The sequence below is a fragment of the Allobosea sp. P4_C6 genome, assembly GCF_056402015.1.
This window is the reverse complement of sequence record NZ_JBFUIF010000011.1, coordinates 1-56,463: the sequence shown is the minus strand read 5'-3', so window position 1 is coordinate 56,463 and position 56,463 is coordinate 1. Positions and strand designations below refer to the sequence as shown.

Annotated in this window: 52 protein-coding genes; 20 read left to right on the top strand and 32 right to left on the bottom strand. The window is 66.5% G+C overall.

The window, feature by feature from the left end:
• Nucleotides 1–140: 140 nt before the first annotated feature.
• A complete protein-coding gene (locus AC1DVA_RS10560) occupies nt 141–275 on the top strand; it encodes a hypothetical protein (RefSeq protein WP_265053010.1) in 135 nt (44 codons plus the stop codon).
• Between the two features lie 45 nt (nt 276–320).
• Here AC1DVA_RS10560 and AC1DVA_RS10555 read toward each other — a convergent pair whose 3' ends face one another.
• Nucleotides 321–590: a sel1 repeat family protein gene (locus tag AC1DVA_RS10555; protein ID WP_476805879.1), complete on the bottom strand. Its 270-nt coding sequence runs from the start codon at nt 588–590 to the stop codon at nt 321–323.
• 348 nt (nt 591–938) lie between these two features.
• Between AC1DVA_RS10555 and AC1DVA_RS10550 the strand changes: the two genes are divergently transcribed.
• Nucleotides 939–1,325, top strand: a complete 387-nt coding sequence (locus AC1DVA_RS10550) for a DUF2147 domain-containing protein (RefSeq protein WP_476805878.1) — start codon at nt 939–941, stop codon at nt 1,323–1,325.
• A gap of 111 nt (nt 1,326–1,436) precedes the next feature.
• Here AC1DVA_RS10550 and AC1DVA_RS10545 read toward each other — a convergent pair whose 3' ends face one another.
• From AC1DVA_RS10545 to gatB, 4 genes are all read right to left on the bottom strand, one after another.
• Nucleotides 1,437–2,144, bottom strand: coding sequence for a glutathione S-transferase N-terminal domain-containing protein (locus AC1DVA_RS10545; protein ID WP_265053007.1), 708 nt, complete (start codon nt 2,142–2,144; stop codon nt 1,437–1,439).
• A gap of 165 nt (nt 2,145–2,309) precedes the next feature.
• On the bottom strand, nt 2,310–2,804 hold the full coding sequence (locus tag AC1DVA_RS10540) for an N-acetyltransferase family protein (protein WP_476805877.1): 495 nt from the start codon (nt 2,802–2,804) through the stop codon (nt 2,310–2,312).
• Between the two features lie 29 nt (nt 2,805–2,833).
• Nucleotides 2,834–3,340, bottom strand: coding sequence for an N-acetyltransferase family protein (locus AC1DVA_RS10535; RefSeq protein WP_476805876.1), 507 nt, complete (start codon nt 3,338–3,340; stop codon nt 2,834–2,836).
• A gap of 140 nt (nt 3,341–3,480) precedes the next feature.
• The gene (gene gatB / locus AC1DVA_RS10530) at nt 3,481–4,962 is read right to left on the bottom strand and encodes an Asp-tRNA(Asn)/Glu-tRNA(Gln) amidotransferase subunit GatB (RefSeq protein WP_476805875.1); all 1,482 of its coding nucleotides are present in this window, start codon (nt 4,960–4,962) and stop codon (nt 3,481–3,483) included.
• A gap of 274 nt (nt 4,963–5,236) precedes the next feature.
• On the opposite strand from gatB, the gene AC1DVA_RS10525 reads away from it, so the two are divergent.
• On the top strand, nt 5,237–6,391 hold the full coding sequence (locus AC1DVA_RS10525) for an efflux RND transporter periplasmic adaptor subunit (protein WP_265053003.1): 1,155 nt from the start codon (nt 5,237–5,239) through the stop codon (nt 6,389–6,391).
• A 71-nt stretch (nt 6,392–6,462) separates the two neighbouring features.
• Nucleotides 6,463–9,663: an efflux RND transporter permease subunit gene (locus tag AC1DVA_RS10520; RefSeq protein WP_476805874.1), complete on the top strand. Its 3,201-nt coding sequence runs from the start codon at nt 6,463–6,465 to the stop codon at nt 9,661–9,663.
• A 174-nt stretch (nt 9,664–9,837) separates the two neighbouring features.
• Here the strand turns inward: AC1DVA_RS10520 and gatA are convergent, their stop codons facing one another.
• The 3 genes from gatA to AC1DVA_RS10505 all read right to left on the bottom strand — a co-directional run bounded on the left by gatA (nt 9,838) and on the right by AC1DVA_RS10505 (nt 12,536).
• Nucleotides 9,838–11,352 carry an Asp-tRNA(Asn)/Glu-tRNA(Gln) amidotransferase subunit GatA gene (gene gatA, locus AC1DVA_RS10515; protein ID WP_476805873.1) on the bottom strand — a complete coding sequence of 505 codons (1,515 nt, stop codon included), beginning with the start codon at nt 11,350–11,352 and terminating at the stop codon, nt 9,838–9,840.
• A gap of 83 nt (nt 11,353–11,435) precedes the next feature.
• Complete coding sequence (gene gatC, locus AC1DVA_RS10510; RefSeq protein ID WP_265053000.1) at nt 11,436–11,723, bottom strand: Asp-tRNA(Asn)/Glu-tRNA(Gln) amidotransferase subunit GatC; 288 nt, start codon at nt 11,721–11,723, stop codon at nt 11,436–11,438.
• Between the two features lie 114 nt (nt 11,724–11,837).
• Nucleotides 11,838–12,536: a metal-dependent hydrolase gene (locus AC1DVA_RS10505; RefSeq protein ID WP_476805872.1), complete on the bottom strand. Its 699-nt coding sequence runs from the start codon at nt 12,534–12,536 to the stop codon at nt 11,838–11,840.
• Nucleotides 12,537–12,658: 122 nt separating this feature from the next.
• Here AC1DVA_RS10505 and ade point away from each other — a divergent pair, with 122 nt between their 5' ends.
• Entirely contained in the window at nt 12,659–14,359 is a 1,701-nt protein-coding gene (gene ade, locus AC1DVA_RS10500; RefSeq protein ID WP_476805871.1) for an adenine deaminase, read from the top strand.
• Between the two features lie 131 nt (nt 14,360–14,490).
• Here ade and AC1DVA_RS10495 read toward each other — a convergent pair whose 3' ends face one another.
• The 3 genes from AC1DVA_RS10495 to AC1DVA_RS10485 are packed head-to-tail and all read right to left on the bottom strand — an operon-like array spanning nt 14,491 to nt 17,089.
• Entirely contained in the window at nt 14,491–15,423 is a 933-nt protein-coding gene (locus AC1DVA_RS10495; protein ID WP_476805870.1) for a hydroxyacid dehydrogenase, read from the bottom strand.
• Between the two features lie 32 nt (nt 15,424–15,455).
• Nucleotides 15,456–16,508, bottom strand: a complete 1,053-nt coding sequence (locus AC1DVA_RS10490; protein ID WP_476805869.1) for a YeiH family protein — start codon at nt 16,506–16,508, stop codon at nt 15,456–15,458.
• Nucleotides 16,505–17,089: a GNAT family N-acetyltransferase gene (locus tag AC1DVA_RS10485; protein WP_476805868.1), complete on the bottom strand. Its 585-nt coding sequence runs from the start codon at nt 17,087–17,089 to the stop codon at nt 16,505–16,507. The genes AC1DVA_RS10490 and AC1DVA_RS10485 overlap by 4 nt, the downstream gene beginning before the upstream one ends.
• A 171-nt stretch (nt 17,090–17,260) precedes the next feature.
• Between AC1DVA_RS10485 and ruvX the strand changes: the two genes are divergently transcribed.
• Entirely contained in the window at nt 17,261–17,761 is a 501-nt protein-coding gene (ruvX, locus tag AC1DVA_RS10480; RefSeq protein WP_265052994.1) for a Holliday junction resolvase RuvX, read from the top strand.
• A 36-nt stretch (nt 17,762–17,797) separates the two neighbouring features.
• Here the strand turns inward: ruvX and AC1DVA_RS10475 are convergent, their stop codons facing one another.
• Together AC1DVA_RS10475 and AC1DVA_RS10470 are read right to left on the bottom strand one after the other, a co-directional pair.
• Nucleotides 17,798–18,133, bottom strand: coding sequence for a hypothetical protein (locus AC1DVA_RS10475; protein ID WP_476805867.1), 336 nt, complete (start codon nt 18,131–18,133; stop codon nt 17,798–17,800).
• Nucleotides 18,134–18,312: 179 nt separating this feature from the next.
• Entirely contained in the window at nt 18,313–18,861 is a 549-nt protein-coding gene (locus tag AC1DVA_RS10470; protein WP_476805866.1) for a hypothetical protein, read from the bottom strand.
• A 48-nt stretch (nt 18,862–18,909) separates the two neighbouring features.
• On the opposite strand from AC1DVA_RS10470, the gene AC1DVA_RS10465 reads away from it, so the two are divergent.
• Together AC1DVA_RS10465 and AC1DVA_RS10460 are read left to right on the top strand one after the other, a co-directional pair.
• Nucleotides 18,910–19,824, top strand: coding sequence for an AEC family transporter (locus AC1DVA_RS10465; protein WP_476805865.1), 915 nt, complete (start codon nt 18,910–18,912; stop codon nt 19,822–19,824).
• A 113-nt stretch (nt 19,825–19,937) separates the two neighbouring features.
• Nucleotides 19,938–20,186 carry a hypothetical protein gene (locus AC1DVA_RS10460; protein WP_476805864.1) on the top strand — a complete coding sequence of 83 codons (249 nt, stop codon included), beginning with the start codon at nt 19,938–19,940 and terminating at the stop codon, nt 20,184–20,186.
• Nucleotides 20,187–20,242: 56 nt separating this feature from the next.
• Here AC1DVA_RS10460 and dprA read toward each other — a convergent pair whose 3' ends face one another.
• Genes dprA through AC1DVA_RS10435 form a run of 5 tightly spaced genes read right to left on the bottom strand, consistent with a single transcriptional unit; the run spans nt 20,243 to nt 24,662 of the window.
• On the bottom strand, nt 20,243–21,460 hold the full coding sequence (gene dprA / locus AC1DVA_RS10455; RefSeq protein ID WP_476805951.1) for a DNA-processing protein DprA: 1,218 nt from the start codon (nt 21,458–21,460) through the stop codon (nt 20,243–20,245).
• 15 nt (nt 21,461–21,475) lie between these two features.
• Complete coding sequence (gene plsY / locus AC1DVA_RS10450) at nt 21,476–22,099, bottom strand: glycerol-3-phosphate 1-O-acyltransferase PlsY (protein WP_476805863.1); 624 nt, start codon at nt 22,097–22,099, stop codon at nt 21,476–21,478.
• A gap of 31 nt (nt 22,100–22,130) precedes the next feature.
• Nucleotides 22,131–23,477 carry a dihydroorotase gene (gene pyrC / locus AC1DVA_RS10445; protein WP_476805862.1) on the bottom strand — a complete coding sequence of 449 codons (1,347 nt, stop codon included), beginning with the start codon at nt 23,475–23,477 and terminating at the stop codon, nt 22,131–22,133.
• On the bottom strand, nt 23,470–23,712 hold the full coding sequence (locus AC1DVA_RS10440; protein WP_476805861.1) for a hypothetical protein: 243 nt from the start codon (nt 23,710–23,712) through the stop codon (nt 23,470–23,472). Before AC1DVA_RS10440 ends, pyrC begins: the two co-directional genes overlap by 8 nt.
• 5 nt (nt 23,713–23,717) lie before the next feature.
• Nucleotides 23,718–24,662: an aspartate carbamoyltransferase catalytic subunit gene (locus AC1DVA_RS10435; RefSeq protein WP_476805860.1), complete on the bottom strand. Its 945-nt coding sequence runs from the start codon at nt 24,660–24,662 to the stop codon at nt 23,718–23,720.
• Nucleotides 24,663–24,800: 138 nt separating this feature from the next.
• Between AC1DVA_RS10435 and AC1DVA_RS10430 the strand changes: the two genes are divergently transcribed.
• A complete protein-coding gene (locus AC1DVA_RS10430) occupies nt 24,801–25,937 on the top strand; it encodes a serine hydrolase domain-containing protein (RefSeq protein ID WP_476805859.1) in 1,137 nt (378 codons plus the stop codon).
• Nucleotides 25,938–26,126: 189 nt separating this feature from the next.
• Here the strand turns inward: AC1DVA_RS10430 and panB are convergent, their stop codons facing one another.
• On the bottom strand, nt 26,127–26,945 hold the full coding sequence (gene panB / locus AC1DVA_RS10425; RefSeq protein ID WP_476805858.1) for a 3-methyl-2-oxobutanoate hydroxymethyltransferase: 819 nt from the start codon (nt 26,943–26,945) through the stop codon (nt 26,127–26,129).
• A 206-nt stretch (nt 26,946–27,151) separates the two neighbouring features.
• On the opposite strand from panB, the gene topA reads away from it, so the two are divergent.
• Both topA and AC1DVA_RS10415 read left to right on the top strand, forming a co-directional pair.
• Nucleotides 27,152–29,818: a type I DNA topoisomerase gene (topA, locus tag AC1DVA_RS10420; RefSeq protein ID WP_476805857.1), complete on the top strand. Its 2,667-nt coding sequence runs from the start codon at nt 27,152–27,154 to the stop codon at nt 29,816–29,818.
• Between the two features lie 135 nt (nt 29,819–29,953).
• Nucleotides 29,954–31,864 (top strand): methyl-accepting chemotaxis protein, encoded by a 1,911-nt coding sequence (locus tag AC1DVA_RS10415; RefSeq protein WP_476805856.1) that lies wholly within the window; start codon nt 29,954–29,956, stop codon nt 31,862–31,864.
• A gap of 31 nt (nt 31,865–31,895) precedes the next feature.
• On the opposite strand, the gene AC1DVA_RS10410 is transcribed toward AC1DVA_RS10415, so the two are convergent.
• On the bottom strand, nt 31,896–32,291 hold the full coding sequence (locus AC1DVA_RS10410; RefSeq protein WP_476805855.1) for a RidA family protein: 396 nt from the start codon (nt 32,289–32,291) through the stop codon (nt 31,896–31,898).
• Nucleotides 32,292–32,529: 238 nt separating this feature from the next.
• Entirely contained in the window at nt 32,530–33,612 is a 1,083-nt protein-coding gene (locus AC1DVA_RS10405; RefSeq protein WP_476805854.1) for a DUF2778 domain-containing protein, read from the bottom strand.
• A gap of 457 nt (nt 33,613–34,069) precedes the next feature.
• Here AC1DVA_RS10405 and AC1DVA_RS10400 point away from each other — a divergent pair, with 457 nt between their 5' ends.
• Nucleotides 34,070–35,326, top strand: coding sequence for an MFS transporter (locus AC1DVA_RS10400; protein WP_476805853.1), 1,257 nt, complete (start codon nt 34,070–34,072; stop codon nt 35,324–35,326).
• Between the two features lie 7 nt (nt 35,327–35,333).
• On the opposite strand, the gene AC1DVA_RS10395 is transcribed toward AC1DVA_RS10400, so the two are convergent.
• Complete coding sequence (locus AC1DVA_RS10395) at nt 35,334–37,658, bottom strand: bifunctional salicylyl-CoA 5-hydroxylase/oxidoreductase (protein ID WP_476805852.1); 2,325 nt, start codon at nt 37,656–37,658, stop codon at nt 35,334–35,336.
• Between the two features lie 235 nt (nt 37,659–37,893).
• Here AC1DVA_RS10395 and AC1DVA_RS10390 point away from each other — a divergent pair, with 235 nt between their 5' ends.
• From AC1DVA_RS10390 to AC1DVA_RS10365, 6 genes are all read left to right on the top strand, one after another.
• A complete protein-coding gene (locus AC1DVA_RS10390; RefSeq protein ID WP_476805851.1) occupies nt 37,894–38,649 on the top strand; it encodes an SDR family NAD(P)-dependent oxidoreductase in 756 nt (251 codons plus the stop codon).
• Nucleotide 38,650: 1 nt separating this feature from the next.
• Nucleotides 38,651–39,199 carry a MarR family winged helix-turn-helix transcriptional regulator gene (locus AC1DVA_RS10385; protein ID WP_476805850.1) on the top strand — a complete coding sequence of 183 codons (549 nt, stop codon included), beginning with the start codon at nt 38,651–38,653 and terminating at the stop codon, nt 39,197–39,199.
• Nucleotides 39,199–40,032, top strand: a complete 834-nt coding sequence (locus AC1DVA_RS10380) for an enoyl-CoA hydratase family protein (RefSeq protein WP_476805849.1) — start codon at nt 39,199–39,201, stop codon at nt 40,030–40,032. The genes AC1DVA_RS10385 and AC1DVA_RS10380 overlap by 1 nt, the downstream gene beginning before the upstream one ends.
• 1 nt (nt 40,033) lies before the next feature.
• On the top strand, nt 40,034–41,293 hold the full coding sequence (locus tag AC1DVA_RS10375; protein WP_476805848.1) for an acyl-CoA dehydrogenase family protein: 1,260 nt from the start codon (nt 40,034–40,036) through the stop codon (nt 41,291–41,293).
• 62 nt (nt 41,294–41,355) lie between these two features.
• The gene (locus tag AC1DVA_RS10370; protein ID WP_476805847.1) at nt 41,356–42,996 is read left to right on the top strand and encodes a benzoate-CoA ligase family protein; all 1,641 of its coding nucleotides are present in this window, start codon (nt 41,356–41,358) and stop codon (nt 42,994–42,996) included.
• Between the two features lie 45 nt (nt 42,997–43,041).
• Nucleotides 43,042–43,449, top strand: a complete 408-nt coding sequence (locus AC1DVA_RS10365; protein WP_476805846.1) for a RidA family protein — start codon at nt 43,042–43,044, stop codon at nt 43,447–43,449.
• A gap of 158 nt (nt 43,450–43,607) precedes the next feature.
• Here AC1DVA_RS10365 and AC1DVA_RS10360 read toward each other — a convergent pair whose 3' ends face one another.
• The 9 genes from AC1DVA_RS10360 to AC1DVA_RS10320 form a co-directional block, all read right to left on the bottom strand.
• Nucleotides 43,608–44,387, bottom strand: coding sequence for an elongation factor 1-alpha C-terminal domain-related protein (locus AC1DVA_RS10360; protein WP_476805845.1), 780 nt, complete (start codon nt 44,385–44,387; stop codon nt 43,608–43,610).
• Nucleotides 44,345–45,259 carry a GTP-binding protein gene (locus AC1DVA_RS10355; protein ID WP_476805844.1) on the bottom strand — a complete coding sequence of 305 codons (915 nt, stop codon included), beginning with the start codon at nt 45,257–45,259 and terminating at the stop codon, nt 44,345–44,347. The genes AC1DVA_RS10360 and AC1DVA_RS10355 overlap by 43 nt, the downstream gene beginning before the upstream one ends.
• Complete coding sequence (gene cysD / locus AC1DVA_RS10350; protein ID WP_476805843.1) at nt 45,259–46,161, bottom strand: sulfate adenylyltransferase subunit CysD; 903 nt, start codon at nt 46,159–46,161, stop codon at nt 45,259–45,261. Before cysD ends, AC1DVA_RS10355 begins: the two co-directional genes overlap by 1 nt.
• Complete coding sequence (locus tag AC1DVA_RS10345) at nt 46,158–46,967, bottom strand: phosphoadenylyl-sulfate reductase (protein ID WP_476805842.1); 810 nt, start codon at nt 46,965–46,967, stop codon at nt 46,158–46,160. The genes cysD and AC1DVA_RS10345 overlap by 4 nt, the downstream gene beginning before the upstream one ends.
• Nucleotides 46,968–47,123: 156 nt before the next feature.
• A complete protein-coding gene (locus AC1DVA_RS10340; RefSeq protein ID WP_476805841.1) occupies nt 47,124–50,669 on the bottom strand; it encodes an error-prone DNA polymerase in 3,546 nt (1,181 codons plus the stop codon).
• Entirely contained in the window at nt 50,666–52,210 is a 1,545-nt protein-coding gene (locus tag AC1DVA_RS10335; protein ID WP_476805840.1) for a Y-family DNA polymerase, read from the bottom strand. The genes AC1DVA_RS10340 and AC1DVA_RS10335 overlap by 4 nt, the downstream gene beginning before the upstream one ends.
• Nucleotides 52,116–52,982: an ImuA family protein gene (locus AC1DVA_RS10330; RefSeq protein WP_476805839.1), complete on the bottom strand. Its 867-nt coding sequence runs from the start codon at nt 52,980–52,982 to the stop codon at nt 52,116–52,118. Before AC1DVA_RS10330 ends, AC1DVA_RS10335 begins: the two co-directional genes overlap by 95 nt.
• Before the next feature lie 360 nt (nt 52,983–53,342).
• Complete coding sequence (locus AC1DVA_RS10325) at nt 53,343–54,521, bottom strand: pyridoxal-phosphate-dependent aminotransferase family protein (RefSeq protein ID WP_476805838.1); 1,179 nt, start codon at nt 54,519–54,521, stop codon at nt 53,343–53,345.
• 143 nt (nt 54,522–54,664) lie between these two features.
• Nucleotides 54,665–55,042: a cupin domain-containing protein gene (locus tag AC1DVA_RS10320; RefSeq protein WP_476805837.1), complete on the bottom strand. Its 378-nt coding sequence runs from the start codon at nt 55,040–55,042 to the stop codon at nt 54,665–54,667.
• Nucleotides 55,043–55,103: 61 nt separating this feature from the next.
• Between AC1DVA_RS10320 and AC1DVA_RS10315 the strand changes: the two genes are divergently transcribed.
• On the top strand, nt 55,104–55,478 hold the full coding sequence (locus tag AC1DVA_RS10315; protein WP_265052964.1) for a VOC family protein: 375 nt from the start codon (nt 55,104–55,106) through the stop codon (nt 55,476–55,478).
• Between the two features lie 366 nt (nt 55,479–55,844).
• Here AC1DVA_RS10315 and AC1DVA_RS10310 read toward each other — a convergent pair whose 3' ends face one another.
• Complete coding sequence (locus AC1DVA_RS10310) at nt 55,845–56,111, bottom strand: DUF6894 family protein (RefSeq protein WP_476805836.1); 267 nt, start codon at nt 56,109–56,111, stop codon at nt 55,845–55,847.
• A gap of 84 nt (nt 56,112–56,195) precedes the next feature.
• On the opposite strand from AC1DVA_RS10310, the gene AC1DVA_RS10305 reads away from it, so the two are divergent.
• Nucleotides 56,196–56,463: PRC-barrel domain containing protein (locus AC1DVA_RS10305; RefSeq protein ID WP_476805835.1), on the top strand; the 268-nt coding region annotated here is incomplete at its 3' end.

Genomic DNA, 56,463 nt, shown 5'->3' with positions numbered 1-56,463 from the left:
GAAAAGGGAATTGCGGCGCGCTTATAGCCGCCGCTTTCGTCCCTCACAAGGCAGGGGAGCGGTCCGGCTCTTCCGCAATCCGCAAGCCCGCGGATCATTTTCGTGCTAGGATCGCGCCTGGAGAACAAGGGAGGCGATCCATGGGTATCGTCGCGATTGTATTCCTGGCCTGTCTGGCGTCGCTCTGCGAATTGCTTCTGGTGACGGCCGACGGCATCACCAAGGACCGCAGGGGCAACATGCCCCCGCCCTCGGGCGGTATCGGAGCCTTCTGAACCGCGCGTACAAGCGCGGCGTCGGGATATCCGAACGTGGCCCTCTTAGTGCCGCGTGAGGAAAGCGCGTGCTTCGCGCAGTGCCTCGGCGATCTCGTCCCGGCTCATCTCAAGCGCGAGCTCCTGACGATGGGCCGCTGCCCGGGCGCAACCGCGGGCAAAGGCGACGTTGAACCATTTCTGCGCCGCGACGAGGTCGACGGCCCCTGCCCGCCCCGAAGCATGCATCAGCCCGAGTTCGCAATAGGCCTCGGCCGACACCTCAGCCGGGATCACCAGCGAAGCCGGAACAGCGCTCATCTCCATACGTGCCATGACACCACCCTCTTTTCGTTGTCCCGGCCACCCGTCCAAGGCCCCGGTCGATGGATGCGAGAGTGAGCCCGACCTTTAAAATGCGCGCTAAATTTTGCGGTGAATCGAGTCTCAACGAGGCGTAATCGTCCGGTTAAAGTAACCAAGGATTCACTTCGGAATTCCGAAAATACAAGCGATTTCAACCGGATGCCGAAGCGCCTTCGCACGCACCGTTGAGATTGGATTCACCTTGCGCAACGGACGGGCCGCAACCTCTTCCCTTGCGGCAGCTTGAGCTGCGCCTAAACCCCGATATAGTTCATATCTGAACCATGCAGGCATAGCGGGTCGGACAAGGAGGATCGGATGAAGAACGGGATCGGATCTAGGCTCGCGGCGCTGGCGGCGCTCGGCATGCTGGCGAGCATCGCGACAGCGGCGGCGCAGGAAGTGGCAGGCGTCTGGGAGCGCGACACGGGCGCCTCGCGAGTGCGCTTCACCAAATGCGGCGAGGCGCTTTGCGGCACGATCTCCTGGCTCAAGGAGCAGAACGGGCCGGCCAAGGTCGGCCAGCGCATATTCTACGACATGAAGCCCGACGGCGATGGCAAATGGGCCGGCAGCGCCTTCAACCCGGAAGACGGCAAGACCTATTCGGGAACGATGAAGCTCTCCGGCAGCACGCTGACCACCGCTGGCTGCGTGATGGGCGGGCTGATCTGCCGCTCGGTCAAGTGGACGCGGTCGAACTGAGGTTCTCACGTCCTAGGCGGGGAAACGTCATCCTCGGGCGAAGCGAAGCGCAGACCCGAGGATCTCTTTTCGAGAGATGCCCGGGTCAAGCCCGGGCATGACGATTTACGTTCAGCGGGCCTTCTGGCCGAAGAGGACCGCCTTTTCCTCGGGCGTGCTGATGCCGGCGGGGTTGCGCAACTCCTCCGCCGCCTTCAGCCCGCGCTGGACCGCCGGGCGCGCCTGCATCGTCTCCAGCCAGCGCGCGACATTCGGGAACTGCCTGATGTCCTGGCCCTGCCGCTCCCAGCCGCGTGCCCAGCCGATGCAGGCCATGTCGGCGATGGAATACTCGCCGCAGATATAATCGCGGCCTTCGAGGCGCTTGTTCAGCACGCCGTAGAGGCGGTTGGCCTCGTTGGTGTAGCGGTCGATGGCATACGCCACCTTCTCCGGCGCGTAGATGCGGAAGTGATGGGTCTGGCCGAGCATCGGGCCGAAGCCGCCCATCTGCCAGAACAGCCATTCGTCGACGGCGACACGGCCACGCTCGTCCTTCGGGTAGAACTTGCCCGTCTTGCGGCCGAGATACTGCAGGATGGCGCCGGATTCGAAGACCGAGATCGGCTTGCCGTCCGGCCCGTCGGGATCGACGATCGCCGGCATGCGGTTGTTCGGGGATATCGCGAGGAATTCCGGCTTGAACTGGTCGCCCTTGCCGATGTTCACCGGCACGATGGTGTAGGGCAGCCCGCACTCCTCGAGCATGATGGAGATTTTCCAGCCGTTCGGCGTTGGCCAGTAATAGAGGTCGATCGGCTTGGCGGCAGCTTCGGACATCAGTCTCTTCCTTCCTGGCGTGAGGCCTCGGCGCGAAACGTAAGGAGCCCGCCGAAGCGCCGGAAGAGGCACGAGCCCGCCCTCAGCGCGACCTCGCCATGCCGCTGGAGCATCGGCCCGAAAAGTGGAATGCGGTTTTCGGAAAAGCCGATGCAAGATCAAGGCTCAGGTCGAGACGACCTTCTTGAAGCCCTCATGGCTCTGATCGAAGCCGAGATTGCGGTAGAAGCGATGGGCGTCGGGCCTCGCCTTGTTCGACGTGAGCTCGACGAGACCTACCCCTCTCGCCGCAGCGTAGGCGAGAGCATGGCGCATCATCACGGCACCGATGCCCAGGCCTCGGCAGTCGGGCGCAACATGCACGCTCTCGATCTTGGCGCGAACACGCCCGCGCTCGGCGAGCCCCGGCAGCAGCGAGATCTGATAGGTGCCGACAACGACTCCGCCGCGCTCGGCGAYGATCAGGCTGCAATAGGGATTGGCYTTCATCGCCTTGAACGCATCGCGATAGGCTGGATGCAGCGCTTCGGCGGCAATCGCCTCAGGAGTGCGCGTCTGCGTCGGCGCCCCGTGCAGGATCAGTGTGGCGATCCGCGGCACATCGTCTGCCGCGGCTTCGCGAATGAGGATGTCGGATGCGTCGACGGCATTCTGTTTCATTGCGCTTTGTCTCCGAGGCCGAGCGGCCTTCACTCTGCGAAGAGGCGCTTGGCCATCAGCAGCGTGTTCGGTGTGTCGTCGCGTCCGTCGAAGCGGGCCTGTCGCTGCAGGAAAAAGCCCATGCGCTCGTAGAAGGCGATCGCCAGCTCGTTCTGGCTCTCGACCTCGAGGCGGGCAACGGGCGCCTTCGGGAAACAGGCGAGCGCGATCTGCAGAAGCGTGCGGCCGATGCCGACGCCCTGCCAGGCCGGCAGCACGTAGAGCCGCGTCAGCAGCGCCGCGCCATCGCGCTCCGGCCGGGCCGAGGCGGTCGCAACGATATCCTCGCCGATCAGAGCGACGAGGAAGACCCCCTCGTCGCGGCCGAGCTGGCTGCGCAGGTTTTCCGGCGAATGCCAGGCATTGGTGATCTCGGCGACGCGCTGCCAGCCATAGACGCCATCATAGGTGGCGTGCCAGGTCTCGACCAAAAGCGCCCTCACCGCCAGAATATCGGCAGCTTCAGCGTCGCGGATGACGAGACCTGCGGGCGTCATCCCAATCGTCCAGCTTGCACAAGAAACACCGCCGTCATCCCGGGCCTGACCCGGGATCCATGCCGGCACGCTCCCGTTGAAGGTTCAGGCATGGATCCCGGATCTCCGCTTCGCTGCATCCGGGATGACAGCATGTTTGATCACTCGATGCCGAGCTTCTTCTTCAGGATCTCGTTGAGCGCCTGCGGGTTGGCCTTGCCGCCCGAGGCCTTCATCGCCTGGCCGACGAACCAGCCCAGCATGGTCGGCTTGGCCTTGACCTGCTCGACCTTGTCAGGGTTCGCCGCGATGATCTCGTCGACGGCCTTCTCGATCGCGCCGGTGTCGGTGACCTGCTTCATGCCGCGGGTCTCGACGATCTCGCGCGGGTCGCCGCCTTCGGTCCAGACGATCTCGAACAGGTCCTTGGCGATCTTGCCGGAGATGACCCCCTCGCCGATCAGGTCGACGAGCCCGCCGAGCTGGGCAGCCGAGACCGGAGAAGTGGTGACGTCCTGGCCTTCCTTGTTGAGGCGGCCGAACAGCTCGTTGATCACCCAATTGGCGGCGGCCTTGCCGTCCCGGCCCTTGGCGACCGCTTCGAAGTAGTCGGCCTGATCGCGCTCGGCGACCAGAACCGAGGCGTCGTAGGGCGACAACCCGTATTCGGCGATGAAGCGCGCCTTCTTCGCGTCCGGCAGTTCCGGCAGCGCGCCCCTGAGCGACTCGACGAAGGCGTCGTCGAATTCGAGCGGCAGCAGGTCCGGATCGGGGAAGTAGCGGTAGTCATGCGCCTCTTCCTTCGAGCGCATCGAGCGCGTCTCGCCCTTGCCGGGATCGTAGAGGCGCGTTTCCTGGTCGATGGTGCCGCCGTCCTCGATGATGCCGATCTGGCGGCGCGCCTCGGTCTCGACCGCCTGGCCGATGAAGCGGATCGAGTTGACGTTCTTGATCTCGCAGCGCGTGCCGAGGGCGTCGCCGGGTTTGCGCACCGAGACGTTCACGTCGGCGCGCAAATTGCCCTTCTCCATGTCGCCGTCGCAGGTGCCGAGATAGCGCAGGATGGTGCGCAGCTTCGAGACATAGGCCTTGGCTTCGTCCGCCGAGCGCAGGTCCGGCTTCGAGACGATTTCCATCAACGCCACGCCGGAGCGGTTGAGATCGACGAAGCTCATGGTCGGGTGCTGGTCGTGGATCGACTTGCCGGCATCCTGCTCGAGATGCAGCCGCTCGATGCCCACCGTGATCTGCTCGGTCGGCGAGAGATCGACGACGATCTCGCCTTCGCCCACGATCGGGCTCTTGTACTGGCTGATCTGGTAGCCCTGCGGCAGATCCGGATAGAAGTAGTTCTTGCGATCGAAGACCGAACGGTTGTTGATCTGCGCGCTCAGGCCGAGCCCCGTGCGCACGGCCTGGCGGATACATTCGGCGTTGATGACGGGCAGCATGCCGGGCATGGCCGCATCGACGAGGCTGACATGCTCGTTGGGCTCGGCGCCGAAGCCGGTCGAGGCGCCGGAGAACAGCTTGGCATTGGAGGTGACCTGGGCATGGATCTCCATGCCGACGACGATCTCCCAATCGCCGGTCGCGCCCTTGATCAGCTTCTTCGGGTCGGCGGGGCGGGCATGCGCATTCATCTGAAATCTTCCGGCTCGAATGGTCGCCTACGCGTTACGATGTCAGCGGGCGTGCGGCAAGCGTCGTTGCCTCGATCCGGCGCATCAAACCGCCCCGTCATGGTGCAGCGCCGTTGCGCTCCTGCAACCAGATGGCGGGAATATGACTTATATGACGCAATATTGCGCTCGATGATGGGTGATGGTTCTTGACATTCGTCACTCCCCATCCCTTTTTGCGGCACAGACCGGAAAACCCGCTATGTTGCGCCGGTCCGCCACACGGAGTTCCGTCATGCCACGCAGCCGTTTCATCGGCCTGGTGTTCACCGCTATTGCCACGTCGACCGGCTTCACCGCACTCGACGCCGCTGCCCAGGGAGCGCCGCCTGCCCCGCCGGTTCAGGTCGCCAGCCCGCTCGCCAAGCGCATCACCAACTGGGACGAGTATACCGGCCGCTTCGAAGCGAGCGAGCAGGTCGAGGTGCGCGCCCGCGTCTCCGGCTTCATCGACAGCGTGCACTTCCCGGACGGCTCGATCGTCCAGAAGGGCGACCTGCTCTTTACCATCGATCAGCGGCCTTACAAATTGGCTGTCGACGTTGCCCGCGCCGAAGTCGCCCGCTCGAAGGCCCAGGTCGAGCTCTCCCAGAACGAGGTCGACCGCGCCGAGGGCCTGACCCAGAACCGCACGATCACCGCTCGCGACGTCGACCAGCGCCGCGCCAACCTCAACAGCGCGATCGGATCGCTGCAGGGCGCCGAGGCCAATCTCAAGAACGCCGAGCTCAATCTCGAATGGACCGAGGTGCGCGCGCCGCTCTCCGGCCGCATCTCGAACCGCCGCGTCGATCCGGGCAACCTGATCGCCGGCGGGCAGTCGGGGGCGACGCTGCTGACGACCATCGTCGCGGTGGCTCCGATCTACTTCACCTTCGACGTCTCGGAAGCCGACTTCCTGCGGTACAACCGCATGGCCAATCTGCGCGACACGACCAGCAAGGACACCGGGACACCGGTCGAGGTGCGGCTTTCCGACGAGACCAAATGGGGTCGCCGCGGCAAGGTCAACTTCCTCGACAACGCCCTGAACGCCCGTTCGGCGACGATCCGCGGCCGCGCCGTGTTCGACAACAAGGACCAGTTCCTGACGCCCGGCGTGTTCGGCCGCCTGCGCTTCTTCGCCGGCGAATCCGACGCGCTGCTGGTGCCCGATACGGTCATCGCCTCGGACCAGGCGAGCAAGGTCGTCCTGACGGTCGGCCCTGAGAACAAGGTCGTGCCGAAGCCGGTCGTGCTCGGGCCGATCAGCGAGGGCTTGAGGGTGATCCGCTCCGGCCTGACGGTCGAGGACAAGGTGATCATCGGCGGCAACGCCAATCCCATGGTCCGCCCCGGTGTCGCCGTCACGCCGCAGCCCGGCGAGATCAAGGTCGCGACGACGAACTGATCGACCGCATCCAAGACTGAAACATGGGCGCCTGCGGGCGCCCACCCGCCTTTTCCGGACAGGACATTTCCATGTTCCGCTTCGCCCATTTCTTCATCGACCGGCCGATCTTCGCCACCGTGCTCTCGGTGCTGCTGACGATCGCCGGCGCCATTGCCCAGCGCTCGCTGCCGATCTCCGAATATCCCGAGATCGCGCCACCGACCGTCTCGATCACCGCGACCTATCCAGGCGCCTCGGCCGAGGTCGTCGCCGCCACGGTGGCGACGCCGATCGAGCAGGAGGTCAACGGCGTCGACGACATGCTCTACATCACCTCGCAGTCCACCGGCGACGGGCGGGTGACGATCAACGTCGTGTTCAAGGCCGGCGTCGACATCGACCAGGCGCAGGTGCTGGTGCAGAACCGCGTCTCGCAGGCCGAGCCGCGCCTGCCGCAGGAGGTGCGCCAGCTCGGCCTGCAGACGCGCAAGGCCTCGCCCGACTTCCTGATGGTCATCAACATGATCTCGCCGGACGGGTCGCGCGACGCGCAATACATCTCCAACTACGCCTCGCTCTATGTGAAGGACGTGCTGACCCGCGTCGACGGCGTCGGCGACGTGCAGGTCTTCGGCGCGCGCGACTTCTCGATGCGCATCTGGCTCGATCCGGCCAAGGTCTCCTCGCGCAACTTGACGGCTGGCGACGTTGTCGCCGCGCTCCGGGCCGCGAACGTGCAGGTGGCCGCAGGCGCGCTGAACCAGCCGCCGGCGAAGTCGGACGAGGCCTTCCAGCTCTCGGTCAACACGCTCGGCCGCCTGACGGATGTCTCCGAGTTCGAGAACATCGTCGTGCGTGCCGACGCCGATGGCGGCACGATCCGCGTGCGCGACATCGCCCGCGTCGAACTCGGCTCGCAGGATTACACCTCCAACGCCTATCTCGATAACAAGAACACCGTCGCCATCGCCGTCTTCCAGCGGCCAGGTTCGAACGCGCTCGCGACCTCAGACTCGCTGATCTCGACGATGAACACGATGGCCAAGCAGTTCCCGGCCGGCCTCGAGCACCGCATCATCTACAACCCGACCGAGTTCATCGGGGAATCCGTCGACGCCGTGGTTCACACCCTGCTCGAGGCGGTGGCGCTCGTCGTCGTCGTGGTGATCCTGTTCCTGCAGACCTGGCGCGCCGCGATCATCCCGATCGTCGCGATCCCGGTCTCGCTGGTCGGCACGTTCCTCGTGATGAGCGCGGTCGGAATCTCCTTCAACACGATCTCGCTGCTCGCGCTCGTCCTGGCGATCGGCATCGTCGTCGACGACGCGATCGTGGTCGTGGAGAACGTCGAGCGCTATCTGGCCGAGGGCATGTCGCCGAAGGAAGCGGCGCACAAGACGATGGACGAGGTCGGCGGCGCGCTGCTGGCGATCGCGCTCGTGCTCTGCGCGGTGTTCATCCCGACTGCCTTCATCAGCGGCCTGCAGGGCACCTTCTACCAGCAGTTCGCGGTCACGATCGCAGCCTCGACGGCGATCTCCTGCTTCGTCTCGCTGACGCTGTCGCCGGCCATGTCGGCGGTGCTGCTGAAGCCGCACAAGAAGCATGACGAGAACGAGCAGCACGGATTCTTCTACAAGCTGGGCGCGCCGATCCGCTGGTTCTTCCACTACTTCAATGCGGGCTTCGACTGGCTCTCGCGGACCTATGGACGCATCACCTCCCGGCTCATCCGCATCGCGGTGATCCTGCTGATCGTCTATTCAGGCCTGATCGCCGCGACCGTCTGGGACATCCGCAGGACCCCCACCGGCCTCGTGCCGCAGCTCGACCGCGGCTACTTCATCGTCGCGATGCAGCTGCCGCCGGGCGCCTCGCTCCAGCGCACCGACGCGGTGCTGCGCAGGGCCAACGAACTGCTGCAGTCGCGGCCGGGCGTCGCCCACACCGTGGCCTTCGCCGGCCTCGACGGCGCGACCTTCACGATCGCGCCGAATGCCGGCGTCGCCTTCGTCACGCTCGCTCCGTTCAAGGATCGCGAGAAGGCGGGACTGACCTCCGCCGGCATCCTGAACGACCTGCGCCAGCAGATGTTCTCGATTCCCGAAGCCTTCGCTCTGGTGATCGAGCCGCCGGCCATTCCCGGCATCGGCACAGGCGGCGGCCTCAAGGGCTATGTGCAGGATYGCAGCGGCCGCGGCCTCCCGGCGCTGGAAGGCGCGGCCTGGATCGTCGCCGGCTCGGCCGGGCAGGTGCAGGGCATCCAGCAGCCCTTCACGCTGTTCTCGACCAAGACGCCGCAGATCTATGCCGATATCGACCGCACCAAGGCGGAGATGCTCGGCGTGCCGATCACGCGCATCTTCGAGACGCTGTCGGTCTATATGGGCTCGGCCTACATCAACGACTTCAACCTGCTGGGTCGCACCTATCGCGTCACGGCGCAGGCCGACAATCCGTTCCGCCTGACCACCCGCGACGTCGCCGGTCTCAAGACCCGCAACGCGGATGGCGAGATGGTGCCGATCGGCTCGGTCGCCTCGTTCCAGGACACGACCGGCGCCTATCGCGTGCCGCGCTACAACCTCTATCCGGCGGCCGAGGTGCAGCTCTCAATGGCGCACGGCTTCTCGACCGGACAGGGCATCGCGGCGGTAGAGAAGATCGCGGCGGAGCGGCTGCCGGCCGGCTTCGGCTTCGAGTGGACCGAGATCGCGCTGCAGGAGAAGCTCGCCGGCAACACCGCGATCGTCGCCTTCGGGCTAGCGGTGGTGTTCGTCTTCCTGCTGCTGGCGGCGCTCTATGAAAGCTGGCTGCTGCCGCTCTCGGTCATCCTGATCGTGCCGATGTGTATCCTGGCCGCGATGTTCGGGGTGAACTACGCCGGGCTCGACCGGAACATCCTCGTCGATATCGGCCTCGTCGTGCTCGTCGGCCTCGCCGCCAAGAACGCGATCCTGATCGTCGAGTTCGCCAAGCAGGCGGAGGAGGAAGGCATGCACCGTCGCGACGCGGCGATCGCAGCCGCCCGCACCCGTCTGCGGCCGATCCTGATGACCTCGATGGCCTTCATCCTCGGCGTGCTGCCGCTGACCATCTCGGTCGGCGCCGGTGCCGAGATGCGCCAGGCGATGGGCATCGCGGTGTTCTCCGGCATGCTGGGCGTGACGATCTTCGGCCTGATCTTCACGCCGGTGTTCTACGTGATGGTGCGCTGGCTTGCGGATCTGCGCGGGAGCAAGCGCAAGGTCGAAGCGCAGGTGCCGCAGCAGCCGAGCAGCGCGCACTGAACGCTCGGCCGTCTTTCCGGGGCTTCGCGACAGCGAAGAGCCCGGAATCCATGAACACCGCAGAAATGGAAAAGGGGCTGCACCGTCGCAGCCCCTTTTTTTGATTCTCGCGGTTATGGGTTCCGGGCTCGGACCTGCGGTCCGCCCCGGAATGACAAGGGAGGAGCTACTCCGTCAGCCCCACCAACGCTCGGAGACCGGAAAGCGGCCCGCCGCTTCCTCGATGACCTGCCCGAGCGAGAACAGCGTCTCCTCGTCGAAGGGGCGGCCGATGAGCTGCAGGCCGAGCGGCAGGCCCTGGGCGTCGAGGCCGGCGGGAACGGCGATGCCGGGCAGGCCCGCCATGTTCACCGTCACCGTGAAGACGTCGTTGAGATACATCTCGACCGGATCCGCCGAACCCTTCTCGCCGATGCCGAAGGCGGCCGACGGGGTCGCAGGCGTCAGCACGGCGTCGATGCCGGCCGCATAGGCCTCGTCGAAATCGCGCTTGATCAGAGTGCGGACCTTCTGGGCGCGCAGGTAATAGGCGTCGTAATAGCCGGCCGAGAGGACGTAGGTGCCGATCATGATGCGGCGCTTGACCTCGGCGCCGAAGCCGGCGGCGCGGGTCTTCTCGTACATCTCGACGATGTCCTTGCCCTGCTCGCGCAGGCCATAGCGGACGCCGTCATAGCGGGCGAGGTTGGAGGAAGCTTCGGCCGGCGCGACGATGTAATAGGCCGGCAGGGCGTACTTCGTGTGCGGCAGCGAGATCTCGACGATCTCGGCGCCGGCAGCCTTCAGCCAGTCGATGCCCTTCTGCCAGAGCGCGTCGATCTCGGGGTGCAGGCCTTCCAGCCGGTACTCCCTGGGAATGCCGATCTTCATGCCCTTCACCGAGCGGCCGACGGCCTGCTCGTAATCCGGCACTGGGGCATTGACCGAGGTCGTGTCCTTCGGATCATGGCCGGCCATGGAGCGCAGCATCACGGCGCAGTCGCGCACGGTCTTGCCGATCGGGCCGGCCTGGTCGAGCGAGGAGGCGAAGGCGACGATGCCCCAGCGCGAGCAGCGGCCATAGGTCGGCTTGATGCCGACCGTGCCGGTGAAGGCGGCCGGCTGGCGGATCGAGCCGCCAGTATCTGTAGCAGTCGCGGCCAGGCAGAGATCGGCAGCGACGGCCGAGGCCGAACCGCCAGACGAGCCGCCTGGTACGAGATGATTGCCCTCGATGGCGCCGCCTGAGCCTGCCGAGACATTCGAGCCTTTGCGGCGCCAGGGGTTGACGACGTTGCCGAAGGCCGATGTCTCGTTGGACGAGCCCATGGCGAATTCGTCGTTATTGAGCTTGCCGAGCATGACCGCGCCGTCGCGCCAGAGCTGGCTGGAGACGGTCGATTCATAGGCCGGCACGAAATTGCCGAGGATGTTCGAGCAGGCCGTGGTGCGCACGCCCTCGGTCGCGAACAGGTCCTTGATGCCCAGCGGCAGGCCCTCGAGCGGCCCGCCCTGCCCCTTGGCGAGCTTCTCGTCGGAAGCGGCGGCCTGCTTCAGAGCGTGATCGGGCGTTTCGAGCACATAGGCATTGAGGGCGCGGGCCTTCTCGACGGCGGCGATATGGGCTTTCGTCAGCTCTGTGGCGGTGAAGGTCTTGGCCTTCAGGCCGTCGCGGGCCTCGGTCAGCGTCAGGCGGGTAAGATCGGTCACGGGAGAATTCCGGCGTTATCTGGTCAGGAGACCCCGGATCGCGCGCGGCGCGTCCGGGGTGATCGAACGGGCGGCTTCACCCTTCACTCGATCACCTTCGGCACCATGAAGTAGTTGTCCTCGGAGACCGGCGCGTTGGCGACGATCTTTGCGGCGATCTCGCCGTCGTTCACAACGTCCTCGCGCTGCTTCATCGCCATCGGCGTCACCGAGGTCATCGGCTCGACGCCCTCAACATTCACTTCGTTGAGCTGCTCGACGAAGCCGAGAATGGCGTTGAGCTCGCCTTGCAGCTTGGGCAGATCGGCCTCCGGCACGGCGATGCGCGCGAGATGCGCGACGCGTTTGACGGTGGCGAGATCGACCGACATGGCGGACTCCTGAAAAGGTGGCGGCGCAGGACGCCGGGAAAGCTTCGCCGGGCTATAGCGCGGCGAGCATGCAGACGTAAATCAGCATTGCTCGATCGGCCCGGTTTCTCCGGCTCAAACCGAGAAAGCCTCGCCCTTCCTGGGCACGACGACCTCGATACCGCTGCCCTTCACACCCGCAAGGAAGGCATCGGCGTTCTGGTCGATGATCGGGAAGGTGCCGTAATGGCTGGGGATCGCGACCTTCGGCTTGACGAAGCGCGTCATGGCGAGTGCAGCGACCTTGCCACCCATGGTGAAGCGGTCTCCGATCGGGCAGATGCAGGCCTCGACGCCGTGGATCTCGGCGAGCAGCGCCATGTCGGAGAAGATGTCGGTGTCGCCCATGTGCCAGAGCGTCTTCTCGCCCCTGGCCTTGATGATCGCGCCGTTCGCGTTGCCGACCGGGACATTGACGCCGCCCTCGCCCATGCCGGCCGAATGATCGGCCCGGACGAGCGTGACGCTGAAGGGGCCGAGATCGACGGTGCCGCCGGTGTTCATGGGCTGGAAGCTCTTCAGCCCCTGCGCCGCCAGATGCATGGCGAGATCGTAGTTGGTGATCACCGTCGCGCCGGTCTTCTCCGCGATGTCGAGCGTATCGCCGACATGGTCGCCATGGCCGTGGGTGACCACGATGTGGCTCACGCCCTTCGAGATTGCCGCGACATCGCCCTCGAAAGCCGGGTTCCCGGTGAAGAAGGGATCGATCAGAATGGCGGCGCCGTCGATGTCGACGCGGAAGGCGGAATGGCCGTACCAGGTGAGTTTCATGCGAAGGCTCCGGGCTTTCGAAATGCCGGCCTCTATCTAGGCCGATCCGCGCGCCCGACCAAGTCGACAATGCCGTTCGGGAGTTGCAGGCTGGCGCAATGCCAAACCAACGGAATCGCCCCATGACCGACGCCGCCACACTCGCCCGCCGGATCGCCCAGGGCCATGGCGACGAGCCGGCCGATCTCGTCATCAAGGGGGCAAAGCTGCTCGATCTCGTCACCGGCGATCTGGTAGAGAGCGACATTGCCATCTGCGGCGACAACATCGTCGGGACCTATGGGGGCTACGAAGGCAAGCGCGTCATCGATGCCAAGGGCCTCATCGCGGTGCCCGGCTTCATCGACACGCATCTGCACATCGAATCCTCGCTGGTGACGCCGCTCGAATTCGAGCGCTGCGTGCTGCCGCACGGTGTCACCACCGCGATTTGCGATCCGCACGAGATCTCGAACGTGCTCGGTGTCGACGGCATCCGCTATTTCCTCGCCTCAGCCGAGGCGATGCGGATGGACCTTCGTGTCAACCTGTCGAGCTGCGTGCCGGCGACCCATCTGGAGACCGCCGGCGCAAGGCTCGAAGCCCACGACCTGACGCCGATGATGGACCACCCCAAGGTGATCGGCCTCGCCGAATTCATGAACTTCCCCGGCGTGATCCACCGCGATCCCGGCTGCCTCGCCAAGCTCGAGGCCTTCTCGCATCGCCATATCGACGGCCATGCGCCGCTGGTGCGCGGCATGGACCTCAACGCCTATCTTGCCGCCGGCATCCGCACCGACCACGAGACGACGACGGCCGAGGAAGCACGCGAGAAGCTTGCCAAGGGCATGGCGATCCTGATCCGCGAAGGCTCGGTCTCGAAGGATTTGCACGCGCTGATCCCGCTGATCTCGCGCGACGCCTCACCCTTCCTCGCCTTCTGCACGGATGACCGCAACCCGCTCGATATCGGCGAGGAAGGCCATCTCGACTACATGATCCGCACCGCCATCGCGGAGGGGGCGGATATGCTGGCGACCTACCGCATCGCCTCGCTCTCGGCGGCGCGGAATTTCGGCCTGTTCGACCGCGGCTTCATCGGGCCGGGCAAGCGCGCCGACATCGTACTGGTCGAGGATCTCGCTGCCTGCTCGGTCAGGCAGGTCTTCACCGGCGGGCGCTTGGTCGACGACGCGCTGTTCGAGGGCCGGGCGGAGGTGGCGCCGGTCGGGCATGGCAGCGTGAAGTGCCGGCCTGTCACGCCGGAGGATTTCCGCGTGAAAGCGCGCGATGGCGAGACGCCGGTGATCGGCGTCGTGCCCGGGCGGATCATCACCGAGCGGCTGTCGATGCCCCTGCCCTCGCGCGACGGCGAAGCCCTGCCCGATCTCGGCCGGGACGCGATCAAGGTCACCGTGATCGAGCGGCACGGCCAGAACGGCGGCATCGCGGGCGGATTCGTCCACGGCTTCGGCATGAAGCGCGGCGCCATCGCCTCCTCGGTCGGCCATGACAGCCACAACCTCTGCGTCGTCGGGGTCGACGATGCGTCGATGGCGGCGGCCGCCAACCGGCTGATCGAGATCGGCGGCGGCTTCGCGGTCGCGGATGGCGACAAGCTCACTGCTGAACTGGCGCTGCCCGTCGCGGGACTGATGAGCGAAGAGCCGTTCGAGACGGTGCGGCACGATCTGGAGCATCTGCGCGCTGCGGCGAAGGCGCTCGGCGTCGTGCTGGCCGAGCCGTTCCTGCAAGTCGCCTTCCTGACGCTGCCGGTGATCCCGCATCTCAAGATCACCGACAAGGGATTGGTCGATGTCGATCGGTTCGATTTCGTGTGAGGTGACCGAGGCTACCGTCATGCTCGGGCCTGACCCGAGCATCTCTCGCAGGAAGAGGCTCCAGCGCTTTCTGGTCCTGAGATTCTCGGGTCTGCGCTTCGCTTCGCCGGAGAATGACGCCACCCCGGTAGCTAAATCCGCCCTTCCAGCGCGGCCATGACCTTCTCGGCAACCAGCCCTGAGACGCGGCCGTTCGACTCCACCGTATTGCCGGCGATGTGCGGGGTCAGGATCAGGTTGGGCGCCCCAGTGAAGACCTTGGCGGCGTCCTTGCCGAGCGGCTCCTGCTCGTAGACGTCGATGGCGGCGCCGCCGAGCTTGCCGGCCTTGAGCGCCTTGACCAAAGCCGCTTCGTCCATGATGCCGCCGCGCGCGGTGTTGATCAGGATCGCGTCGGGCTTCATCCCGGCAAGCGCCTTCGCGTCGATCATGCCCCGCGTTTCGGCCGTCAGCGGCACATGCAGGCTGATGACATCGGCCTCGGCCAACAGTTCGGCGAAGTCGAGCCGGCGCACGCCGCTCCAGGCGGGGTCGTCGACCGGCAGGCGCGGATGATAGGCCGCGACCTCCATGCCGATCGCGCGGGCATGATGGGCGACGTCGCGCGCAATGGCTCCGAAGCCGACGAGGCCCATCAGCTTGCCGGCGATCTCCCGGCCGATCAGCTTCGTCTTCGGGAATTCGCCAGCCAGCATCGCCGCATTGGCGAAATAGGCGCCACGCAGCAGCGTCATCGTCGTGCCGATGACATATTCCACAACGGATAGGCTGTTGGCGCCGGTCGCCGGAAAAACGCGGATGCCGCGGTCGGCGCAGACCTTCATGTCGAGATTATCTAGCCCGACGCCGAGCCGGCCGATCACCTTCAGCGCCCGCGCCGCGTCCAGCACCTTGCCGCGGACCTGCGTCTGATTGCGCACGATCAGGGCCGGGACATCGGCGACCAATCGCGCGATCTCGTCAGGGCTGGCGAAAAGCTCGGGGTCGTAATGAACCGTGTAGCGCGACTTGAGGTTCGCGACGGCGGTCTCGTCCATGAATTCGGTGATGACGATGTCGGTCATGATGCCCCCGCGGCCATTCTTCCTGTCATGGCTCAGCCCAGCAAAGCGAGGCCGGCCGTGACGACCACGAGGATGGTCACTGTCGTTCCCGTGACCAGAGCCAGATGCCGCCAGCCGAGCCGGGCCATCGCCGCCATCGAGGTGCCCAGCCCCAGCGCCGCGATGGCGATCAGCAGGCCCCAGCGCGAGGCTTCGAGCAGGGCGTCGCGAACCGGCTGGTAGAGCGGCGCCAGCGTGGGCATCAGAGTCAGCAGGCTGTTCAGCACGCACAAGATGAGGAAGACGATGGCGAAGACCGGGACCGGCACCTTGGCCTTCGAGAGCTCGCCGCTGTCACGCACCAGCCACCAGCCGACGATCAGCACCGAAGGCAGAAGCAGGAAGACCCGGAAGAGCTTGACGATCACCGCCGCATTGGCGACCTCGTCCGAGACGGACTGGCCGGCGCCGACGACCTGCGCCACGTCGTGGATGGTGCCGCCGAGCATGATGCCGGTCTGCTGCGGCGAGAAGCCGAGCCAGACGCAGATCAGCGGATAGGCCAGCATCGCGACGGTGGCGAAGACATTCATGGCGATGACGGTGAAGGCGACGTCCGCCGCCTTGTTGCGATAGTCCGGCACGACCGTCGCCGTGGCGAGCGCGGCGGAAGCGCCACAGACCGCCGTGGCGACGCCGGCGAGCGCGCCCATGCCGGCTTCGCGGCCGAGCAGGCGCGCCAGCGCGAAGCCGACGACGACCGTCACCACCATCGAGCCGACGATCAGAAGCGCCGTCGAGAGGCCGAGCGCCGCGATATCTCCCAAAGCGATGCGCAGGCCGAGCAGCGCGATTGCCCAGCGCAGCAACTTCTTGACGCAGAAGGTCATGCCTGGCGCGAAGCGCCGGGTGTTGGCCAGGGGGTGCAGCAGCATGCCGATCACCAAGGCGATGACGATGGCCGGGATGCCGATGCGGCCGCCCGCTGCAGCCTTGAGGAGCGGCTCGAGGAAGGCGGAGGCTATCGCGACCGCTGCAGACAGCAGGATGCCGGGCAGAAGCGGGCCAAGGGAGCCCGCCTTGCGGGAAGCAGCGATGTCGGTCATGGCGCGGTGCTGACGATGAAAAGAAGGCGTGGATCGGGGCTGTAGAGCGGAGCGACGAAGGTTTCGGCGAATCGTCCGCCGTTCTTCTCAATGATACGGCGCGAGGCGTGGTTGTCGGCATCGCAGGTGATCGTGATCTCCGGCAGCCCGGCCTCATGCGCAACGCCCAGCATCGCCGCAAGCGCGGCGGTGGCGTAGCCGTGCCCGGTGTAGGCCGGCAGGATGGTGTAGCCGACATGGCCGAGCACATGCTCAGGCAAGGCCATCATCGGGCGGCCGTCGCCATCCTCCTGCCAACGCAGGTTGATCGAGCCGATGAAGGGGCGCTCGGCCCGATCCTCGGCGAAGATCCAGCGCGTCGGTCCGGGTATGCGCTCGACCTCACGGCCATCGGGCAGACGGATGCGACCGGGTCCGCCGCGAATCTCGGCCAGGAATGCATCGGCATCGCGGGCGATGGCGGCGAGCTGTTCCGGCGCGACATCGCGCGTCGTGTTCGGCGACCAGCCCCCGCGCAGCGCCGCCTCATAGGCGCCGAGCAAGGCTTTGTCGGGAACTTGCAGGGAGATGCGCGCCGGCACGGCGAGAAGATCCTTCTACGCGGCAACGCCGCTCCAAGCGCGCGCATATAGCCTGATCGCCGCCGATACGCGATGGCTTCCGCGCTACAGCTGCCGGGAAGCCGCCATTCGCCGGGTGTATCGGAGAAGGTATTGCTCGCGAGGCAAGGCAGCGCGTGATACCGCCTTGCCATGGCCAGCCAGATCGTTTCGCTCGAAGCCTTTCTCGACCTTCCGGCGCATGCGCGCCTGCTCGGCCTCGACCTCGGCACCAAGACGATCGGGCTCGCGCTGTCCGATCTGGAGAGGCAGATCGCGACGCCGCTGGAGACGATCCAGCGGGTCAAGTTCGGTCTCGATGCCGCTGCGCTGCTGAAGATAGCGCAGAAGCATCAGGTTTCCGGGATGGTGATCGGCTTGCCGCTCAACATGGACGGCACCGAGGGGCCACGCGTGCAGTCGACGCGCGCCTTCGTCCGCAACCTCGCTCCCCTCACCGATCTGCCGATCGTGTTCTGGGACGAGCGGATGTCGACGCTTGCGGTGACGCGCACCCTGCTCGATGCCGACGCCTCCCGCGCCAAGCGCGCGGCAGTCGTCGACAAGATGGCAGCGGCCTACATCCTGCAGGGCGCGCTCGATCGGCTGGGCAGGCTCGTGCCGATCGAAGACGATGAAGACGGCCCGTACTGACAGCGCCCAAATTGAAAGCGGGCGGCGTCCTCGCCTTTACTGGATGAATATTCCGCGCTTGATCGCCTTCTTCTGCGCCTCGCGCTCGTTCTTGATCGCCCGCTTGCGCTCGTCCAGCGACATGCCGGCCATCGGATCCTGCTGGCGACGGCCGCCATCCACGCCGGACCGGCGATCATTGCGCCAGTCGCCGCGGCCGTCGTCTCGCCCATAACCGCGACGGTCGTCGCGCCAGCCGCCACGATCGTCGCTACGACCGTAGTCGCGCCGATCGTAGCCGTCACCGCGCCGTTCATACGAACGGTCATAGCCAGGGCCACCATAATACTGCGCAGCTGCGGGCTGGACACAGGCCAAGCCGATCGCCGCCATTCCCAGCCCCGCGACCAGAGCGCTTCGAAGCGAGATCATGTGAAGATACCCCCACCCTTCCATCGAGATGCGACGCCATACATCTGACGGCGAATCGCAAAGATTTTCCTGACGCAGGCCCTCACATAGCAAGGCCCGCGCAGATTGCGCGGGCCTTGCAGGGAGCACGGAACCGCAGATCAGCGATTATCGCGGAAGTCATACGGCGCGTAATAACCCCGCGGATAGGCATAGACCGGAGCCGGCGGAGCCGCGTAGTAGTCGTCTTCGTAATACGGCGCCGCATAAGCGCGGTTATTCGCCGCAACCGCAGCGGCACCCAGAATACCCACGCCGACGGCGCCGGCGATCGCCGCACCACGCGACGGGCCGCGCCAGCCGCCATGGTAACCGCGATAACCACGGTAATACTGCGTGTACCCGGCTTGCGCCTTGTCGAGACGGGCGGAGTCGAACATCCGCTGCTCCTTCGCCAGTGCGGGGGCAACGAAGCCACCAGCCGCGACGCTCGCTGCGGCCAGCGCGATGGCAACCTTTTTGTGCAGAGACCTCATGACGGCATCTCCTTTCTCGGGATCATCCCGAAACATGGCGAGAGTTTCGTTCGATCCGGTTGAATGAGACCTGAACCAATCGCGGCGGCATTGCGGCAGGAACACAGCGGCTTTCCATCCACGCTCTTGCCGGGCGCAATCCGCCATGGGACAGGCCTGTTGATACGCGTTCATCAACCTCTGGCGGGTTCCGTTGTTCCCCCCGCCCCGTCCGGTTCAGCCATGCTCGACAGCCTGATTGCCGTTTTCCTCGTCATCGCGACGGGCTGGCTCCTGAAGGTCCGCAACATCGTCTCGCCGGCGCATTGGGTCGGCGTCGAGCGCCTGACCTATCAGGTGCTGTTCCCGGCCGTCGTCATCCACACGCTCGCCATGGCCGATCTGCGCGGCGTGCCCGTCCTCGCCATGGGGTCGAGCCTCGTGCTGGCCATCCTGAGCGTCGCGGCGCTGCTGCTGGTGACCCGGCCGGTGCTGGCGCGTGCGGGTATCGACGGCCCGGCCTTCACGTCTATCTTCCAGGGCTCGGTCCGCTGGAACACCTTCGTGGCGCTCGCGCTGGCAGCCGGCCTGCAGGGCCGCAACGGCGCGACGCTGATGGCGATCGCGGTTGCCGCCATGATTCCGCTGCTCAACGTGATGTGCGTCGTCGTCCTCGCGCGCTTCGCAAACGGCAAGCCGATGAGCGTCGGTGCCACCATCCGCTCGATCCTGTACAACCCCTTCATCTGGTCTTCCGCCGTCGGTCTCATCCTCAATCAGGCCCAGTGGCTGCTGCCCTCGGCGTTCACCGGCTATCTCGACGTGCTGGGGCGGGCCTCCCTGGGCATCGGCCTCCTCGTCGTGGGTTCGGCGCTCGATCTGAACCGGCTGGCGCGCCCCCGCTTGGCCCACTGGGCCGCCGTTGGATTGAAGCTCGTGGTGATGCCGTTCGCGGCCTGGCTCTATGCCGGCTGGTTCGGCGTCACGGGTCCGGCCCTGACGATGACCGTCATCGCCGGCGCCGTTCCCACGGCCACCGCCGCCTATTTCCTCGCCCGCGATCTCGGAGGCGATGCGCCGCTCATGGCCGAGATCACGACGCTCCAGACCCTGCTGGCGCTGGCGACGCTTCCGGCGGCAGTGCTGCTCCTGACCTAGCTACTTTAGCTTGAAATTTATTGGACACTACAATCTATAATTGTATACCGCCCGGAGGATCGAAGCCCCTCCACACGAGTTGGTCCCCGATCCTGCGAGGGAATCCAGTCGCCATGAAGCAAAAAGCCCAAGATCTGGCCTCGCTCAAGCCCGACCCTGACGACAATCAGGACGATGCCACCCCCGATCGGTCGATGACCCCGCTGGAAGCCGCCTCCTTCATCGAGAGCATGACAGCCGAGCTACGGATCATGGCGCGCGACACGAAGCTGAACACATTGTCCTATTTTCTCGAGATGGCGCGGGTCGAAGCCTCAGCCGAAATCGTGCGTCAGGCGCGCTCGAACGGCGACAGCCAATAGGCCGATCTCGCCCGTCAAATCGTCCCCTCGACCACCGGCCTCCCGAACCCGGAAGGTCAGACGCGCGCCCGCGACAAGGCTCCTCCCGGATGCCGGCGCACTTCGCCTTCGAGCTCCAGATCGACAAGGACCCGGTTGATCTCGCGCGCCGCCTGGCCGCTCGCGCGGACGAGGTCATCGAGCGCGACCGGCGTCGGCCCAAGCAGGTCCATGACAAGGCGCCCGAGATCCGGCGCTCCGGCCGGCCCTTCCAGCGTTGCGGCAGATTGCGGCGGAGCATAATTCTCGTCATGCCGGACGAAGCCCGGGGCCGGCGTCACCTCCGGCAGGTCGAGTTCATCCCACATCGCCTCGCTTGGCGGCTCGCCCGAAGCTTCTCGCAGGGCGGAGCGTTCCAGCCAGGAAGCCGGCTCCTGCCGGCGCAGCGGCGCCAGCGCCTCGATGACATGGGATGCTTCGGCACAAAGCGTGGCTCCCTCCCGGATGAGGTGATTGCCGCCCTCTGCGCGCGGATCGAGCGGCGAGCCCGGCACGGCGAAGACCAATCGGCCCTGTTCGTTGGCAAAGCGCGCCGTGATCAGCGAGCCCGAGCGCCGCGCCGCCTCGACGACGACCGTACCCAGCGAAAGACCCGAGACCAGCCGGTTGCGGCGCGGGAAGTCGCGCGCCCTGGCAACCCAGCCGAGCGGCATCTCGCTGACGATGGCACCTCTTTCGGCGATGCGCTCCGCCAGAGGGGCATTCTGCGGCGGGTAGATCTCGTCGAGGCCGCCGGCGAGCACGGCGATCGTGCCGGTATCGAGGCTTGCCTGATGGGCGGCCGTGTCGATGCCGCGCGCAAGGCCGGAGACCACGATGTAGTCGGCCTCGCCGAGTTCGCGCGCCAGCCGCGCGGTGAACTTCATCCCTGCCGCGGAGGCGTTGCGGGAGCCGACAAGCGCAACCGCTGGCCTTTGCAAGGCTTGCACCTGTCCGAGCACCGCGATGAGCGGCGGCGCGGAATCGATCGCCTGCAGAGGCAACGGATAGTCCACCTCACCCAGTGCAACGAGGCGACCGCCGAGGCGCCGTAGCCCTTCCAGCTCGCGCTCCGCCTCGGCAAGCGTGCAGATGCGGATCGGGCGGCCGGCCTGACGGGCAAGGTCCGGCAGCGCCTCCAGCGCGGCTCCGGCCCCGCCGAAACGGTTCATCAACGAGAGGAAGCTGCGCGGGCCGATGCTCTCACTGCGGATCAGCCTCAGCCAATCGAGGCGCTGGCGATCGGAGAGAGCGATGCCAGCCATCCGCGTTCAGCCCTTCTGGCCGATCTTGCCTTCGCGCCCGGTCAGGAGCCGGGCGATGTTGGTTCGGTGCATGATCCAGAGCAGCACCGTCAGGATGCCCATGACGATGGCGGCCTGGTGCATGCCGGCCCAGAACCAGAGCAGAAGCGGCGTCAGCAGGCTCGCGACCAGCGCCGAAAGCGATGAATAGCGCGAGAGATAGGCGATGCTCAGCCAGACGGCGGCGAAGACCAGCGCGATCGAAGCCTTCACGCCGATGAGCACGCCGAGATAGGTCGCTACGCCCTTGCCGCCCTTGAAGCGCAGCCAGACCGGGAAGAGATGGCCGAGAAAGGCGCCGATGCCCGCCACCAACGCTGCCTCCGGGCCGCCGAGCAGGCGCGAGCCGACGATAACCGCCGCCGTGCCTTTCAGCATGTCGCCGACGAGGGTGGCGGCCGCGAGCTTCTTGTTGCCGGTGCGCAGCACATTCGTCGCGCCGATATTGCCCGAGCCGATGCTGCGCAGATCCGGCCCGCCGGCCAGGCGCGTCAAGACGATGCCGAAGGGGATGGAGCCGAAGAGATAGCCGACGACGAGGGCGATCAGCGTGGCGGAGCCGGAGAGGCTCCAGTTCAAAACATCCGTCATGCCGCCCCTTTTCCCGCAGTCCGCATAGAGCCTAGCCCGGCTCGTATTCGTACACCACCCGTCCGCCGACGATCGTCGCCTGGACGATGCCTTCCAGGCGCGCCTCGTCGAAGGGCGAGTTCTTGGCGCGCGATTTCAGCTTGCGCTTGTCGACGACGAAGGGCGCCTCGGGATCGAACAGGATGAGGTCGGCCGGGGCACCGGGCGCAAGCCGCCCCGCTTCCAGTCCGAGCAGGGCGGCAGGGCGCGCCGACAGGGCGGCGAAAAGCTGCGGCAGCCCGATCTGCCCGGCCTGCACCATGCGCTGCGATGCCGACAGCATGGTCTCGATGCCGAGCGCGCCGTCCGCCGCCTCGGCGAAGGGCTGGCGCTTGGTCTCGACGTCCTGCGGGTCATGGTCGGACACCACGACATCGATCACGCCATCGGCGAGCGCGGCGACCAAGGCTAGGCGATCGTCCTCGTGACGCAGCGGCGGCGAGACCTTGCAGAAGGTGCGGTAGTCCCCGACGTCGTTCTCGTTGAGGGTCAGGTTGTTGATCGAGACGCCGCAGGTGATGCGCACGCCGTCCTGCTTGGCGCGGCGGACCAGTTCGGCCGATTCCGCGCAGGAGATCATCGCGGCGTGGTAACGGGCGCCGGTGGCTTTCGCGAGGCGGATGTCCCGCTCCAGCATCACCGTCTCGGCCTCGAGCGGGATGCCCGGCAGGCCTTTCCGGCTGGCGAACTCGCCCTCGTTCATCACGCCGGAGCCGCGCAGCTCGGGATCCTCGAGATGGTTCATGATCAGGGCGTCGAAATCGCGGGCATAGATCATGGCACGGCGCATCACCTGCGGATTGCGCAGGCTCCTGGCGCCATCGCAGAAGGCGACGGCGCCAGCCTCCAGCAGCAGCCCGAACTCCGTGATCTCCCTGCCTTCCAGCCCCTTAGTCAGCGCGGCGCAGGGCAGCACGTTGACGATCGCCTTGTCGCGGGCGCGGCGCTTGAGGAAGTCGATGATCGCGGGGTCGTCGATCGGCGGATCGGTGTCGGGCCGGCACACCACGGTCGTGACACCGCCGGCAGCGGCGGCATGCGAGCCCGTGCCCAGCGTCTCGCGGAATTCGGCGCCGGGTTCGCCGAGGAAGGCACGCAGGTCGACCAGGCCCGGCGTCAGCACGAGCCCCTTCGCATCGACGCGGCGCACGCCCTCGGGCGTCGCGGGCGCGGCGCCCCATTCGACCGCGGCGATCGCGCCGTCGCGTAGCAGCACGGAGCCGGCCCCGTCGCGCCCGGTCACGGGGTCGACCAGCCGGGCGTTGACGATCGCCAGGTGCCGCGATGCGATGTCCCGAGTTGCCAAGTCCTGCGCTGCGATGTCCTGAGATTCAGCCATGTTCAGTTCCATCCCGGCGATCAGCGCTCGGCCGGCGTGTGAAGACGTAGCTCCAGAAGGCGACGAGCCCCCAGAACAGCAGGCAGAGCAGGCCGCCGGCGATCACGATGAACCATGTCCAGCCCGCGCGCGGGTCGGCATAGAGGAAGCCCGCCGCGACCACGAGATAGAGCCACGTGAAGACGAAGCGCGCCCGGCGCATCAGGGAGAGCAGCCAGGCGAGAGCTCCCTCCATCCCGCTCAGACATTCGGCAGGTGCTGGGCCAGCGCGTCGAGCACGGCCATGCGGACCGCGACGCCCATCTCGACCTGCTCGCGGATCAGCGACTGGGCGCCGTCGGCAACCTCGGAGGAGATCTCGACGCCGCGGTTCATCGGGCCCGGATGCATCACCAGCGCGTCCGGCTGGGCGCGCTCCAACTTCTCGCGGTCGAGCCCGAAATAGCGGAAATATTCCTTCGAGGACGGCACGAAGGCGCCGTGCATCCGTTCAAGCTGGAGGCGCAGCATCATCACGATATCAGCGCCTTCGAGCCCCTTGTTCATGTCGGTGTAGAGCTCGACGCCCATGCGCTCGATGCCGGGCGGCATCAGCGTCGAGGGTGCGATCAGACGGACTTTCGCGCCGAGCGCATTGAGCAAGATGATGTTCGAGCGGGCGACGCGCGAGTGCACGATGTCGCCGCAGATCGCCACGGTCAGGCCCATGATGCGGCCCTTGTTGCGGCGGATCGTCAGTGCGTCGAGCAGCGCCTGCGTCGGATGCTCATGGGCGCCGTCGCCGGCATTGACCACCGAGCAGTCGACCTTGCGGGCGAGCAGGTTGACCGCGCCTGCCGCGTGATGGCGCACCACGATGATGTCGGGGCGCATGGCGTTCAGCGTCGCGGCGGTATCGATCAGCGTCTCGCCCTTCTTCACCGAGGACGAGGCGATCGACATGTTCATCACGTCGGCGCCGAGACGCTTCCCCGCGAGCTCGAAGGAGGCCTGTGTCCGGGTCGAGGGCTCGAAGAAAAGGTTGATCTGGGTGCGGCCGCGCAGCGTCGCCGTCTTCTTCTCGACCTGCCGGGAGAGCGCGACATAGGCCTCGGCGCGGTCCAACAGCGCCTCGATGTCCAGATGGGACAATCCCTCGATGCCGAGGAGATGGCGGTGCGGGTAGAGCGGTGCTGGCGATGTCATTTGAAGCAGGCTGTTTAGGCGCGAGTCGGGCCGGGCGCAAGCCGCTCATGGCCGGGATGGGGCTATGTCCTGTGAACCGTGGAACTTTCGCTGAAACGGCGCTAGGTCACATCCTTTCGCCGCGAGAGGACTCGAGCCTTGTCCAGCCCGATTGACGCTTACGCTCCAGCTGCCGACGGCGCCGAATGGCAGGCGATCTCGCCGGCCGATGCAGGCTTCGATCCGGAGAGGCTCAAGGTTGCCGTCGCTTTTGCCACCGAGAACGAGAGCCCCTGGCCGCGCAGCCTCTACTATCCGGACGGCAGCTATGTCGGGAATGTCGAATGGAACGAGCGCGGCCCCTGGACCGAAATCGTTGGCCCCGTGCGCGAGCGCGGCGGGCCGGCAGGCCTCATCCTGAAAGGTGGCCGCCTCGTCGCCGAATGGGGCGACACCGCCCGCACCGACATGACCTTCTCGATCGCAAAAAGCTATCTGGCGGTGCTCGCCGGCATTGCCTTCGATGACGGGCTCATCTGCGAAGTCGAGGAGCCGGTCGGCAAGAGCGTCGACGATGCCGCCTTCGCCGGCCCGCATAACGGCACGATCACCTGGCGGCATCTGCTGCAGCAGTCGAGCGAATGGCAGGGCGAGCTCTTCGGGAAATCGGACCAGGTCGATCACAACCGCCAGATCGGCCCAGGCGCCGACAACAGCCGCAAGGGCGAGCGCCGCGAGCTGAAGACGCCCGGCAGCTTCTACGAATACAACGATGTCCGCGTGAACGTGCTGAGCTATGCCCTGCTCCAGCGCTTCCGTCGGCCGCTGCCGGATGTGCTGCGCGAGCGCGTCATGGATCCGATCGGCGCCTCGGCCGATTGGGAGTGGCAGGGCTACAGCACTTCCTTCGTCGAAATCGACGGCCGCCGGCTTCAGTCGGTGCCGGGCGGCGGGCATTGGGGCGGCGGCCTGTTCATCGGCGCGCGCGACCATGCCCGCTTCGGCCTGCTGATCGGCCGCAAGGGATTGTGGAACGGCCGGCAGCTGCTCTCGCAGGCCTGGGTCGAGCGGATGCTGACGCGCTCTCCCACCCTCGGCAATTACGGCTATCTCTGGTGGCTGGCACGCGGACCCGCGGCGCGGCCGAACCTGCCGCCGACCGCCTTCTCGGCGCTCGGCGCCGGCAGCAACGTGATCTGGGTCGAGCCCGAGCAGGATATCGTCGCGGTGCTGCGCTGGATCAACGGCGCCTCGACCGAAGGCTTCATCGACCGGCTGCTGGCGGCGCGGGGCTGAAAGCTCGCCGCATTCGCCTGGGAAACACTTTCGTCATTCCGGGGCAAGCCGCAGGCTTGAGCCTGGAACCCATAACCGCAGCGCTTGCCGGATTAAATACCGGCCGGCCCGCTTTATCCCGTTCCATCGGCGGTTATGGGTTCCGGGCTCTTCGCTGCGAAGCCCCGGAATGACGAGGTGGTTCCGGGCTTAATCCTTCACCGCATAGACATGCGCCGGCCCGGGGAAGCGCCGGGCCCGCACCTCGGCGGCATAATCGCCGACCGCCTTGTCCACGCCCTCGGCGAGATTGCCGAAGAGCTTGACGAATTTCGGCACGCGGCCGGTCAGGCCGAGCATGTCGTCAAGCACCAGGATCTGACCGTCACAGGCGGCGGAGGCGCCGATGCCTATCGTGGGAACCGCGACCTTGCCGGTGATCTCCGCCGCCAGCGGCTCGGCCACGGCCTCGACGACCACCGAAAAAGCCCCGGCCCGCGTCACCGCTTCGGCATCGGCCATGATCGCCGGCCATTCGGCCCGGTCGCGGCCCTGCGCCTTGAAACCGCCGAGCACGTTCACCGCCTGCGGCGTCAAACCGATATGCGCCATCACCGGGATGCCGCGTTCGACGAGAAAGCGGATCGTCTCCTCCATGCGCGCCCCGCCCTCCAGCTTGACCGCGCCGCAGCCCGTCTCCTGCATGACCCGGGCCGCGTTGCGGAAGGCCTGCTGCGGGCCTTCCTCATAGCTGCCGAACGGCATGTCGACGACGACCAGCGCCCGCTGCGAGCCGCGCATCACCGCCTGTCCGTGCAGGATCATCATCTCCAGCGTGACCGGCACGGTGCTGTCGAGGCCGTGCACGACCATGCCAAGGGAATCGCCGACGAGCAGGAAATCGCAGTGCCGGTCGGCCAATGCCGCCATCGGCGCGGTGTAGGCCGTCAGCGAGACGACCGCCTCGCCGCCCTTGCGGCCGCGGATATCCAGCGCCGTCACGCGCTTGATCTGTGCTTGCGACGACACGCTCTTCTCCCCATGTAACGGCCGGTGCCCGCGAAAGGGCCTAAACGCTCTCCCCCGTCCCGAAAAGCGCAATCGGCGTTTGACAGGGCCGGCGTGCTGAACCACTTTCGCGCGCAATTCCGAACCGCCGGAGCCTCGCCGGTCGCTGAACCGCCCTCTAAGGGACGGGTCAGCGCTCTGAAAAGGCTGTCATCGAGACCAAAATCATGAAGCTCCTCGTCGTCGAGTCGCCGGCCAAGGCCAAGACGATCAACAAATACCTGGGCTCCGACTACGAGGTCGTGGCGTCGTTCGGCCATATCCGCGACCTGCCGGCCAAGGACGGCTCGGTCGAGCCCGAGAACGACTTCGCGATGAAGTGGGAGATCGAGGGGCGCGGCGCCAAGCAGGTCTCCGAGATCGTCAGGGCGCTGAAGGGCGCCGACAAGCTCATCCTCGCGACGGACCCGGATCGCGAAGGCGAGGCCATCTCCTGGCACGTGCTGGAAGCGCTGAACCAGAAGAAGGCGCTGAAGGGCATCCCGGTCGAGCGCGTGACCTTCAACGCCGTGACCAAGGACGCGGTGCAGAAGGCGCTGGCCGAGCCACGCGCCATCGACCAGGCGCTGGTCGATGCCTATCTGGCGCGCCGGGCACTGGACTATCTCGTCGGCTTCACGCTCTCGCCGGTGCTGTGGCGCAAGCTCCCCGGCGCCCGCTCGGCGGGCCGCGTGCAATCGGTGGCGCTGCGCATCGTCTGCGAACGCGAACGCGAGATCGAGGCCTTCCGGGCGCGGGAATACTGGTCTCTGGTCGCGACGCTCGCGACGGAGTCGGGCCAGACCTTCGACGCCCGGCTCGTCGGCGCCGACGGCAAGAAGATCACCCGTCTCGACATCGGCAATGCCGAGGAGGCCAAGGCCTTCAAGGAGGCGCTGGAGAGCGCCCTCTTCAACGTGACCGAGGTCGAGGCCAAGCCGGTCAAGCGCCACCCCCAACCGCCGTTCCAGACCTCGACGCTGCAGCAGGAAGCCTCCCGCAAGCTGGGCCTCGCCCCGGCGCGGACCATGCAGCTCGCCCAGCGCCTCTATGAGGGCGTCGACATCGGCGGCGAGACCGTCGGCCTCATCACCTATATGCGAACCGACGGCGTCGACATGGACGGCTCGGCGATCGCCGCCGCGCGCAGCGTCATCGGCAAGGAATTCGGCGAGCGCTACGTGCCGAATGCGCCGCGCAAGTACATGGTCAAGGCCAAGAACGCGCAGGAGGCCCACGAGGCCATCCGCCCGACCGATCTCGGCCGGCTGCCGGCCATGGTCGCGCGCCAGCTCGAGCCGGAACAGGCGAAGCTCTACGAGCTGATCTGGAAGCGCACCATCGCGAGCCAGATGGAATCGGCCGAGATGGAGCGCACCACGGTCGACATCGCGGCCAAGGTCGGCGCGCGCAACCTCGACCTGCGCGCCTCCGGTCAGGTCGTGCTCTTCGACGGCTTCCTGACGCTCTATCAGGAGAGCCGCGACGACGAGGAGGACGAGGATTCCAGGAAGCTGCCGGCGATGAAGGCCGGCGACAAGCTGGAGAAGCGCACTATTGCCGCCGACCAGCACTTCACCGAGCCGCCGCCGCGCTATTCGGAAGCCAGCCTCGTCAAGCGCATGGAAGAGCTCGGCATCGGCCGGCCCTCGACCTATGCCGCGACGCTCTCGACGCTGCGCGACCGCGAATATGTCCGCATCGAGAAGAAGCGCCTCGTGCCCGAGGACAAGGGCATGCTGGTCACGGCGTTCCTCGAGAGCTTCTTCAAGCGCTATGTCGAGTTCGACTTCACGGCGAACCTCGAAGAGAACCTCGACCGCGTCTCCAATGCGGAGATCGACTGGAAGGCGCTGCTGCGCGACTTCTGGCAGGAGTTCCAGGCTTCGATCGGCGAGACCAAGGATCTGCGCGTCGGCGACGTACTGGAAGCGCTGAACGGCATCCTCGGCGACTACATCTTCCCGAAAAAGGCCGATGGAACCGACCCGCGCATCTGTCCGACCTGCGGCAACGGCCAGCTTTCGCTGAAGCTCGGCAAGTTCGGCGCCTTCGTCGGCTGCTCGAACTATCCGGAATGCCGCTATACGCGCCCCCTCTCCGTCCCCGCCGCCGAAGGCGAGGCCTCGGCCGAGGGCGGCCAGGGCACGCCCGGCGTGCGCATCCTCGGCACCGATCCGGTGACCAGCCTCGAAGTCACGATGCGCGACGGCCGCTTCGGCCCGTATATCCAGCTTGGAGAGGGCGAGAAGCCCAAGCGCTCCAGCCTGCCGAAGGGCATGAGCCCGGGAAGCGTCACGCTCGACAACGCGCTGGCGCTGCTCTCGCTGCCGCGGGAGGTGGCGCGCCACCCGGTGTCGGGCGAGCCGATCCTCGTCGGCATCGGCCGCTTCGGGCCTTATGTCCAGCACGGCAAGGTCTACGCCAATATCGACAAGGATGACGACGTCCTGGAGCTCGGCGCCAACCGCGCCATCGACCTGATCGTCGCCAAGGAGAGCGGTGGAGGCGGCCGGCGCGGCGGCGCGGCAACGCCGGGTCGCGCACTCGGCGACCATCCCACGGGCGGCGGGCTCGAGGTGAAGGCCGGCAAATACGGCCCCTATGTCGCCTGGGGCAAGGTCTTCGCCACCCTGCCGAAGACGATGGCGCCGGAAAGCATCACGCTGGAACAGGCGATAGAGCTGGTGAACGCCAAGGCCGAGCTCAAGGGCGGCGCCAAGGGCGGCAGGACCAGCGCGCGGGCCAGCAGCACGAAGCCGGCAGCCAAGGGCAAAGCTGCCAAGAGCAAAGCCGCCGGAGGCAAGCCGGCCGCAAAGTCACCGGCCCGCAAGAGCAAGACGTCGGAGGGCTGAAGGCGCTGCCTCGTTTCTCACCCCGCATGACGCTTATTTCGCCAGAGGTCACGCCCTTAGGTTAACCAGCCATTCAACGCCCTTTATTACAAGTTGTTTCGCGGCAAAGCCGTGGAGTGGCCGTCGGGGGGTGGGATGAAGTCGATTGGGACCAAGATCCTGGGGCAGATCGCGATCGTCGCGGTCGGCGCCCTGATCGCGCTGGGCTGCGCGCTGCTCGCAATCTCGCGGATGGAGGCCATGTACGGCCGCTCTTCCGAACAGAACAACCTCGCCCTGATCGCCGAGCGCCTCAACGTCGCGGTCAACCAGGTCGTCGCCAACTCGCTGCAGGTCTATACCGCGCGCAATCCGCATGATGCCGGCATCGCCGCGGGCACGGTCGAGACCGGGATCAAGCAGGTCGACGAGCGCATGAAGGGGCTGGTCAGGCTCGCCCCCGAAAGCGAGCGCGAACGCATCGACAAGATCAGCAAACTGATCGGCGAATTCATCACTATCCGCACCGAGACCGCACGTCTCGCCCGCGAGGTCTCCGGCCGCGCCGCCGACGCCTGGGGCAACGGCGAAGCCAGCAAGAAGAACCGCGCCACTCTCCAGGAGGAGCTGACGGCCTTCAGCGGCTTCAACGAGGAGCGCGCCGATGCGGCGGAGGCAGAGACGCTCTCCTTCGCGTCGCAGGTCCGCACCTTCCTGCCGGTGGCCCTGCTCGTGCTGCTCGGCGGCACGATCGCCGGCGCACTGGTATTTTCGCGCCGCTCGATCGTGCGCCCGATGACGGATCTGAGCGCGGTGATGGAGCGCCTGACCGAGGGCGACACCGCCGTCGAAGTGCCCCATACAAAGCGCGCCGACGAGATCGGCGTGATGGCTCGCTCCGTCGCGGTGTTGCGGGAGGCGACCAAGCAGGTCGCCGAGCTGCAGGACGAGGAGCGGGCGGCTGCGGCGGCGCGTCTGGCGCGTGCCCAGTCGATCGAGGCGGTGGTCTCGGATGTCGGCGAGGTCGTGGCTGCCGCCGCTGCCGGCGACTTCAGCGCCCGGCTCGAGATCAAGGATTCCGATGCCCAGATGCAGCGCCTCGTCGAAGGCATCAACGAGATCAACGCGGTGGTCGATTCCGCCACGACCGAGTTCGCCGGGGCGCTCGCGGCGATCGCCGGCGGCGACCTGACCAACCGCGTCGAGACCGCCTATCGCGGCCGCTTTGCCGATCTCAAGCGCGCCATCAACGAGACCGTCGACCGCCTGTCCGAGACGGTGTCGACGATCCAGACCACCTCGGCCGATGTCGGGCTCGCGGCGCGTGAGATCAACATGGGCGCCGACGATCTCTCCAAGCGCACCGAAGAGCAGGCTTCTTCGCTGGAGGAGACTGCCGCCACCACCGAAGAGCTAGCGGCTTCCGTCAAGGCTTCGGCCCAGGCCGCCCGCCAGGCGACCGAGATCGCCGAGGAAGCCATGAGCGCGGCGCAGTCCGGCGGCACCATCGCCGGCCAGGCCGTCGAGGCCATGGCCCGCATCGAAACTGCCTCGCAGAAGATCTCCGACATCATCCGGGTGATCGACGACATCGCCTTCCAGACCAACCTGCTCGCCCTCAACGCGGCGGTGGAAGCGGCGCGCGCCGGCGATGCCGGCAAGGGCTTCGCCGTCGTCGCCTCCGAGGTGCGTACTTTGGCGCAGCGCTCGGGCGAGGCCGCCAAGGACATCTCCGGACTGATCTCGTCCTCGAACGCCGAGGTCACCGAGGGCGTCAAGCTGGTGCGTCAGGCCGGTCAGTCGCTGACCCGCATCCTGGAGGCCTCCCAGAAGGTCTCGGCCACCATCGCAGACATCTCGGCCGCCTCGGGCGAGCAGGCCAACGGTATCGACGAGATGAGCCAGGCCGTCGCCCATCTCGACGAGATGACCCAGCAGAACGCGGCGCTCGCCGAGCAGAGCGCCGCTTCCGCCTCCTCGCTCTCGAGCCGCATCGGCCAGCTCAACGACCTCGTCGCGACATTCCGGACCCGGCGCGAGGCCACCAGCGGACGCATGGCCGCCTGAAGTTCACAGGATGGAACAGGAATGCGGCTGATCAGCCGCGCGTCGCCACGCATTCGATCTCGATGTCGAACGGCAGGGACCAGGGTTTGATCGCGGCGCTGGTACGCGCCGGGAAGCCTTCGCCGAAACGTTCCCTGTAGACGGCGTTGACCGCGCCCATCAGCGCCGGATCGGTCACGAACACAGTCGCCTTCACGACCTTGTCCAGCGACGAGCCGGCGTGGCGCAACGCCATGTCCAGCGCGTCGAGGCAGGCATGCGTCTGCGTCCCGATATCGCCCGCCACGATCTCACCGGTGCGGATGTCGACCGGAGGCATGCCGCAGGTGAAGAGCAGATCGCCGGCCCGGACCAGCGCCGAGGTCGGCGCTCCCAGCTTGCGGATGGCTTCGGAGATAACGGGGACCTCGATCACTTCGCGCTGCATGCTGGCCTCGCTGCCGGAACTGGAACGGCTGTAGCACGCCGTGTCGATGCAGAGTCAGACTGTCATTCCTGGGCTTCGCGCCAGCGACGAGCCCAGCATCCATGGGCAGCGACGGAACGAAAGACGGCGGCGTAGCCGCAGCTTCTGTTTCGAAACCGTGTGTTTCATGGGTTCCGGTGCTCAGGCCTTCGGCGGCCCCCGGAATGACGGGGTGTTTCCGTGAAAATCCCGCGCCGGTTTAAAGGCTGGCCACCACCACGATGCGCTTCACCTCGCCGCGCAGGAAGGCCTGCAGGAAGCGCTCGTAATCCTTGAAGGAAATGCAGCCATTGGAGTCGCCGCGCGGCCCGAGCAGATAGGTGTGGGCAAGCAGGCCGGCGCGGCCATGGATGGCGCCGCTGCCGCCGACCGGGTTCAGCCGGATGGCGCGGACGCCGTGGAACAGGGCCTCGCGCTCGGTCAGCGTATAGGTGTGCGGCGGCGTGACGCCCTTCATCCGGACATGGGCGTAGCGCGCATCGTCCATCATCTCGCCGAGGCCGGAATGGGCCTCGAGCCGCTCGCCATTCGGCATGTAGACCATCCTGGCGCCGATATCGTAGATCGCCGTGCCGGCCTCTGCCGTGCGCGGCGGCGTGCCGGCCGAGGGGCTGAGGCGGGTGATGCGCCCGCGATCGACGACATCGTCCTGCGGCGCGGCATAGGCCAGCGCCGTACCGGCGGGCTCCTGCTTCTGCACGCCGAAGAGCTTGTCGAAGAAGGAGCGATTATCCTCGGGCGTCGGAGCCGCCGCGGCGGTGCGGCTACGGCGAGGCGCGGTCGGCTGCGCGACGCGCGGCTGGACTGGCTGCTGAGGATCAGCCTTCGGCAGCAGGTCCAGGGGCCGCGGCACCGGCATGGGCATCGGCACGGACTTCTCCGCCAAGGTGACGGGCGGCTGCGGCGGCAGGGGCAAAGCGGGCTCGGCAGCAGCGACTGAGGTCGAAGACGGGGCCGGGTTCGCCGGCTGGAACGCGGAGCGCACCGGAGCGCCCGGCACGAAGGAAGCGGCATTGCCGCCGGACAACGCGGGATCGAGCAGGCCGCTATAGGCCGGGGCAGCCTGCGAAGCGGCACGGCCTGGCGGCGTCTTGCGCGCATTGGCGGAGGGGGCGTTCGCGGTGTCGTTTCCCGGAGTGCCCTGCCCGAGCATCCAGAAACCCGACATGGCGCCGCAACTCAGGGCGGCGGCGAGGAAGAACCCTTTCAGCAGAGGCCGGCGACGGCGGCGCGACCGCACATAGGGCACGCCACCTTCCCGCACATAGGTCGCATAGGTCATCCGCCGCACTCTCGATACGCTTACGCTACGCCCGACGGCTGCGGACACGGCTTCGCCGCTCGCACTCCAGCCGAGGGAGCGCGACGCACGTCGCGATGTGTCCGAGCATGCCGGGAGAACCAAACTTCGTTCTGTTCCGATAAGGCGCTTTGTTGGTTAATCGCCGGTGAACCGCATCGATAATTTTTGCGGATGTCGCGGCGTTCGCCTGCCGCCGCGGCGCTCCCAAGGCCACGGAAAGACGGCGCCATGATGGCGGACCGCTTCTCGTGGCGGAGGCGAAAATTTCTCGACCCTTCGCCCCGATTGGCCCATCATTCTGCGCCAGGCTGGATTTCCGCCCGTTTTTCCCACCTCAACGCTCGAATCGGTTATGTCACAGGGATCGCAGCCCCAGGGACAACAATCCCAAGGACAGCAAGCCTTCGCCATGGCTGCGCAGGAGGCCGGAAGCGCCGTGACCAAACCAGCCGAGCCGAGGACCAGCTCCGTCGCGGCGCTGGGCGCCATCGTCAGCGGCGCGCTCATCCTGCAGGTCGCCGCGACCATCGTGAACACGGTGGTGCCGCTGAAGATGGCGGTGGAGCAGAAGGCGCCGCTGCTGATCGGCCTCGTGGGCTCGGCCTATTCGGTCGGGTTCCTGGCCGGCTGCTTCGTGATCCCCGCCTTCATCCGCCGCGTCGGGCATATCCGCGCCTTCGCCGTGTTCGCGGCGCTGCAGGCCGTGCTGACCTTGAGCTTCGCGATGACGCCGCTGGATATCTGGGGCGCCTCGCGGCTGGGGATGGGCTTCGCCGGCGCGGGCCACGCCATCTGCATCGAAAGCTGGATCAGCGGACAGGCCAAGGCCGGCCAGCGCGGGCGCGTCTTCGGCTTCTACCAGATCCTCAACCGCCTCGCCCTGATCGGCTCGCAGATCGGCGTCGGCTATGTCTCGCTACAGTCGGGCGACATCTTCCTGTTCGCCAGCGCCGCCTTCTCGATCGCGTTGATCCCCGTCGCCATGACCAAGGCCAAGGGGCCGGAATCAGGCGAGGTCGTCTCGGTCAGGCTCAACACGATCTGGCAATATGCGCCGGCCTCGGTCATCGGCTGCCTCTATGTCGGGCTGATGGGCGGGGCGCTCACCAATGTCGCGCCGGCCTACGGCATCCTGATCGGGCTCGACCAGGCCTGGGCGATCCTGCTGACGGCCGGCATCCAGATCGGCGCGCTCATGCTGCAATGGCCGCTCGGACTGCTGGCCGACCGCGTCGAGAGCCGGATCATCATGCTGAGCGCCACGCTCTCTGTGGTGCTCTGCTCGCTGGCGCTGGGCGCCGTGCTCTGGCTCGCCGTGCCACATACCCGGTTCTGGCTGTTCGGGCTGTTCGCGCTGATCGGTGCGGGCAGCATGCCGATCTATACGGTCGCTGTCGCCCATGCCTATTTCCGGCTCGGCCGCGAGCGGGCGCTGGGCTTGTCGGCGCAGCTGCTGTTCCTCTGGGCGACAGGCTCGGCCATCGGCCCGCTGGTCTCGACCGCCTTCATGCAGGCCGTCGGCCCCAACGGGCTGCTGGCTTATCTAGGGCTGCTCTCGGCTGCGGCCAGCGCCTATCTCACCTTCCGGCTGAGGCGCAACCCGCCCTCGGCCAGCCCCTTCGGCGAGCGCCCGACGACGGCGCCGACCATCCCCGACGTCTCGCCGTCCGGCCGCTCGCAGGGCGGCAAATAATCCGGGCCTACGCCGCCGGCGCGTGGCGGCTCGGCTTGGCCTTGAGTTTCAGCTCTTCCAGATCCTCGCGCTCGCGCGGCGTGTTGCGCATGAGTTGGTCCTTGCCCGGCTGGTACTGCACCGGCTGGGCCGTATCCACCCCATACCAGGCCGCAGCGCGCAGCACGAAGGACGGATCGGCCAGATGCGGCCGGCCGAGCGCGACGAGATCGGCTCGTCCGGCGGCGACGATGGTGTTGACCTGATCGGCCGTGGTGATGTTGCCTACGCACATGGTCGCGACCTCCGCTTCGTTGCGGATGCGATCGGAGAACGGCGTCTGGAACATGCGGCCATAGATGGGCCGCGACTCCTTCACCGTCTGGCCGGTCGAGACATCGACGAGATCGCAGCCCTCCGCAGCGAAGGCCTCGGCGATCGCGACGGAATCCTCCGGCGAGAGCCCGCCATCAGCCCAGTCCGTCGCCGAGACGCGGACCGACATCGGCTTCTCGCGCGGCCAGCTCTCGCGCAGCGCACGGAAGACCTCGAGCGGGAAGCGCAGCCGGTTCTCGACCGAGCCACCATAGTCGTCCGTGCGCTTGTTGGTCAGCGGCGAGAGGAAGCTCGCGAGCAGATAGCCGTGGGCGCAGTGCAGCTCCAGCATATCGAAGCCGGCGCGTTCGCCGCGCTCGGCCGCCGCGATGAACTCGGCCTTCACCTTGTCCATATCCGCCCGCGTCATTTCGCGCGGCACCTGGCTGTCCGGGTAGTAGGGCAGCGGCGATGCCGAGACGATGGGCCAAGCGCCATCGGCGAGCGGCCGGTCCATGCCCTCCCACATCAGCTTCGTCGCGCCCTTGCGCCCGGCATGGCCGAGCTGGAGGCAGATCTTCGCGGCCGAATGAGCGTGGACGAAAGCGACGATGCGCGTCCAGGCCGCTTCCTGCTCGTCGTTCCAGAGGCCCGTGCAGCCGGGGGTGATGCGGGCGTCCGGCGCGACGCAGGTCATCTCGGTGAAGATCAATCCGGGGCCGCCGATGGCGCGCGAACCGTAATGCATCAGGTGCCAGTCATCAGGCAGGCCATCCTGTGCCGAATATTGACACATCGGCGAGAGGGTCATGCGGTTCTCGACCTGCATGTCCCGGAGCCTGAAGGGCTGGAAGGCCGGTGGGACCGGCGAGCCGTCCTTGCGCCGTCTCGCCAGCGGGCCGAGCCCCTGGGCGACCAGCTCGTCCACGGCCGACACCATCGCCGGCGCACGCAGCGCCAGATTGTCGTAGGTGATCGCCTTCGAGCGCGTCATCAGGCCGAAGGCGAAGCGCAGCGGCTCGAAATCCCAGAAGCGCCTGAGCTCCTCGAACCAGACAAGCGAGACATCGGCCGCGTGCTGCGTCTTCTCGACCTCCTCGCGGCGCTGCTTCTCGTACAAGGCGAGGCCCGCGGCGACATCGAGCTTGGCCTGCCCCATCGCCTTGTGCAGCGCGATGGCATCCTCCATCGCAAGCTTGGTGCCGGAGCCGATCGAGAAATGCGCGGTCGCCTTGGCGTCGCCGATCAGCACGACGTTCTCGCTCACCCAATTGCGGCAGCGGATCATCGGGAAATTGCGCCAGAGCGAGCGGTTGGTGATGAGGCTGTGGCCCTGCAGTTCCTCGGCGAAGACGCCTTCGAGGAAGGCGGCCGACTGCGCCTCGTCCATGGCGCCGAGCCCCGCCTTCTCGAAGGACTCGGGGTCGGTCTCGAGAACCCAGGTCGAGCGGCCCGCCTCGTACTGGTAGCAATGAGCGATGAAGACGCCGTGCTCGGTCTGCTTGAAGAAGAAGGTGAAGGCGTCGAAGGGCCGGGTCGAGCCCATCCAGGTGAAGTGGTTGGGCCTGAGATCGACCTGCGGCTGGAAGCGCTCGCGCCAGTTCTCGCGGATGCGGCTGTTGATGCCGTCGGCAGCGACGACCAGGTCGTAATCGCGTTTCAGCGTATCGATATCGGCTATATCGGTTCCGAAATGCAGGTTGACGCCGAGTTCGCGCGCCCTCGCCTGCACCAGCATCAGCAGCGAACGGCGCGAGCAGCCGCAAAAGCCGTTGCCGGGCACGCGATAGGTGTCACCCTTGAAGCGGATCTCGATATCGTCCCAATAGGCGAAGTTGTCGCGGATGGCGGCATAGCTCTCCGCATCCGCCGCCTTGAAGGTGTCGAGCGTCTGGTCGGAGAAGACGACGCCGAAACCGAAAGTGTCGTCGGCCTGGTTGCGCTCGAACACGTCGACGGTGAGCTGGGGCCAGTCCCGCTTCATCAGCAGTGCGAAATAGAGGCCCGCCGGCCCGCCGCCCACAACCGCGATACGCATCGACGCCTCCATCAGGGAACCGGCCGATCCCGGTCTAGAAATTATTTTAAGCCTAAAATGATTTTGAACTCAAGGGACTTTCGCCCTTTCCGGCCCGCACATCGCAACTGAGCCAAGCATGCCCGGAAACGCCATCGAATACCGCAAAACCATCGCTGCATCGCATGCCCGCAGACAAGCCGCTTGCAAATTGATTGAGACTTAAAATATATTCGACGACGGAGGTCGAACGGTCATGACTCTGCAGGGACAGCGCGCGCTGGTGACGGGAGGCGGACGTGGCATCGGCCGCGCCATCGCCGCCATGCTGACACAGGCAGGGGCGCAGGTCAGCATTCTCGGCCGCGACGAGGCTGCCTTGCGGGATGCCGTTGCAGCCGACGCGGCAGCCGATTTCGCGACCTGCGATGTGCGCGACGCGAGTTCGGTTTTCGCTACCCTGGATCAGCTCCCCGGCGGACGCGCTTTCGACATCGCGATCGCCAATGCCGGCGCGGTCGAGACCGGCCCGTTCATGCGCAGCGACAGCGAGCGCTTCCGCCGCATGGTCGAGATCAACCTGATCGGCACCGTCAACCTGTTCCATGCCGTGCTGCCCGGCATGCTGGAACGCCAGCGCGGCCGACTGATCGCCATCGCCTCGACGGCCGGACATCGCGGCTACGCCTATGTGAGTGCCTATGCGGCGGCGAAGCATGCCGTGATCGGGCTCGTGAAATCGCTGGCGCTGGAGACGGCGCGCTCGGGCGTCACCGTCAACGCCGTCTGCCCGGGCTATGCCGACACCGACATGGTCGCGAGCGGGCTCGACGCCATCGCGGCGAAGACCGGCAAGAGCCGCGAGCAGGCGCTGGCCGAGATGGTCAAGGACAATCCGCAGGGACGGCTGATCGCGCCGGAAGAGGTCGCCGCCGCGGTGCTCTATCTCTGCGGACCGGGCAGCGATGCGGTCACCGGCCAATCGCTCCTCATCAATGGCGGGGAGTTCTGAGATGGACACGCCCTCTTCCGCCCTGATGCTCGATCGCGAGACCAAGGCGAGCGAACGCCCCGGCGACCACAAGGACGAGCTCAGGCTCTGGCTGCGCCTGCTCACCTGCTCGACCCTGATCGAGACCGAGATCCGCAACCGGCTGCGCGAAGAATTCAAGACCACGCTGCCGCGCTTCGACCTGATGGCGCAGCTCGACAAGAGCGTGGTCGGCATGACCGTCGGCGAAGTCTCGCAGCGGCTGATGGTCTCGAACGGCAATGTCACCGCCGTCGTGGCCGGCCTCGTCACGGACGGGCTGGTCGACAAGCGCTCTGCGCCGCAGGACCGGCGCGTGCAGATCCTCACGCTGACGGCGCAGGGTCGCAAGGCCTTCAGGGCCATGGCCGAGCGCCACGAAAGCTGGATCGCCGAACTCTTCGCCGGGCTCGACCAGCCCGAGATCGGGCAGCTCTTCCGCTTGCTCGGCGAGACCAAGACCTCGCTTCATCGCGCCATTGCCGGCCGGGCGAAGGACGCAGCCGACGCGGCCGCGAAGGGAGACGCCTGATGACGATCGCCAACGCCACCACCCTGCCGCTGGCCGGCTTCACGCCGCAGCATTTCGCCCTTTCGGTCGCCGGCAAGGTCGCGACGGTGACGCTCAACCGGCCTGAGAAAAAGAATCCGCTGACCTTCGCAAGCTACCGCGAACTCACGGATTTCTTCCTCGCCGCGCAGAAGGAGGAAGACGTCAAGGCGATCGTGGTGACGGGCGCCGGTGGCAATTTCTCCTCGGGCGGCGACGTCTTCGAGATCATCGGCCCGCTGGTTGCAATGGAGACCAAGGACCTGCTCAAATTCACCCGGATGACGGGCGAGCTGGTCAAGGCGATGCGCGCCTGCCCGCAGCCGATCATCGCCGCCATCGACGGCATCTGCGCAGGGGCCGGCGCCATCGTCGCGATGGCATCCGATCTCAGGTTCGGCACGGCCGGCAGCAAGATCGCCTTCCTGTTCAACCGGGTCGGCCTGGCCGGCTGCGACATGGGCGCCTGCGCGATGCTGCCGCGCATCATCGGCCAGGGCCGCGCCGCCGAGCTGCTCTACACCGGCCGCGTGCTCAAGGGCGAGGAAGCGGAGCGCTGGGGCTTCCTCAACCGGCTCTGTGCGTCCGAGGCCGTGCTTTCCGAGGCGCAGACGCTCGCGGCAGAGTTGGCTGATGGCCCGACCTTCGCCAATGCCATGACCAAGCGCATGCTCGAGATGGAATGGGCGATGTCGGTCGAGAGCGCGATCGAAGCCGAGGCTGTGGCGCAGGCCCTGTGCATGCAGACCGAGGATTTCGCCCGCGCCTACCATGCCTTCGCCGAAAAGCGGAAACCGGTCTTCGAGGGTAACTGAGATGGATCGCGCCCCTCGCCTCGGCCTCGACATCCTCGGCGATACGCTGGACTGGCCGTTCTTCGAGGAGCGCCATCGTGCTTTCGCTGCGGAACTCTCCGGCTGGGCCGATTCCTATCTTGCCGACCTGCCACATGACGATGTCGACGAGGCCTGCCGGGCGCGGGTGGCGGCTCTGGGCGCAGTCGGCTTCCTGAAAGCCGTGGTGCCGGCTGCCTATGGCGGGCTTTCCGACAAGCTCGACGTGCGCACGCTTTGCCTCGCCCGCGAGATCCTGGCTGCTCATGACGGCCTCGCCGATTTCTCCTTCGCCATGCAGGGGCTCGGCACGGGCTCGATCAGCATCGCTGGTTCTGAGGACATGAAACGGCGCATCCTGCCGGATGTCGCGGCCGGCAAGCGCATCGCCGCCTTCGCCCTCTCGGAGAAGGAAGCCGGTTCGGACGTTGCCGCCATGGCGACGACCGCGACGCCGGATGGTGGCAGCCATGTCCGCATCGACGGCGAGAAGAGCTGGATCTCGAATGGCGGCATCGCCGACCATTACGTCGTCTTCGCCCGCACGGGCGAGGCACCGGGCGCGCGCGGGCTCTCCGCATTCCTGGTCGAGGCCGATACGCCCGGCCTGACCATTGCCGAACGCATCGAGGTGATCGCGCCGCATCCGCTCGCGACGCTGCGCTTCGAGAGCTGCCGCGTGCCGCTCGATAACCGCATCGGCGGGCCCGGCGATGGTTTCAAGGTCGCGATGGCGACGCTCGACATCTTCCGCTCGACGGTCGGCGCCGCCGCGCTCGGCTTCGCCAGGCGGGCGCTGCACGAGACCCTCGCCCATGCCAATGGCCGCAAGCTCTTCGGCGGTACGCTCGGCGACCTCCAGCTCTCGCAGGCGGCCATCGCCGACAGCGCGGCGGAGGTCGATGCCGCCGCCCTCCTCGTCTACCGCGCCGCCTGGACCAAGGACCGCGGCGCGGCGCGCGTCACCCGCGAGGCCGCGCTCGCCAAGCTCATCGCGACGGAGAACGCCCAGCGCGTGATCGACCGGGCCGTCCAGATCCATGGCGGCCTCGGCGTCACCAAGGGCGTCAAGGTGGAGGAACTCTACAGGGAGATCAGGGCGCTGCGCATCTACGAGGGTGCCAGCGAAGTCCAGAAGGTCGTGATCGCGCGCGACCTGCTCAAAGCACATGCCGCTGGAGCACGCGCCGATCAGGTTGCACCGCAACCTGATCGGATAACGCGTTCTCCATTCAATAATTAGAGGCGGATTCACTGATCAGGTCTCTCGACCTGATCAGATCCGGCTCTAGGCAGGGGAACGAGATGACAGCAACCGCATTCGCGAGATCGGGGCATAAGGACAGCTTCGCGCGGGACAACCTGCCCCCGCGCGAAAGCTGGCCCGATCTGAGAGTGGAAGAGGCAGGGCTCGCCTATCCCGAGCGGCTGAACTGCGTCGCAGAGCTGCTCGACAGGCACATCACCGAGGGGCGCGGCGGCCGGACCGCAGTGCTCGCGGCCGACCTGAACTGGAGCTACGCGGACCTCGCGGAGCGGGTGAACCGCATCGCCAATGTGCTGACCCGCGATCTCGGTATGGTCAGCGGCAATCGCGTGCTGCTGCGCGCCGGCAACACGCCGATGATGGTCGCCGCCTATCTCGCCGTCATCAAGGCCGGCGGCATCGCGGTCGCGACCATGCCGATGTTGCGGGCTGGCGAGCTCGCCTATCCGCTGCGCAAGGCGAAGATCGCGCTCGCGCTTTGCGACCACCGCCTCACCGCCGAACTCGAAACCGCGAAAGCGCAGGCGCCGGAGCTCTCCCGCATCGTCGCTTTCGGTTCAGCCGGGAGCGAGCTGGAAGTGCTGATGGCGCAGCCGGGCTACGAGCATTTCGAGGCCGCCGACACCGCCCGCGACGACGTCTGCCTGATCGCCTTCACCTCCGGCACCACCGGCGAGCCGAAGGGCACCATGCATTTCCACCAGGACATGCTGGCGATTTGCGACTGTTACGGCGCGCGCGTCCTCAAGGCCTCGCCCGACGACCGCTTCACAGGCTCGCCGCCGCTCGCCTTCACCTTCGGCCTTGGCGGGCTCGTGCTCTTCCCGATGCGGACCGGCGCAGCGATGGTGCTGCCGGAGAAGGCGGGTCCGGCCGACCTGATCGACGCGATCGAGCGTCACAAGGTCAGTGTGGTCTTCACCGCGCCGACCGCCTATCGCGCCATCCTCGACAAGCTGGAGGGGCGCGACATCTCCTCACTCAACATCTGCGTCTCCGCCGGCGAGGCCTTGCCGAAGGCGACATTCGACGCTTGGCAGGCGCGGACCGGTCTGCCGCTGATGGACGGCATCGGCGCGACCGAGATGCTGCATATCTTCATCGGCGCGCCACGCGAGGCGATCCGGCCGGGCGCGACCGGGCTTCCGGTGCCGGGCTACGAAGCGAAGATCGTCGACGACGACGGCAAGGACGTGCCGGATGGCACGCCGGGGCGGCTCGCCGTGCGCGGGCCGACCGGCTGCCGCTACCTCGCCGATCCCCGACAGGCGAAATACGTCCTCGACGGCTGGAACATCACCGGCGACACCTATCTGCGCGATGCCGATGGCTATTTCTGGTATCAGGCCCGCTCCGACGACATGATCATCTCGGCCGGCTACAACATCGCCGGGCCGGAGGTGGAAGCCTGCCTGCTGACGCATGAGGCGGTGGCCGAGTGCGGCGTGGTCGGCGCCCCCTGCCCCGATCGCGGGCAGATCGTGAAGGCCTATATCGTGCTGCGCGAGGGCGTCACCGGCGATGCGGCGCTGGCCAAGGCGTTGCAGGAGCATGTGAAGGCCGGTATCGCCCCTTACAAATATCCGCGAGCCATCGAATTCGTCGCCGCCTTGCCGAAGACGGCGACCGGCAAATTGCAACGCTTCGCCTTGCGCCGGATGGCGCGCGACGAGGCCTGATCCTCCGACCAACCAGAGCCGAACGGCCGAAACCGAGGCGATACCATGTCCAACGCTTCCTCTTCCCGCGCCATCCTGCCGGAAGGCTGGCCGCAGCCGCGCGGCTATGCCAACGGCATGTTGGCCGAAGGCCGCGTGCTGGTGACCGGCGGGCTCGTCGGCTGGAATGCCGAAGGCGTCTTCGCGCAAGGCTTCATCGGGCAGCTGCGCCAGACCTTCCTCAACATCAAGGCGGTGGTCGAGGCCGGCGGCGGTTGCGTCGAGGATATCGTGCGCCTGACCTGGTACGTCACCGACATCGCGACCTATCGCGCCAGCCTGAAGGAGATGGGGCCGATCTATCGCGAGGCCTTCGGCCGGCATTTCCCGGCGATGGCGGTCGTGGCCGTGAGTGCGCTGGTCGAGCCGGAGGCGCTGCTGGAGATCGAGGCGACGGCGGTGGTGGCGCAATAGACCCGTCATGCCCGCCGTCATCCCGGACAAGCCGCGCTAGCGGCGCCGATCCGGGATCCATTCCGGAGCGCTTCCGGTGGAGGTTCAGGCATGGATCCCGGGTCGTCGCTTCGCTGCGCCCGGGATGACCGGTGTCTCAATCGCAAAGCGAACCGCGCCTAAATCCCAGCGCCGTCCTGCAGCGCCCCGATCGGCGCCTTGCTCCAGAGCCGCATGTGCAGCGCGCGCAAGCTCGGCCGCAGCAGGATGTCGCCAAGGGCGAGCGCCAGCGAGACCGTGGCATTGGCGGTGAGCAGGAAGGCCGCGGCGAACAACCCCGCCGTGCTCAGCACGCGCCAGCTCACGGCAGCGAGCCAGGCGCGACGGTCCGGCGTGCCGCGTCGACCGACGATGCGGATGAGGGCGCGCTTGGCCTTCGCCATCGCCCCGCCCTCGCCCACCGCCTGCTGCGCATCGCCCTCTCCAGGCTCGATGAAGCCGAAAGCGACCGTCTCGTTGCTGATGCGGTCGATCAGGATGAAGCCGCCGAGCTCGTGGCTTTCGGCATAAGGCAGCGAGACCAGCGGCCGGTCGAGCCGAAGCGTCACGAGGCCGATGCCGTTCATGCGCAGGCTCTGCGCCGGCTGGGGCCGGAAGCCCTCGATGTCGACGCTGTGATGCAGCGCCTCGATCGTGGCCGTCGCGCTCTGCGTCGCGAGCTTCACGAGGAACTGCGAGCCTTCCAGCATGGCGCGCTCGCCGGTCCAGAGCAGCCGCGCCTTCACGCCCCGGCTGATGCGCAAGGCCGAGCCGGCGGCAGCGATCACATCGCCGCGCGAGATGTCGATGTCGTCCTCGAGCGTCACCGTCGCCGCCTGGCCGGCGCCGATCTGGCTGGCCTCGCCGGCCGCGCCGATCAGGCGGGCGATGCGGCTGGTACGGCCGGAGGGCAGCGCCACGACGGGATCGCCGACGCGGGCGCGGCCTGCGACGGGCGCGCCTGCATAGCCACGAAAGTCCAGATCCGGACGATTGACCCATTGCACCGGCAGGATGAAGCTTTCGTCGCGCGGCCCGGCTGCGTGATCGCGACGCTCTCCAGATAGGGCAGCAGCGCCGGCCCGTTATACCAGGGCATGGCCGCCGACGGCCGCATGACGTTCTCGCCGTCCCGCGCCGAGACCGGGATGAAGCGGATCGAGGCGAAGCCCAGCGAGGCGACCGTTGCGCGGTAATCGGCCGCGATCTGCTCGAACACCGCCTCGTCATAGCCGACGAGGTCCATCTTGTTGATCGCCACGACGATATGGCGGACGCCGACCAGCGAGACGATGAAGGAATGGCGGCGCGTCTGCGGCAGCAGGCCCTTGCGGGCGTCGATCAGGATGATGGCAAGGTCGGCGGTGGAGGCGCCGGTCGCCATGTTGCGGGTGTATTGTTCGTGGCCGGGCGTGTCGGCGACGATGAAGCTGCGATTGTCGGTGGCGAAATAGCGATAGGCGACATCGATGGTGATGCCCTGTTCGCGCTCGGCCGAGAGCCCATCGACGAGAAGGGCGAAATCAGGGGCGGCGCCTTGCGTTCCGAACTTGCGGGAATCGCTGTCGAGCGCGCTGAGCTGGTCGTCGAAAACCGCGCCGGCCTCGTAGAGCATGCGGCCGATCAAGGTCGACTTGCCGTCGTCGACCGAGCCGCAGGTAATGAAGCGCAGCAGGGAGTGCTGGCCGGTTTCGCTGGCGCTGGGCGTGTCGTTGGCGGGGAGAAGGCTCTGCGCCGGCCTCAGTGCCTTCAGGTTCTTTTTGGCCAGGTTCCTGGCGATGGCGAGGCCCATCAGAAATAGCCTTCCTGCTTCTTCTGCTCCATCGAGCCCGAGCCGTCATGGTCGATGACGCGGCCCTGCCGCTCCGAGGACCGGGAGGAGCGCATCTCGGCGATGATGTCGGTGAGATTGGCCGCCGCGCTTTCGACGGCGCCGGTCAGCGGGTAACAGCCCAGCGTGCGGAAGCGGACCATGCGGGTCTCGACGACCTCGCCGGGGAGAAGCTCCATGCGCTCGTCGTCGCGCATGATCCAGGCGCCGTCGCGCTGAACGACCGGGCGCGGCGCCGCAAAATAGAGCGGCACGACGGGGATGTTCTCGAGCGCGATGTAGTCCCAGATGTCACGCTCGGTCCAGTTCGAGAGCGGGAAGACACGAAAGCTTTCGCCGCGATGCTTGCGGGTGTTGAAGAGCTGCCAGGGTTCCGGGCGCTGGTTCTTGGGGTCCCAGCCATGCTCGGGCGAGCGCAAGGAGAAAACGCGTTCCTTGGCGCGACTCTTCTCCTCGTCGCGGCGCGCGCCGCCGAAGGCCGCATCGAACTTGTGGAAGTCGAGCGCCTGCTTCAGCCCCTGCGTCTTCATGACGTCGGTGTGGATGCGGGAGCCCGAGGTGAAGGGGTTGATGCCGGCGGCGACACCGTCCTGATTGATGTGGACGATGAGATCCAGCCCCAGGCGCTTCGCCGTCTCGTCGCGGAAGGCGATCATGTCGCGGAACTTCCAGGTCGTATCGACATGGAGCAGCGGGAAAGGCGGCTTGGCCGGATAGAACGCCTTCATGGCGAGATGCAGCAGGACGGCGGAGTCCTTGCCGATCGAATAGAGCAACACCGGCTTGTCGGAGGTCGCCACCACCTCGCGGATGATGAAGATGGCTTCCGCCTCTAGCTTCTGGAGATGGCTGAGCTGGATCATGCGTGCACCTGTGCCGGAGCGCCCTGGGCCCGCGCCAGCTTTCCGTCCGGCCCGACATGCAGGCCGCATTCCTTGGCGGCGTCGTCCTCCCACCACCAGCGCCCCGCCCGCTCCGGCTCACCGGGGCGGATGGCGCGGGTGCAGGGCTGGCAGCCGATCGAGACGAAGCCCCGCGCATGGAGCGGATTGATCGGCACGCCATTCGCCTCGGCGAAGGCGAGCGCGCGCTCACGCGTCCAGTCGATGAGCGGGCTCGCCTTGACGAGGCCACGCGCCGCATCGGCTTCCGCAAGCTGGACATCGCCGCGCGCGGCCGACTGGTCGGCGCGCAGGCCGGTCAGCCAGACATCGGCGCCGGCGAGCGCGCGGCCGAGCGGCTCGACCTTGCGGATGTCGCAGCAGGATTTACGAGCCTCGCGAGAGCCGTAGAAGCCGTTGATGCCGTTCTGGCGGACGAGGAGCTCGACTGCGTCATGCCGGGGATAGAAGGGGCGGATCAGGATGCCGTAGCGCTCCTCCGTCTCCTGCCAGAGCTCATAGACCTCGGGGAAAAGCCGGCCGGTATCGAGCGTGGCGACGGTGACCGGCAGCTTCGCAGCCGCGATGAAATGGGTCAGGACCTGATCTTCGAGGCCAAAGGAGGTGGTGAAGACCACGGGCCCGGTCGCGCCTGCAACGATGCCGGCAAGGCGCTGGGAGACATCGGCCGCACCGAAGGCTGCATTGAGCGCGGCCGAACGGTGCGCCAGCGTGTCGATGGACTGCGCATCCGTCGTCGTTTCATCCGGGCCGGGGCTTGTCGCCATCGTTCTGGCCGTTCGTTCGGTAAATCGAACGACCCACTTATACCCATAGCGTCGAAGCTTCAATTCACAGTGGATAGCGTGTTTTTTCTTATTTCACTTCCATGGGAGAAGATTGTTTCGACCGCTGGTTGGAGGAGTTGGCGACCACCATGGATTTCAATGGAAATCCCGCGATTTCGGCAGGATGCGCACGTTGCGCGGGTGGCGGTGGCGCGGCAGTGGCGGGTTCTTCAGCTCATCGACGCAGGGCGGCGGCATCTCGGCGCGGTGCGTATCGGAAAGCGAGAGCAGATCGGCGGAACGATCGAAGATGCGCTGGGCCATCAGGTGTGTGACGCCCTCGACGCTCTTCTGCACCCTGCCCTCGACCAGCATCAAACGAGCGCCCATGACATCGCGGCGGAAACGCTCGAACAGCCGTGCCCAGATCACGACATTGGTTATGCCGGTCTCGTCCTCCAGCGTGACGAAGATCGCCTTGCCGTTGCCCGGCCGCTGGCGCACCAGCACGACACCCGCTGTACGGACGAAAGCGGCGTCCGGCTTCGCCTCGGTTTCGGCGCAGCTCAGGATGCCCTCGCGCCGGAAGCGCGGACGCAACAGCTGCATCGGATGGCCCTTCAGCGAAAGCCTGACCGTCTGGTAGTCGGTGACGATATGCTCCGCCAGCGGCATGGCAGGCAGCGCCATCGCCGGCTCGCGCCCCAGCTCGCGGGCCTGCGCGGCCGCGAAAAGCGGCAGTGCCGGATCGTCCGGCAGGCGGCGCACGGCCCAGAGCGCCTCGCGGCGATCCAGGCCGAGGGAACGAAAGGCATCGGCATCGGCGAGCAGGCGCATGGCGCGGGCCGGCAGCGCGGCCCGGCGCATCAGCTCCTCGACGTCGCGGTAAATGCCTCCCGCTTCCCGCGCCTGCACGATGGCGAGGCCCCATTCCTCCTTGAATCCGTCGATCTGGCGGAAGCCGAGGCGGAGCGCGAAGGGGTGTTTCTTCGTCTCCTCCTTCTCAGCCCTCAGATGAGGGCTGCGAAAGTTGGAAGAATGCTGGACGTCATCCCGGGCGAAGCGAAGCGAAGACCCGGAATCCATGCCTGAGCCTTCATCGGAAACGCTCAGGCATGGATCCCGGGTCTCCCTACGGTCGCCCGGGATGACGACGTTCAGTTCCTCCAAAGGCTCCAACCCGTTGTCCCAACCGCTCGCATTCACATCGACGGGGCGTGGCTCGACGCCGCCGTTCTCCTGCGCCTCCCGCACGATCTGGGCCGGGGCGTAGAAGCCCATCGGCTGGGAGTTCAGCAGCGCGCAGGCGAATGCCGCCGGGCGCCATCGCTTCAGATAGGAGGAGATGTAGACCAGCTTGGCGAAGGAGGCGGCGTGGCTTTCCGGGAAGCCGTAGCTGCCGAAACCCTTGATCTGGTCGAAGCAGCGCTGGGCGAAATCGCGCTCATAGCCGCGCGCGACCATGCGCTCGACCATCATGTCCTGAAAATCATGGATGGTGCCGTCGTTGCGAAATGTCGCCATGGCCTTGCGTAGGCCATTCGCCTCAATGTCTGAAAATTCGGCAGCCACCATGGCGAGCTTCATCGCCTGCTCCTGAAAAAGGGGAACACCAAGGGTCTTGTTCAGGACGGATTCGAGTTCGTTCTCGGGGTGAGGAGGGGCAGGCTTCGGGTATTCAGGTTTTTCAATCCCTGCCCGCCGCTTCAGATAGGGATGGACCATGTTGCCCTGGATCGGGCCGGGTCGCACGATCGCCACCTGAATGACGAGATCGTAGAATTTCCTCGGCCTGAGACGCGGCAACATGTTCATCTGGGCGCGGCTCTCGACTTGGAACACGCCTAGCGATTTGCCTTCGCAAAGCATGTCATAGGTCGCGAGATCTCTACTCGGCACATCGGCAAGACCCCAGTCGATGCCCTCGTGCTCGCGCAGCAGATCGAACGCCTTGCGGATGCAGGTGAGCATGCCCAGCGCCAGTACATCGACCTTCATCAGCTTGAGTTCGTCGATGTCGTCGCGGTCCCATTCGATGAAGGTACGCTTGTCCATCGCGGCATTGCCGATGGGCACGGTCTCGTCCAGGCGCCCGCGCGACAGCACGAAGCCGCCGACATGCTGCGAGAGATGGCGCGGATAGCCCAGCAAGCGAATTGCGAAGTCGACGGCTCGGCGGACCGTCGGGTTCTTCGGATCGAGCCCGGCCTGGCGGACACGGRCATCGCCGATCTCGGTGCCCCAGCTGCCCCATTGCGTGTCGGCGATGCGGGCGGTGACGTCTTCAGTCAGGCCCAGCACCTTGCCGACTTCGCGGATGGCGCTGCGCGGTCGGTAACGGATCACGGTCGCGGCGATGCCGGCACGCTCGCGCCCATAGAATTTGTAGATCCACTGGATCACCTCCTCCCGCCGCTCATGTTCGAAATCGACGTCGATGTCGGGAGGCTCGCGGCGCTCGGTCGAGATGAAGCGCTCGAACAGGACGTCATTGTCAGCCGGATCGACGGCGGTGATGCCGAGCACGTAGCAGACGGCGGAATTGGCGGCCGAGCCGCGGCCCTGGCAGAGGATACCTTCGCTCTCGGCGAATTCGACGATCTGGCGAATGGTCAGGAAGTAGCGGGCGTATTCCAGCTTCTCGATGAGAGCGAGTTCCTTCGCCAGCAATCCCTGCACCTTCTCCGGCACGCCTTCCGGGTAACGGATCAGGCTGCGGCGGCGAACCAGCTCCGCGAGCCAGTCCTGATCCTTCCAGCCGGGTGGGACCGGCTCGTCGGGATATTCGTACCGGAGTTGGCCGAGATCGAACTCGACGCGGGAGAAGAGATGCTGCGTCTCGGCAATGGCCTCGGGCGCGTCGCGGAAGAGGCGGGCCATCTCCTGCGGCAGCTTGAGGTGGCGCTCGGCATTGGCCTCGAGCGACCGCCCGGCACGCTCGATGGTGACGCCCTCACGGATGCAGGTGAGCACATCCTGCAAGTCGCGTTGCTCAATGGAATCGTAGAGCGCGTCATTGGTCGCGATCAGCGGCGTGCGGGTCGCGGCGGCGATGACCTTGAGCCGCACCAGACGACGACGGTCGTCGCCGCGCCGGTGCATGGTGGCGCCGAGCCAGATCGCGCCGGGCGCGGCCTCGTCGAGCCGGGCAAGCAGCGCCGGCAGGCCATCGAGATTGCGGCTGGGCATCAGGATGAGCAGGAGGTCGCGCGCATCGTTCAGCAGATCGTCGAGGTGGAGGATGCACTCGCCCTTTTCCGCCCTGAGATTGCCTTGGCTGAGCAGCCGGCAGAGCCTCCCCCAGCCCTCGCGATTGGCGGGATAGACGATGATGTCCGGTGTGCCGTCGGCGAAGACGAGGCGGGTGCCGGTCGCGAGCTTGAAACTCTGCGCCATGGCCTGCATGTGCTCACGGGTGAAGGGCAGGTCGGCGAAATCCGGGTTCTCGATCCAGACATATTCGCCGGGGCTGCCACCCTCGCGGATTCTCTCGGGCGACGGCAGGCCGTCCTCGCGCAAATGCTTCAACGCGGCCCAGGCGCGTACGACGCCGGCGACCGTGTTGCGGTCGGCGATACCGATGCCGGCATATCCCAGCAGCAGCGCCGTCAGCACCATGTTCGGCCCCGGCGAGGCGCCGCGCAGGAAGGAAAAATTCGTCGCGGCAACGGGTTCGGCGAAGGAGCTCGCAATCTGATTCATGCGAAGAGCCCGTGCAGGAACCAGCGCGGCGGGGCGCTTTCGGCCTCGTAGAAACCGATTCGGAACAGCCAGAAGCGGCGCCCCTGCGCATCCTCGACGCGATAATAGTCGCGCATCGGCTCGTCGCTGCCGTCGCGCCACCATTCCGGCGCGATGCGCTCCGGCCCCTCGGCGCGGGCGACGTCATGGATGAGGCGGCGCCAGCGGAAACGGATCGGCGGGCCATCCGGCACTTCGGCGATGGCCTCGACCGGCTGGGGCGGCTCGAAAAGCTGGAGCGGGCGGGCCGGCGGCTCCTGCGGCTCAGGCTCGGGCCATGCCGCCTCCGGCAGTGGCGCGGCGGCTGAGATCGCCTTTGCGGCACGGACGGGATGATGCGTATCCTGCGCCGCGAAGCGCAGCACGCGGTCGCGGCCGAAGCGGGTGACGAGCCGGTCGACCAGATCGGCCACTGCCTCCTCCTCGACGGCGCGGCCGTCGAGGCTGTGCTGCTGGTCCGTCAGCGGCTCGCAGATCGGCACCGCGAGCTTGACCGCATCGAAGCCGAAGCCGGGATCGAGCGGATCGGCCAGCGCCTCGATGCGCTCGCGATAGAGCCTGAGCAAAGCCTTCGCATCGCGCGAGGGCCGGCCGGTCTCGATGGCGAGGCGGCGGACGGCACCGTCGCTGCGGAAGAAGCCGATCTCGAAGACGCGCCCGCCCTCGCCGCGCGCTTCCAGCACCCGTGCCGCCTCCCCGATCAGCCGGACGACCACCGCCTCGAGGCTCGCGGTATCGGCGAAAGGCTCGGCGAATTGGCGCTCGACCACGCAATCGGGCGGCGGCCGCAAGGGGGTGATGCGGCGATCCTCTCGGCCGAGCGTGCGCCTTAGCTTAGTCGCCAGCGCCTCGCCGAAGCGGGCCGAAAGCGTCTCGGACGGGCGTTCGGCGAGATCCGCCAATGTCTTGAGGCCGGCCCGCGACAGCGCGATCACGGTCTCCGCCTCGATATCGAGCGCATTGGCCGGCAGGGGGCGCAGCGTCACTTCCTCCCGCCTCGGAGCGATGATGCCTCCCTCCCCGAAACGGGCGCAGGCGCGGGCGGCATCGGGCGTGCCGGCGATGGCGGTCCTCAGTCCAAGACCGATCCGGCGTATGACGTGGTCGACACGGGCAACGAGCCCTTCCTCGCCGCCGAAGAGATGGGCGCAGCCGGTGATGTCGAGCAGGAGGCCGTCGCGGGCGTCGAGCGCGACCAGCGGCGTGAAGCGGTCGCAGACACTCGCGACCTCCTCCAGAAAATGCAGATCCGCCTGCGGCTGCGCCTCCAGCGCGACGAGATCGGGCATCCGGGCGCGGGCATCGGCCAGGGTCAGCCCGCGCGTCAGGCCGAGCCTGACGGCGCGCCTGTCGCAATCGACGATGCGCAGCGCATTGTTCTGCGTCTCGACCAGGACATGGGGCTTCTCAGCCGGCGCGCCGAAGGCCGGAATCGTGCCCGTCCGCCGCAACCTGTCGGTCGCCAGATAGGGGAACCAGAGGGCGAGATAGCGGCGCGGCATGGTCTGTCCGGGGAGCCAGTCTGTCGGAACGGTCGAAAACGCTGCGTTCCTCGAAAGATCGTCGGTCACGGTCCCACTCCACACGCCACTCGCGCTCCGCCGCGCCGCCGCGCTGGCGCAGCAATCTCACGGCGAAAGCCGGAGCGCCGGGGGCATTGGCCTCCAGCGCCCGCGAGGCCAGTGCACGCACCTGCCAGCGCGTACGGGCCGCGCTCGGCGCCTCCGCAGCCGCCACCCGCAGCAGCAGAACCGGCACGCCCGCGCCTTCGGCAGCCAAAGCGAGGCGCCGGCTCGCCGTCAGGTCGAAAGGGCGCGGTTCACCCCAGGGCTCGATCATCACGGCGCCTAGCGCAGAGCAGCGCGCCGCCTCGGCGCCCGCCCGCAAGACGCCCTCGCCGTCGCGCGCCCGCACCAGCAGGAGGCGCGAGGGATCGAGGCCAAGCTCGTTCAGCCCCGGCGCATGCAATCGGCCGGCTTCGGCATCGACGAAATCCTGCCGCGCCCACAGGATCGGGCGCTCTGGCACCTCGCCCTCTCCGTGCCCAGCCCGCAGCGCAACGCCCAGCGCGAAACCCGTCGCGGCCGCGAGATCGGCGACCTCGGCGGCATAGACCTCATGCAGCGCCGCTCGCGCGAGCCCGCCGCTCAGGGCTTCGTCGAGCGAAGTCACGCCAAGGCCGATCCGCCCACCCGCGACAGGGCCAGCCCGCAAAGCCGCCTCGGCGAGGCTGCGGCGCAGATCGGACAGGGTCTGGGCGGTCGCTGCTGGCATGGAAACTCGAAAATTGTTCTCTCTTTGTTCTTTATAAAACGCACCGCGCCGGAAGGCGAGTCGAGTCTTCCGAACTCCGACTCGCCCCTGCTGTGCGATACGCAAAGTTTGTCGGCTGGAGAGGGTAGTATGTCGGCATTTGCGCCCATAGTTTGTCGGCACAGCCCTTTTACGGCCTCAACCGCCTATCAGATCGAACCAGCCGCCTTCATCGATCACCTCGACGCCATGCTTGGCCGCGTCCCTGAGTTTGGACCCAGCGCCGGGGCCGGCGAGGACAGGAGTTGCTTCAGTGAATCGGCCGCCTGTAGGGACATCCTGTCTGTTCAAGGCTGCCACGCGATAGAATCGCAGCCTCTTTCACGCTGCGGCGGCTAAGCTGGCGATTGCTGCCGCGACACCGCCAGAGCCGTGCGGGATTTCTCTCGCCTGAAGCGCCATCTCAACTGCTCCGAGCGCGCCCAGCAAGGCTGCAGCGTTGAAATGGCCCATGTGGGCGATACGGAAGGCCTTGTTATGATAGTCTCCTATGCCCAGGCCAAGCGTCACGCCACAGATATCGCGTGCGAAGGCGGTGATGACCCCTACGTCTACGCTAGGCGTCAGGACCGCCGTCACGGACGGCGCTCGCTCGGTTGCCTCCGTGACTCCGAAAGCCAGAGCCTGACCACTCGTCCAGAGATCGACGGCAGCATGTGTCGCCTTGGCAAGGGCGGTGTGGCGGCGCCAGATTGCCTCCAGCCCCTCCTCGAAGATCATGTCGAGCGCAGCACGCTGTCCAAAGAGCAGGTGCTCCGGCGCGGTCCCGCAATGTTTCATGTAGGCGAGCACGTTCATCCGACCGCTCCAGTCCCAATAGCCGGTGCGCAGGTTGGCGCGCTTGTGAGCGGCAAGGGCTTTGTCGTTGGCCGCAACGAAAGCCAGGCCTGGCGATGACATCAGTCCCTTCTGTGAGGCGGAGACAGCGACATCGATGCGCCAGGCATCCATCTCGAATTCCATGCAGGCCAGCGATGCGATGGCATCGACCATGAAGAGGGCAGGATGGCCCGCGGCGTCGATGGCCCTTCGGATCGCGGGGATGTCATTGACGATGCCGGCGGCGGTATCGATCTGAACGACCATCACAGCCTTGATCGTGTGCTGCGTATCGGCGCGCAGCCGAGCCTCGACTGCGACGGGATCAACAGCCCGACGCCAGCTCCCAGGAAGCATCTCGACATCAACGCCCATGAAGCGCGCCATCTCGCCCCAGCCGATGGCGAAGCGTCCACTTTCAAGCACCAGCACCTTGTCGCCACGCGAAAGGACATTGGTGAAGGCTGCCTCCCAGCCGCCATGCCCGTTGGCGGCGTAGACGAAGGTTTCGCCGTCAGTCCGGAAGACGCGTTTGAGATCGACGAGAACCGTTTCAGTTAGGGTCACGATGCTGTCGGAACTTAGTTCCTCCGCTGGTCGCATCATCGCCTGAAGCACGCGATCGGGAATGTTTGTAGGACCGGGCATCGCGAGCAGCGGCCGGCCATTAGCCAGAGACATGCCGAATCCTCAGTACAGGAAATTCATCTCTGCAGAGTTCCGCTATGAGCATGTTCCGAGCAAGCTCGTGCGCGCATTGCTCGGCATCCCGCTTTGCATGACACATGAGCCCAGCTGGACCGGCAGAGAGCGCCCAGAAGCTCCTACGGGCTGTACCGCCGTTTCAGCTCTCCGCTGTCGTCGTAACTCGCCTCGAAAACCGGCGAGGCGAGAGTGGCGCGAACCTTCAGGATGCCGCTGCCGGTATTCGTGAACCCGTGACGGCTGCCGGCGGGCACGATGACCGACTGGTTGGGGAGCACGGACATCACCTCGTCCTCGATGCGTATCTCGGCCTGCCCCTCAATGACCTCGAGGATTTCTTCGACGGTGTGCGAGTGCATAGGCGCGCCCAGGCCAGGTTGGCAAAACTGCTCGAAGATGCAGAGCTGATGCGATCCCACAACCGCTGAGACCCGCATTGAGGTCAGTACGCCCTCTCGCCATTTTTCGAGCTCAGATTGCGGTTCAATCACGCGCATGCGTTCCTCCCTTCAGCCGCTCGCCCGCACTAGGGCGCGGGGCCTTATCGGAGATCAAAGCATGTTCACCCACGTCATGATCGGCAGCAACGATCTGGAGCGGTCAAAAGACTTCTATGACGCCACATTCGTCGCGTTAGGCGGCAAGCCTGGCGCGGTAGATGCCCGAGGCAGGCTAATCTACGCCCACGACGGCGGGCGGCTGATGATCACGAAGCCCATCGACGGCAATCCGGCTACTTCGGCCAACGGCGGAACGATCGGAATCTCCGCGTCCGGCCGGGACCACGTTCTCGCGTGGCACAAGGCCGGGACTACGCATGGTGGGAGTGCGATCGAGAGCCCACCCAGCGAGCGCCCGAACGGAGCCTTCGTCGCTTACCTTCGCGATCCGGACGGAAACAAGCTTACCGCGCGCTCGCAGCCGACGGCATAGCACGATCGAAAACAGCCGCGCCGAAGGACTCCGCGCCACCGGAGACGGCCGCTCGAATTCTGCGACAGGAGCGATGAGTTGCGGATGCGGCAGCAACGGGCGAAGGGTGACGCGCTCCATTAGGAGGAGTCGGTCTCCTGGCCGGAAGGCGGAGGAACCGTGCTCAGTCCAACCTACCACGTCGTGCCCACCGCCTCCTTCAGCTAAGCCGCACTCGCACTGCTATTCATGATGGTAGTATGGTCAGCCAAACCGGCACGCCTCAAGTCGCTGACTCACGGGCGCTCAGAATCCAATCTGGGAAGAGCACCTCACGCATCCTGCCAATGGCGCTCCAACGCCCCCACTCCTTTTCGCCATCCTCCTTCAGCTTCGCGCGTCCGGCTTCGCGTCAAGGGCCCTGGCCACTGCTTCAGCCGCATCATCCGCCGCGGTTTCCAAATCGGCAGTCTTAGATCGTGCCTGTTCGGCCGTTTCGCCGCGGAATTTGAGCGAGGCGTGATAGATTTCTTCGCCGGCCGAATTCTCTACAGCGGCAGTCAGATCGACGGATGTACCATCAGGTAAGACATCGTGAGCCATGTCCGCCAACGCCACCTGAGCCGCGTCTGCGGCGGCTTTGTCGCTGGCCAACAGCCTTTCAAGGACGATCTGTTCTGATCCTGGAACGCCTCAGACCTCAGCTCGTTTATAGGTATGGAGCATGAGGAGCTAACGATGGACCACCCCCACCATATCCCTCTCACCGAGACCGACTTGACTGGCGATATCCTCGATGGCGCGACGATCTACGGACCAGGCGATGAAAAGATCGGCTCAGTTTCCCATGTCCACGGCGCCGGCCCCGCCAGTCAGGTCGTGATCGACGTGGGTGGCTTCCTTGGCATCGGCGCAAAGCCCGTGGGGGTAGCTATCAGCGACCTTGAGTTCATGCGCGACGAAGATGGCAATGTTCACGCCGTCACGAACTGGACCAAGGATCAGC

Bases quoted from the DNA above. Each gene is read 5' to 3' on its own strand.
- gatB (WP_476805875.1), bottom strand. From the start codon at position 4,962: ATGAATGCGCATGCCCGCCCCGCCGACCCGAAGAAGCTGATCAAGGGC.
- AC1DVA_RS10535 (WP_476805876.1), bottom strand. From the start codon at position 3,340: ATGACGCCCGCAGGTCTCGTCATCCGCGACGCTGAAGCTGCCGATATT.
- AC1DVA_RS10555 (WP_476805879.1), bottom strand. From the start codon at position 590: ATGGCACGTATGGAGATGAGCGCTGTTCCGGCTTCGCTGGTGATCCCG.
- AC1DVA_RS10330 (WP_476805839.1), bottom strand. From the start codon at position 52,982: ATGCCAGCAGCGACCGCCCAGACCCTGTCCGATCTGCGCCGCAGCCTC.
- plsY (WP_476805863.1), bottom strand. From the start codon at position 22,099: ATGACGGATGTTTTGAACTGGAGCCTCTCCGGCTCCGCCACGCTGATC.
- AC1DVA_RS10505 (WP_476805872.1), bottom strand. From the start codon at position 12,536: ATGAAACTCACCTGGTACGGCCATTCCGCCTTCCGCGTCGACATCGAC.
- AC1DVA_RS10405 (WP_476805854.1), bottom strand. From the start codon at position 33,612: ATGACCTATGCGACCTATGTGCGGGAAGGTGGCGTGCCCTATGTGCGG.
- AC1DVA_RS10415 (WP_476805856.1), top strand. From the start codon at position 29,954: ATGAAGTCGATTGGGACCAAGATCCTGGGGCAGATCGCGATCGTCGCG.
- cysD (WP_476805843.1), bottom strand. From the start codon at position 46,161: ATGATCCAGCTCAGCCATCTCCAGAAGCTAGAGGCGGAAGCCATCTTC.
- AC1DVA_RS10385 (WP_476805850.1), top strand. From the start codon at position 38,651: ATGGACACGCCCTCTTCCGCCCTGATGCTCGATCGCGAGACCAAGGCG.
- AC1DVA_RS10525 (WP_265053003.1), top strand. From the start codon at position 5,237: ATGCCACGCAGCCGTTTCATCGGCCTGGTGTTCACCGCTATTGCCACG.
- AC1DVA_RS10560 (WP_265053010.1), top strand. From the start codon at position 141: ATGGGTATCGTCGCGATTGTATTCCTGGCCTGTCTGGCGTCGCTCTGC.
- AC1DVA_RS10490 (WP_476805869.1), bottom strand. From the start codon at position 16,508: ATGACCGACATCGCTGCTTCCCGCAAGGCGGGCTCCCTTGGCCCGCTT.
- AC1DVA_RS10410 (WP_476805855.1), bottom strand. From the start codon at position 32,291: ATGCAGCGCGAAGTGATCGAGGTCCCCGTTATCTCCGAAGCCATCCGC.
- AC1DVA_RS10365 (WP_476805846.1), top strand. From the start codon at position 43,042: ATGTCCAACGCTTCCTCTTCCCGCGCCATCCTGCCGGAAGGCTGGCCG.
- AC1DVA_RS10435 (WP_476805860.1), bottom strand. From the start codon at position 24,662: ATGACATCGCCAGCACCGCTCTACCCGCACCGCCATCTCCTCGGCATC.
- AC1DVA_RS10495 (WP_476805870.1), bottom strand. From the start codon at position 15,423: ATGACCGACATCGTCATCACCGAATTCATGGACGAGACCGCCGTCGCG.
- AC1DVA_RS10545 (WP_265053007.1), bottom strand. From the start codon at position 2,144: ATGTCCGAAGCTGCCGCCAAGCCGATCGACCTCTATTACTGGCCAACG.
- AC1DVA_RS10335 (WP_476805840.1), bottom strand. From the start codon at position 52,210: ATGCCGCGCCGCTATCTCGCCCTCTGGTTCCCCTATCTGGCGACCGAC.
- AC1DVA_RS10355 (WP_476805844.1), bottom strand. From the start codon at position 45,259: ATGGGCCTCGCCATCGCCAGGAACCTGGCCAAAAAGAACCTGAAGGCA.
- AC1DVA_RS10370 (WP_476805847.1), top strand. From the start codon at position 41,356: ATGACAGCAACCGCATTCGCGAGATCGGGGCATAAGGACAGCTTCGCG.
- AC1DVA_RS10375 (WP_476805848.1), top strand. From the start codon at position 40,034: ATGGATCGCGCCCCTCGCCTCGGCCTCGACATCCTCGGCGATACGCTG.
- AC1DVA_RS10315 (WP_265052964.1), top strand. From the start codon at position 55,104: ATGTTCACCCACGTCATGATCGGCAGCAACGATCTGGAGCGGTCAAAA.
- pyrC (WP_476805862.1), bottom strand. From the start codon at position 23,477: ATGGCTGAATCTCAGGACATCGCAGCGCAGGACTTGGCAACTCGGGAC.
- AC1DVA_RS10345 (WP_476805842.1), bottom strand. From the start codon at position 46,967: ATGGCGACAAGCCCCGGCCCGGATGAAACGACGACGGATGCGCAGTCC.
- AC1DVA_RS10470 (WP_476805866.1), bottom strand. From the start codon at position 18,861: ATGAACGCGTATCAACAGGCCTGTCCCATGGCGGATTGCGCCCGGCAA.
- AC1DVA_RS10380 (WP_476805849.1), top strand. From the start codon at position 39,199: ATGACGATCGCCAACGCCACCACCCTGCCGCTGGCCGGCTTCACGCCG.
- AC1DVA_RS10320 (WP_476805837.1), bottom strand. From the start codon at position 55,042: ATGCGCGTGATTGAACCGCAATCTGAGCTCGAAAAATGGCGAGAGGGC.
- AC1DVA_RS10460 (WP_476805864.1), top strand. From the start codon at position 19,938: ATGAAGCAAAAAGCCCAAGATCTGGCCTCGCTCAAGCCCGACCCTGAC.
- AC1DVA_RS10475 (WP_476805867.1), bottom strand. From the start codon at position 18,133: ATGGCGGCGATCGGCTTGGCCTGTGTCCAGCCCGCAGCTGCGCAGTAT.
- AC1DVA_RS10325 (WP_476805838.1), bottom strand. From the start codon at position 54,521: ATGTCTCTGGCTAATGGCCGGCCGCTGCTCGCGATGCCCGGTCCTACA.
- ade (WP_476805871.1), top strand. From the start codon at position 12,659: ATGACCGACGCCGCCACACTCGCCCGCCGGATCGCCCAGGGCCATGGC.
- ruvX (WP_265052994.1), top strand. From the start codon at position 17,261: ATGGCCAGCCAGATCGTTTCGCTCGAAGCCTTTCTCGACCTTCCGGCG.
- gatC (WP_265053000.1), bottom strand. From the start codon at position 11,723: ATGTCGGTCGATCTCGCCACCGTCAAACGCGTCGCGCATCTCGCGCGC.
- AC1DVA_RS10550 (WP_476805878.1), top strand. From the start codon at position 939: ATGAAGAACGGGATCGGATCTAGGCTCGCGGCGCTGGCGGCGCTCGGC.
- AC1DVA_RS10465 (WP_476805865.1), top strand. From the start codon at position 18,910: ATGCTCGACAGCCTGATTGCCGTTTTCCTCGTCATCGCGACGGGCTGG.
- AC1DVA_RS10390 (WP_476805851.1), top strand. From the start codon at position 37,894: ATGACTCTGCAGGGACAGCGCGCGCTGGTGACGGGAGGCGGACGTGGC.
- AC1DVA_RS10395 (WP_476805852.1), bottom strand. From the start codon at position 37,658: ATGCGTATCGCGGTTGTGGGCGGCGGGCCGGCGGGCCTCTATTTCGCA.
- topA (WP_476805857.1), top strand. From the start codon at position 27,152: ATGAAGCTCCTCGTCGTCGAGTCGCCGGCCAAGGCCAAGACGATCAAC.
- AC1DVA_RS10440 (WP_476805861.1), bottom strand. From the start codon at position 23,712: ATGGAGGGAGCTCTCGCCTGGCTGCTCTCCCTGATGCGCCGGGCGCGC.